Annotated in this window: 58 protein-coding genes and 1 pseudogene (2 of these 59 cut by a window edge); 27 read left to right on the top strand and 32 right to left on the bottom strand. The window is 67.7% G+C overall.

Features of this window, described 5'->3' with window-relative positions; genetic code table 11:
* On the top strand, nt 1-308 hold the final stretch of the coding sequence (locus JC881_RS09655) for a sensor histidine kinase (protein ID WP_198785494.1). 1,084 nt of this gene lie to the left of the window's left edge; the window shows 308 of its 1,392 coding nt (coding positions 1,085-1,392); the start codon falls outside the window, past its left edge; its stop codon occupies nt 306-308.
* Here the strand turns inward: JC881_RS09655 and gloA2 are convergent.
* From gloA2 to gstA, 7 genes are all read right to left on the bottom strand, one after another.
* Complete coding sequence (gene gloA2, locus JC881_RS09660; protein WP_233101671.1) at nt 305-1,075, bottom strand: SMU1112c/YaeR family gloxylase I-like metalloprotein; 771 nt, start codon at nt 1,073-1,075, stop codon at nt 305-307. The two genes, JC881_RS09655 and gloA2, sit on opposite strands and share 4 nt — an antisense overlap.
* A complete protein-coding gene (locus JC881_RS09665; protein WP_198785496.1) occupies nt 1,072-1,539 on the bottom strand; it encodes a GNAT family N-acetyltransferase in 468 nt (155 codons plus the stop codon). Before JC881_RS09665 ends, gloA2 begins: the two co-directional genes overlap by 4 nt.
* Nucleotides 1,536-2,021: a RidA family protein gene (locus JC881_RS09670; protein ID WP_198785497.1), complete on the bottom strand. Its 486-nt coding sequence runs from the start codon at nt 2,019-2,021 to the stop codon at nt 1,536-1,538. The genes JC881_RS09665 and JC881_RS09670 overlap by 4 nt, the downstream gene beginning before the upstream one ends.
* 60 nt (nt 2,022-2,081) lie before the next feature.
* A complete protein-coding gene (locus JC881_RS09675) occupies nt 2,082-3,185 on the bottom strand; it encodes an alkene reductase (protein WP_198785498.1) in 1,104 nt (367 codons plus the stop codon).
* A 96-nt stretch (nt 3,186-3,281) separates the two neighbouring features.
* Nucleotides 3,282-5,123 carry an acyclic terpene utilization AtuA family protein gene (locus JC881_RS09680; RefSeq protein WP_198785499.1) on the bottom strand — a complete coding sequence of 614 codons (1,842 nt, stop codon included), beginning with the start codon at nt 5,121-5,123 and terminating at the stop codon, nt 3,282-3,284.
* Nucleotides 5,120-5,902, bottom strand: a complete 783-nt coding sequence (locus JC881_RS09685; RefSeq protein ID WP_198785500.1) for an enoyl-CoA hydratase/isomerase family protein — start codon at nt 5,900-5,902, stop codon at nt 5,120-5,122. Before JC881_RS09685 ends, JC881_RS09680 begins: the two co-directional genes overlap by 4 nt.
* A 140-nt stretch (nt 5,903-6,042) precedes the next feature.
* A complete protein-coding gene (gene gstA / locus JC881_RS09690) occupies nt 6,043-6,651 on the bottom strand; it encodes a glutathione transferase GstA (RefSeq protein ID WP_198785501.1) in 609 nt (202 codons plus the stop codon).
* A 204-nt stretch (nt 6,652-6,855) separates the two neighbouring features.
* Here gstA and JC881_RS09695 point away from each other — a divergent pair, with 204 nt between their 5' ends.
* From JC881_RS09695 to JC881_RS09740, 9 genes are all read left to right on the top strand, one after another.
* The gene (locus JC881_RS09695; RefSeq protein ID WP_013538518.1) at nt 6,856-7,041 is read left to right on the top strand and encodes a DUF1328 family protein; all 186 of its coding nucleotides are present in this window, start codon (nt 6,856-6,858) and stop codon (nt 7,039-7,041) included.
* A gap of 157 nt (nt 7,042-7,198) precedes the next feature.
* Nucleotides 7,199-8,086, top strand: coding sequence for a transglutaminase-like domain-containing protein (locus JC881_RS09705; RefSeq protein WP_198785503.1), 888 nt, complete (start codon nt 7,199-7,201; stop codon nt 8,084-8,086).
* Between the two features lie 177 nt (nt 8,087-8,263).
* Nucleotides 8,264-10,222, top strand: coding sequence for a tRNA uridine-5-carboxymethylaminomethyl(34) synthesis enzyme MnmG (gene mnmG / locus JC881_RS09710; RefSeq protein WP_198785631.1), 1,959 nt, complete (start codon nt 8,264-8,266; stop codon nt 10,220-10,222).
* The gene (rsmG, locus tag JC881_RS09715; protein WP_198785504.1) at nt 10,219-10,860 is read left to right on the top strand and encodes a 16S rRNA (guanine(527)-N(7))-methyltransferase RsmG; all 642 of its coding nucleotides are present in this window, start codon (nt 10,219-10,221) and stop codon (nt 10,858-10,860) included. The genes mnmG and rsmG overlap by 4 nt, the downstream gene beginning before the upstream one ends.
* 114 nt (nt 10,861-10,974) lie before the next feature.
* Nucleotides 10,975-11,589 (top strand): LysE family transporter, encoded by a 615-nt coding sequence (locus tag JC881_RS09720; protein WP_198785505.1) that lies wholly within the window; start codon nt 10,975-10,977, stop codon nt 11,587-11,589.
* Nucleotides 11,590-11,607: 18 nt separating this feature from the next.
* Entirely contained in the window at nt 11,608-12,522 is a 915-nt protein-coding gene (locus JC881_RS09725; protein ID WP_198785506.1) for a ParA family protein, read from the top strand.
* A 42-nt stretch (nt 12,523-12,564) separates the two neighbouring features.
* Nucleotides 12,565-13,110 carry an RBBP9/YdeN family alpha/beta hydrolase gene (locus tag JC881_RS09730; protein ID WP_198785507.1) on the top strand — a complete coding sequence of 182 codons (546 nt, stop codon included), beginning with the start codon at nt 12,565-12,567 and terminating at the stop codon, nt 13,108-13,110.
* Nucleotides 13,110-14,051 carry a ParB/RepB/Spo0J family partition protein gene (locus JC881_RS09735; protein ID WP_198785508.1) on the top strand — a complete coding sequence of 314 codons (942 nt, stop codon included), beginning with the start codon at nt 13,110-13,112 and terminating at the stop codon, nt 14,049-14,051. Before JC881_RS09730 ends, JC881_RS09735 begins: the two co-directional genes overlap by 1 nt.
* 112 nt (nt 14,052-14,163) lie before the next feature.
* Nucleotides 14,164-15,057: a CsgG/HfaB family protein gene (locus tag JC881_RS09740; RefSeq protein WP_093435603.1), complete on the top strand. Its 894-nt coding sequence runs from the start codon at nt 14,164-14,166 to the stop codon at nt 15,055-15,057.
* A gap of 79 nt (nt 15,058-15,136) precedes the next feature.
* Here the strand turns inward: JC881_RS09740 and JC881_RS09745 are convergent, their stop codons facing one another.
* The gene (locus JC881_RS09745) at nt 15,137-16,561 is read right to left on the bottom strand and encodes an FAD-binding oxidoreductase (protein ID WP_198785509.1); all 1,425 of its coding nucleotides are present in this window, start codon (nt 16,559-16,561) and stop codon (nt 15,137-15,139) included.
* Between the two features lie 90 nt (nt 16,562-16,651).
* On the opposite strand from JC881_RS09745, the gene JC881_RS09750 reads away from it, so the two are divergent.
* From JC881_RS09750 to JC881_RS09765, 4 genes are all read left to right on the top strand, one after another.
* Entirely contained in the window at nt 16,652-17,152 is a 501-nt protein-coding gene (locus JC881_RS09750; protein ID WP_198785510.1) for a DinB family protein, read from the top strand.
* Nucleotides 17,153-17,166: 14 nt separating this feature from the next.
* A complete protein-coding gene (locus tag JC881_RS09755) occupies nt 17,167-17,763 on the top strand; it encodes a cob(I)yrinic acid a,c-diamide adenosyltransferase (RefSeq protein WP_198785511.1) in 597 nt (198 codons plus the stop codon).
* Nucleotides 17,760-18,110 (top strand): hypothetical protein, encoded by a 351-nt coding sequence (locus tag JC881_RS09760; protein ID WP_198785512.1) that lies wholly within the window; start codon nt 17,760-17,762, stop codon nt 18,108-18,110. The genes JC881_RS09755 and JC881_RS09760 overlap by 4 nt, the downstream gene beginning before the upstream one ends.
* A 290-nt stretch (nt 18,111-18,400) precedes the next feature.
* Nucleotides 18,401-18,922 (top strand): class IV adenylate cyclase, encoded by a 522-nt coding sequence (locus JC881_RS09765; protein WP_198785513.1) that lies wholly within the window; start codon nt 18,401-18,403, stop codon nt 18,920-18,922.
* A gap of 3 nt (nt 18,923-18,925) precedes the next feature.
* On the opposite strand, the gene JC881_RS09770 is transcribed toward JC881_RS09765, so the two are convergent.
* Both JC881_RS09770 and JC881_RS32790 read right to left on the bottom strand, forming a co-directional pair.
* Nucleotides 18,926-19,573: a GDSL-type esterase/lipase family protein gene (locus JC881_RS09770; RefSeq protein ID WP_198785514.1), complete on the bottom strand. Its 648-nt coding sequence runs from the start codon at nt 19,571-19,573 to the stop codon at nt 18,926-18,928.
* A gap of 101 nt (nt 19,574-19,674) precedes the next feature.
* Nucleotides 19,675-20,091: a winged helix-turn-helix transcriptional regulator gene (locus JC881_RS32790; RefSeq protein ID WP_198785515.1), complete on the bottom strand. Its 417-nt coding sequence runs from the start codon at nt 20,089-20,091 to the stop codon at nt 19,675-19,677.
* Nucleotides 20,092-20,232: 141 nt separating this feature from the next.
* Between JC881_RS32790 and JC881_RS32795 the strand changes: the two are divergent.
* From JC881_RS32795 to JC881_RS09785, 3 genes and pseudogenes are all read left to right on the top strand, one after another.
* Nucleotides 20,233-20,451: pseudogene (locus JC881_RS32795) on the top strand (dihydrofolate reductase family protein); the annotation flags it as partial.
* A gap of 118 nt (nt 20,452-20,569) precedes the next feature.
* Complete coding sequence (locus tag JC881_RS32580; protein ID WP_269823154.1) at nt 20,570-20,818, top strand: dihydrofolate reductase family protein; 249 nt, start codon at nt 20,570-20,572, stop codon at nt 20,816-20,818.
* Between the two features lie 122 nt (nt 20,819-20,940).
* Nucleotides 20,941-21,369, top strand: coding sequence for an RcnB family protein (locus JC881_RS09785; protein ID WP_198785516.1), 429 nt, complete (start codon nt 20,941-20,943; stop codon nt 21,367-21,369).
* Nucleotides 21,370-21,439: 70 nt separating this feature from the next.
* Here the strand turns inward: JC881_RS09785 and JC881_RS09790 are convergent, their stop codons facing one another.
* Both JC881_RS09790 and JC881_RS09795 read right to left on the bottom strand, forming a co-directional pair.
* Nucleotides 21,440-21,622 (bottom strand): hypothetical protein, encoded by a 183-nt coding sequence (locus JC881_RS09790; protein ID WP_233101672.1) that lies wholly within the window; start codon nt 21,620-21,622, stop codon nt 21,440-21,442.
* Between the two features lie 217 nt (nt 21,623-21,839).
* Complete coding sequence (locus JC881_RS09795; RefSeq protein WP_198785518.1) at nt 21,840-22,784, bottom strand: CysB family HTH-type transcriptional regulator; 945 nt, start codon at nt 22,782-22,784, stop codon at nt 21,840-21,842.
* Between the two features lie 172 nt (nt 22,785-22,956).
* Between JC881_RS09795 and JC881_RS09800 the strand changes: the two genes are divergently transcribed.
* A complete protein-coding gene (locus JC881_RS09800) occupies nt 22,957-23,559 on the top strand; it encodes a TetR/AcrR family transcriptional regulator (RefSeq protein WP_198785519.1) in 603 nt (200 codons plus the stop codon).
* 222 nt (nt 23,560-23,781) lie between these two features.
* Complete coding sequence (locus JC881_RS09805) at nt 23,782-24,699, top strand: alpha/beta fold hydrolase (protein WP_198785520.1); 918 nt, start codon at nt 23,782-23,784, stop codon at nt 24,697-24,699.
* Nucleotides 24,700-24,708: 9 nt separating this feature from the next.
* Here JC881_RS09805 and JC881_RS09810 read toward each other — a convergent pair whose 3' ends face one another.
* Nucleotides 24,709-25,659 (bottom strand): fatty acid desaturase, encoded by a 951-nt coding sequence (locus tag JC881_RS09810; protein ID WP_198785521.1) that lies wholly within the window; start codon nt 25,657-25,659, stop codon nt 24,709-24,711.
* A gap of 155 nt (nt 25,660-25,814) precedes the next feature.
* Here JC881_RS09810 and JC881_RS09815 point away from each other — a divergent pair, with 155 nt between their 5' ends.
* Together JC881_RS09815 and JC881_RS09820 are read left to right on the top strand one after the other, a co-directional pair.
* Nucleotides 25,815-26,807 carry a Bug family tripartite tricarboxylate transporter substrate binding protein gene (locus JC881_RS09815; protein ID WP_198785522.1) on the top strand — a complete coding sequence of 331 codons (993 nt, stop codon included), beginning with the start codon at nt 25,815-25,817 and terminating at the stop codon, nt 26,805-26,807.
* 7 nt (nt 26,808-26,814) lie between these two features.
* On the top strand, nt 26,815-28,458 hold the full coding sequence (locus JC881_RS09820; protein WP_198785523.1) for a rhodanese-like domain-containing protein: 1,644 nt from the start codon (nt 26,815-26,817) through the stop codon (nt 28,456-28,458).
* Nucleotides 28,459-28,462: 4 nt separating this feature from the next.
* Here the strand turns inward: JC881_RS09820 and minE are convergent, their stop codons facing one another.
* The 5 genes from minE to JC881_RS09845 all read right to left on the bottom strand — a co-directional run bounded on the left by minE (nt 28,463) and on the right by JC881_RS09845 (nt 32,336).
* Complete coding sequence (minE, locus tag JC881_RS09825; protein WP_198785524.1) at nt 28,463-28,735, bottom strand: cell division topological specificity factor MinE; 273 nt, start codon at nt 28,733-28,735, stop codon at nt 28,463-28,465.
* Nucleotides 28,736-28,737: 2 nt separating this feature from the next.
* A complete protein-coding gene (minD, locus tag JC881_RS09830; protein WP_198785525.1) occupies nt 28,738-29,553 on the bottom strand; it encodes a septum site-determining protein MinD in 816 nt (271 codons plus the stop codon).
* 52 nt (nt 29,554-29,605) lie between these two features.
* Nucleotides 29,606-30,373 (bottom strand): septum site-determining protein MinC, encoded by a 768-nt coding sequence (gene minC / locus JC881_RS09835; RefSeq protein WP_198785526.1) that lies wholly within the window; start codon nt 30,371-30,373, stop codon nt 29,606-29,608.
* A gap of 122 nt (nt 30,374-30,495) precedes the next feature.
* Entirely contained in the window at nt 30,496-31,782 is a 1,287-nt protein-coding gene (locus JC881_RS09840) for a solute carrier family 23 protein (protein WP_198785527.1), read from the bottom strand.
* Between the two features lie 131 nt (nt 31,783-31,913).
* Complete coding sequence (locus JC881_RS09845; protein ID WP_198785528.1) at nt 31,914-32,336, bottom strand: hotdog fold thioesterase; 423 nt, start codon at nt 32,334-32,336, stop codon at nt 31,914-31,916.
* Nucleotides 32,337-32,421: 85 nt separating this feature from the next.
* Between JC881_RS09845 and JC881_RS09850 the strand changes: the two genes are divergently transcribed.
* Entirely contained in the window at nt 32,422-33,765 is a 1,344-nt protein-coding gene (locus tag JC881_RS09850; RefSeq protein WP_198785529.1) for a hypothetical protein, read from the top strand.
* Between the two features lie 9 nt (nt 33,766-33,774).
* Here the strand turns inward: JC881_RS09850 and JC881_RS09855 are convergent, their stop codons facing one another.
* The 4 genes from JC881_RS09855 to JC881_RS09870 all read right to left on the bottom strand — a co-directional run bounded on the left by JC881_RS09855 (nt 33,775) and on the right by JC881_RS09870 (nt 39,109).
* The gene (locus tag JC881_RS09855) at nt 33,775-35,583 is read right to left on the bottom strand and encodes an ABC transporter ATP-binding protein (protein ID WP_198785530.1); all 1,809 of its coding nucleotides are present in this window, start codon (nt 35,581-35,583) and stop codon (nt 33,775-33,777) included.
* Between the two features lie 299 nt (nt 35,584-35,882).
* Nucleotides 35,883-37,268, bottom strand: coding sequence for a tripartite tricarboxylate transporter permease (locus tag JC881_RS09860; RefSeq protein WP_443083338.1), 1,386 nt, complete (start codon nt 37,266-37,268; stop codon nt 35,883-35,885).
* The gene (locus JC881_RS09865; protein WP_198785532.1) at nt 37,268-37,720 is read right to left on the bottom strand and encodes a hypothetical protein; all 453 of its coding nucleotides are present in this window, start codon (nt 37,718-37,720) and stop codon (nt 37,268-37,270) included. Before JC881_RS09865 ends, JC881_RS09860 begins: the two co-directional genes overlap by 1 nt.
* Nucleotides 37,721-37,822: 102 nt before the next feature.
* Nucleotides 37,823-39,109, bottom strand: coding sequence for a hydroxymethylglutaryl-CoA reductase, degradative (locus JC881_RS09870; RefSeq protein WP_198785533.1), 1,287 nt, complete (start codon nt 39,107-39,109; stop codon nt 37,823-37,825).
* Nucleotides 39,110-39,246: 137 nt separating this feature from the next.
* On the opposite strand from JC881_RS09870, the gene JC881_RS09875 reads away from it, so the two are divergent.
* Nucleotides 39,247-40,629: an aminotransferase-like domain-containing protein gene (locus tag JC881_RS09875; RefSeq protein ID WP_198785534.1), complete on the top strand. Its 1,383-nt coding sequence runs from the start codon at nt 39,247-39,249 to the stop codon at nt 40,627-40,629.
* Between the two features lies 1 nt (nt 40,630).
* Here the strand turns inward: JC881_RS09875 and JC881_RS09880 are convergent, their stop codons facing one another.
* Complete coding sequence (locus tag JC881_RS09880; RefSeq protein ID WP_443083337.1) at nt 40,631-41,413, bottom strand: crotonase/enoyl-CoA hydratase family protein; 783 nt, start codon at nt 41,411-41,413, stop codon at nt 40,631-40,633.
* Between the two features lie 97 nt (nt 41,414-41,510).
* Here JC881_RS09880 and JC881_RS09885 point away from each other — a divergent pair, with 97 nt between their 5' ends.
* The gene (locus JC881_RS09885; protein ID WP_332875214.1) at nt 41,511-42,299 is read left to right on the top strand and encodes a PaaX family transcriptional regulator; all 789 of its coding nucleotides are present in this window, start codon (nt 41,511-41,513) and stop codon (nt 42,297-42,299) included.
* 24 nt (nt 42,300-42,323) lie between these two features.
* Here the strand turns inward: JC881_RS09885 and JC881_RS09890 are convergent, their stop codons facing one another.
* Genes JC881_RS09890 through JC881_RS09900 form a run of 3 tightly spaced genes read right to left on the bottom strand, consistent with a single transcriptional unit; the run spans nt 42,324 to nt 45,469 of the window.
* Entirely contained in the window at nt 42,324-43,577 is a 1,254-nt protein-coding gene (locus tag JC881_RS09890) for a metal-dependent hydrolase family protein (RefSeq protein WP_198785536.1), read from the bottom strand.
* Nucleotides 43,574-44,086, bottom strand: a complete 513-nt coding sequence (locus JC881_RS09895; protein ID WP_198785537.1) for a GAF domain-containing protein — start codon at nt 44,084-44,086, stop codon at nt 43,574-43,576. The genes JC881_RS09890 and JC881_RS09895 overlap by 4 nt, the downstream gene beginning before the upstream one ends.
* A 15-nt stretch (nt 44,087-44,101) precedes the next feature.
* Nucleotides 44,102-45,469, bottom strand: a complete 1,368-nt coding sequence (locus JC881_RS09900; RefSeq protein ID WP_198785538.1) for an MFS transporter — start codon at nt 45,467-45,469, stop codon at nt 44,102-44,104.
* Nucleotides 45,470-45,590: 121 nt separating this feature from the next.
* On the opposite strand from JC881_RS09900, the gene JC881_RS09905 reads away from it, so the two are divergent.
* Nucleotides 45,591-46,508: a LysR family transcriptional regulator gene (locus tag JC881_RS09905; RefSeq protein WP_198785539.1), complete on the top strand. Its 918-nt coding sequence runs from the start codon at nt 45,591-45,593 to the stop codon at nt 46,506-46,508.
* Here the strand turns inward: JC881_RS09905 and JC881_RS09910 are convergent, their stop codons facing one another.
* From JC881_RS09910 to JC881_RS09925, 4 genes are all read right to left on the bottom strand, one after another.
* A complete protein-coding gene (locus JC881_RS09910) occupies nt 46,509-48,317 on the bottom strand; it encodes a feruloyl-CoA synthase (RefSeq protein ID WP_198785540.1) in 1,809 nt (602 codons plus the stop codon).
* Between the two features lie 311 nt (nt 48,318-48,628).
* Nucleotides 48,629-49,615, bottom strand: a complete 987-nt coding sequence (locus tag JC881_RS09915) for a 3-hydroxyacyl-CoA dehydrogenase NAD-binding domain-containing protein (protein ID WP_198785541.1) — start codon at nt 49,613-49,615, stop codon at nt 48,629-48,631.
* Entirely contained in the window at nt 49,570-50,784 is a 1,215-nt protein-coding gene (locus tag JC881_RS09920; RefSeq protein WP_198785542.1) for an ABC transporter substrate-binding protein, read from the bottom strand. Before JC881_RS09920 ends, JC881_RS09915 begins: the two co-directional genes overlap by 46 nt.
* Before the next feature lie 47 nt (nt 50,785-50,831).
* Nucleotides 50,832-51,755: a 3-keto-5-aminohexanoate cleavage protein gene (locus JC881_RS09925; RefSeq protein WP_198785543.1), complete on the bottom strand. Its 924-nt coding sequence runs from the start codon at nt 51,753-51,755 to the stop codon at nt 50,832-50,834.
* Nucleotides 51,756-51,880: 125 nt separating this feature from the next.
* Here JC881_RS09925 and JC881_RS09930 point away from each other — a divergent pair, with 125 nt between their 5' ends.
* On the top strand, nt 51,881-52,594 hold the full coding sequence (locus JC881_RS09930; RefSeq protein ID WP_198785544.1) for a Crp/Fnr family transcriptional regulator: 714 nt from the start codon (nt 51,881-51,883) through the stop codon (nt 52,592-52,594).
* 21 nt (nt 52,595-52,615) lie between these two features.
* Here JC881_RS09930 and JC881_RS09935 read toward each other — a convergent pair whose 3' ends face one another.
* Nucleotides 52,616-52,840: a tautomerase family protein gene (locus JC881_RS09935; RefSeq protein ID WP_198785545.1), complete on the bottom strand. Its 225-nt coding sequence runs from the start codon at nt 52,838-52,840 to the stop codon at nt 52,616-52,618.
* Nucleotides 52,841-52,877: 37 nt separating this feature from the next.
* On the bottom strand, nt 52,878-53,621 hold the full coding sequence (locus JC881_RS09940; RefSeq protein WP_198785546.1) for an SDR family NAD(P)-dependent oxidoreductase: 744 nt from the start codon (nt 53,619-53,621) through the stop codon (nt 52,878-52,880).
* 106 nt (nt 53,622-53,727) lie between these two features.
* On the opposite strand from JC881_RS09940, the gene JC881_RS09945 reads away from it, so the two are divergent.
* Nucleotides 53,728-53,791, top strand: partial view of a LysR family transcriptional regulator gene (locus tag JC881_RS09945; RefSeq protein WP_198785547.1) — the 5' portion only. The gene runs 848 nt beyond the window's last position; 64 of the gene's 912 nt are visible here — the first part of the coding sequence; the start codon lies at nt 53,728-53,730; its stop codon lies off the right edge, out of view.

Consider the following 53,791-nt stretch of genomic DNA (forward strand, 5'->3'; position numbering starts at 1 on the left):
TGGTCGAAGGCATCCTGGACAACCTCATCGACAACGCGCTGCGCTATGGCGGCCGCACGATCACGGTGGAGCTCGCAGGGCGCACGCTGAGCGTGATCGACGACGGGCCCGGCATTCCGATCGAAGCGCAGCGCGACCTGATGCAGCGCTGGGCGCAGGGCCCCGCGGGACAGAAGCTGGGGCAGGGCTCGGGCTTGGGGCTGTCGATCGTGTCGCGCTATGCCGAACTGCTGGGCGCGGAGCTGCGGCTCGAAGCGGCCGAGCCCACGGGCTTGCGCGTGAGCGTGGCGTTCGGAGAAGTCGCCTAGGTCTGTGTCGAAAGCGGCGTGCCCTGGTGGAACGCCATGCGCCATCTGCCGCGACGAAGACGCCACAGCGAACTGCGAAGCGAGTCGGCTGCGGGCCGCTCCGGTATCGCGTCGCGGTGCGCGCGGTAGGTGACCAGCGCGATGTCGGGCGCCATGCGTTGCACACGAAAATCCGAGATCGTTCGCTCCGAAAAGGCTTCGTCGCGCAGCGCTTCGATGATCGCGGGCCGTGTCCATTCGATGCCCGACACGCCGAGCTCGCGGAAGTCGTCGTCGAGCAACTCCTCCAGCTGCGCGGCGCTGGACCGCACCTCGCGCAGATGCAGCGCGCCTTCGAGCTTCAACAGCAGCGCATCGAGGTCTTCGGCCGGTTCGGCTTCGTAGAGTTCGAGCGGAAGCCCATCGGGATCGGCGAAGAAAGTGAAGCGCCGGCCCGTGTATTCGTCGATGCGCAGCGGCTCCACAGTGATGCCTTGCGCCGCGAGTTCATGGGCCGCAGCCTGCACGTCGTGCACTTCGAAGGACAGGTGCCGCAGCCCTTGCGCCTCGGGCCGCGTGGGGCGCGCGGGCGCCTCGGGAAACGAGAACAGCTCGACCTGCGAACCGTCGGGCAACGCAAGATCGAGCTTGTGCGAATCGCGCGCCGCGCGGTAGTTTTCGGCGACGACGCGCAGGCCGAGCACCTCGGTGTAGAAGCGCTTGGAGCGCGCGTAGTCGGCGCAGATGATCGCGATGTGGTGAATGCGGGCCAGCTGCATCGGGGTCATTTCTTCAAGGGCTTGCGCAGGAAGACGCGGGTGCGCTCGGCGAAGGCGAGGCGCTTGTATTCGACATAGCCGATGCGTTCGTAGAGCGCGCGGTTCTCGGTCATCTTCTCGTTGGTGAAGAGGTAGATCGAATCGTGACCTTGCCGCAGTGCTTCGCGCTCGGCGAGTTCGAGCAAGGCGCGTCCCACGCCGGTGCCCTGGTGCTGCGGCCGCACCGCGATCACGTCGATCACGAAGCCTTCATCGGTGACGTCGAGCACCAGCGCGGCGATGGTTTCGTCGTGCTGCGTGGCGACCCAGACCTGCGCGTTCGCGATGGCCGCGCCGTAGTCCTTGGTCATCGGAATCGGCGTGAGGCCCAGGCGCGGAATGTAGTGGCGGAAGGCTTCGGCGGCGCAGGCGGTGATGGATGCCGCATCGGTCGCATCGGCCCGTTTCAGCACCCACGGTGCGACGATGCTCACGCGTCGAACTCCACCTCGCCCTCGATCTCGACCGGGATGTTGAACGGCAGCTCCGCCATGCCCACGGCACTGCGCGCGTGCGCGCCGATGTCGGGCCCGAAGAGTTCGAGGACGAGGTCCGAGAAGCCGTTGATCACCGCCGGTTGCTTGTCGAAGCCGGGTGCCGAGGCGACCATGCCGAACACGCGCGTCCAGGCGGTGATGCGGTCGAGATCGCCGAGCGCGCGCTGCAGGCTGCCGAGCATCGCCAATGCGGTGAGACGTGCCGCCGCATAGCCTTGCTCGACGCTCACCTCGCGCCCCAGCTTGCCCAGCGGCGCAGCGATGGTGCCGTCGGCGTTGAGCGGGCCGTGGCCCGAGACGATGGCGCGGCGGCCGATGAGCCGCACGAACTGGAAGGGCAGCACGACGCCGGGCGGCGGCGTCACTGGCGGGGGAAGAACGAGGCCGAGCGCGGCCAGTCGTTGCTCGATGCGGGCCATGGCGTTTCTCTCCTGTGACGGACTGGAAATGTCCGCCGCATCTTGCCATGGCCCTGCGGATCAGCCGAGCGCCGGATAGTCCGTGTAGCCCTTGGCGCCGCCGCCGTACATCGTGGCCTTGTCGAGCTCGTTGAGCGGTGCGTTCTCGCGCAGGCGGCGCACCAGGTCGGGGTTGGAAATGAAGGGCTTGCCGAAGGCGATCAAGTCGTCGCCTTCCTTCACGGCTTCATCGGCCAGCGGCTTGTCGTAGCCGTTGTTGACCATCCATGCGCCCTTGCCGCCGGCTTCGCGGTAGGCGGCCTTGAGGGCTTCGTAGTCGAAGGGCCGGTCCTCGATTTCGCGCGGGCCGCCGGTGGCGCCTTCGATGATGTGGATGTAGGCCAGGTTCAGCTGCGCGAGCTGCTTGACCACGTAGGTGAAGAGCGGCTGCGGGTTGCTGTCGTGCACGTCGTTGGCGGGCGTGACGGGCGACAGGCGGATGCCGGTCTTGCCGCCGCCGACCGCATCGACCACGGCGCGCGTGGCTTCGAGCAGCAGGCGCGCGCGGTTCTCGATGCGGCCGCCGTAGTCGTCGGTGCGCTTGTTGCTGCCGTCCTTCAGGAACTGGTCGAGCAGGTAGCCGTTGGCGCCGTGCACTTCGACACCGTCGAAGCCCGCGGTCTCGACCGCGCTGCGGGCCGCGACCGCGTAGGCGTGGACGATGCCCGGCAGCTCGGTGACGTCGAGCGCGCGCGGCTCGGAGGTCTCCACGAAGGTGGGCACGCCGTCCTTGATGAGCACGGTCTTGGTCTTGGCGGTGATGGCCGAGGGCGCGACGGGCTTACCGCCATCGGGTTGCAGTTCGGTGTGCGAGACGCGGCCCACGTGCCACAGCTGCACGACGATCTTGCCGTCCCTGGCGTGCACCGCGTCGGTCACGCGCTTCCAGGCATCGAGCTGCTCGGTGCCGTAGAGGCCGGGCACGTCCGAATAGCCCTGGCCCTGGTGGCTGATGGCGGTGGCTTCGGTGATCAGCAGGCCCGCGCTGGCGCGCTGCGCGTAGTAGGTGGCGGCGAGCTCGGGCGGCACGGCGTTGGGCGATCGGTTGCGCGTCAACGGCGCCATCACGATGCGGTTGGCGAGCTTCAGGTCGCCGGCCTGTACGGGGTCGAAGAGGGTGGACATCGTGAAAGAAGGGGCAGAGTTGAAACAGGCGCAAGGCTAAGCGCCCGGCCTCAACCCTGCTGTCGCACGGTTGTCCCGATTGGTGTTAATGGATCGTCAGGGCAGCAAGGCCAGCAGCGCGGCGCTCACGCGCACCGGCAGCGTGAGCAGGATCTGCCCCATGCCCTTGCCGAGCGGGTCGTTGCGCAGAGACGCCATGCCGCCGCCGCCCAGCGCCTCCTCGCAGACGAAGTTGAAGGCGTCGATGCCCGGCACCTCGTAGCGCGTGACGCGGCCCTTCACGAGGTGCGCGAGCCATTCGGCCACGCGCGCTTCGGTGAGCTGCGCGCGCAGGAGCGGCAGCAGGACGGGGTGGCGCGCGATGACGCCGATGTTCGAGGTGTCGCCCTTGTCGCCGCTGCGGGCCCAGGCGAGGCGGAGGAGGGGCACTTCGATGGTGTCGGGGGCCTCGGGTGCCGCTTCGAGTTGCGTGGTGCTGGCGGGTCGTTGCAGGGGCGCGTCGACGACAGCGGGTGCGAGCGTAAGCGGCACATCGATGCGCTGCCCATCGACGGTCACGCTGGCTGTGACCTGCGACTTGTCCAGCAGGAAGGCGTACTGACGGATCGACGGCGACACGGAAGCTCGCCCGCCGCCCGCGCCCGTGGTGCCTGGAGACCACGAAGTGCCGGCCGGCGCCACCTCGCGCGCGAAGAGCTCGAGCGCCTCCTTGCGCGGATGCGTCACCGCGAGCCGCAGCACCACCTCGCGCGTCTGCAGGGCCTGCGCGTTCGCATGCGGGCCGTAGCAGGACTCGGCGCCCAGCGTTTCGATATGCGTGGCGCTGTAGGCGCCGAAGCCGGACTGCGCGAAGAGCTCGCCGGTGCGCGCGAGGATCGCCTCGCCCGTGCGCCGCGCCTTCGCGGCCGCATCGAAGCCCACGATGGTGAGCTGCGCCGCGGTCTTGAAGCCATCGACATACGTGGCGCTGACCTTGTAGCTCGCGGTCGGCGCACGGCCGCGCGCGCCCTGCACGCGCACGCGGTGTTCGCCGGCCTGTTCGATGCGCACCTGCGTGAAGTCGGCCGTCACATCGGGCAGCAGGTAAGCGGCAGGGTCGCCGATCTCGTAGAGCATCTGTTCGCCCACTACCGCGGGCGTGAGCTTGCCGCCGGTGCCCGCGGGTTTGGTGACGACGAAGCTGCCATCGGCACTGCACTCGACGAAGGGGTAGCCGATGTGCGGCCAGTCGGGCACGGTCTCCCAGTCGGTGTGCAGGCCGCCGGTGGCCTGGCAGCCGCACTCGATGATGTGGCCCGCGAGGCTGCCCGCGGCGAGCAGGTCGTGGTCGCCGGGCTGCCACTTGAACTCATGCATCAGCACGCCGAGCGTGACCGCAGAGTCGACGCAGCGGCCGGTGATGACCACCTGCGCGCCCGCATCGAGCGCCGCCTGGATGGGCCGCGCGCCGAGGTAGGCGTTGGCGGTGAGCACGCGTTCGGGCAGCGCCGTACCGCTCTGCAGTTCGCGCACGGGCGGCTGGGCCTGGCGCAGTTGCGGCAGCAGCGCGGACACGTCGTCGCCGCTCACGACGGCGATCTTCAGTTCGACGCCTTGCTCCTTGGCGAGTGCGGCCAATGCGTCGGCGCAGCCTTGCGGATTCACGCCACCCGCGTTGCTCACGACGCGAATGCCTTGTTTCACGACGTCCTTGAGCACCGACTTCATCGCGATCGAAACAAAGTCGGTCGCGTAGCCGAGCTCCGGCTTCTTGAGCCGCGCACCCGCGAGGATCGACATGGTGAGTTCGGCGAGGTAGTCGAACACGAGGTAGTCGATCTGCCCGCTGGCCACCAGTTGCGGCGCACCCACGCTGCTGTCGCCCCAGAAGCCCGAGGCGCCGCCGATGCGGACGATGCGTTCGCTGCTGCCTCTGCTGCTGGCTTTGCTGTTGCTCATCGGCCGCTCCATTGCGGCTTGCGCTTCTCGCGAAAGGCGAACTGGCCTTCGGCCGCGTCTTCGGTGAGCGCGAAGAGGCCGATCTGGCTTTCGGTGAAGGCCATCGATTCCTCGAAGGCCATCGCCTGGATCTTCTTCATCGTGTAGAGGCCGCGGCGGATGGCGGCGGGCGACTTGTCGAGCATCCGGCCGAGCAGCCACTCGACGCCCTCGTCCACGTCGTCGCTCACGCGGTTGATCAATCCATGCGCGAGCGCCTCTGCGGCGGTGATGGGTTCGCCGGTGATGCACATCTCGGCGAGCACGCGGCGCGGCAGCAGGCCGTCGAGCACGCTGAGCACTTGCGCGGGGAAGAGGCCGACCTTCACCTCGGGCAGGCCGAACACGGCACTGCTGCTGGCCACCGCCATGTCGCACATCGCCATGATCCCCATGCCGCCCGCCATGCACGCGCCGTTGACGCGCGCGATGAGCGGCACGGTCGACTGGCGTGCCTGGCGAAAGAGGTTGGCAAAGCCCTGGTAGGGCTGCGCGTAGTCGAACTTGAAGGCGGTGCCGCTCTGCAGGTCGGCGCCCGCGCAGAAGGCGCGCGTGCCGGCGCCGGTGATGACGACGGCGCGCACCGCGGGGTCGGCGTTGGCGCGCGCGAGGGCCTTGGACAGGCGCGCGAGCACGGCGGCGTTGATCGCGTTGCGCCGGTCCTCGCGGTCGATGGTGAGCCACATCACGGGCCCGCGCATCGCTTCGCGCAGTTCGACGGTGGGAGGGGTTTCGGCCATGGCGCTGGGTTCCTTCGGTGTCTGGCGTGCTGCCCGTAGCGTGACGCGAAAAAAAAGCCGCATCGTGCGGCTTGTGGCTGAAGCGGCCCGGGTTTTCCCTGAAAGGGCCCGGCCGCCTCGCTGCTTCTGTGAGCTTCGGTTTACTTCAGCAGGCCTTCGGCCTTCATCGCTTCCTGCACGGCCGGACGGGCCGCCACGCGCGCATGCCAGGCCTGCACGTTGGGGAAGGCCGAGATGTCCACGCCGGTGGGCTTGGTCCAGTTGGTCACGGTGAAGAGGTATCCGTCGGCCACGCTGAATTGCTCGCCCATCAGGTACTGCTTGTCGGCGAGCTGGCTGTCGAGCCATTCGTAGCGCGACTTGAGCTTGTCCTTGAAGATGGTCTTGGCTTCCTCGGGCATGTTCGGGTTGAACAGCGGGCTGTAGCCCTTGTGGATCTCGGTGCCGATGAAAGTGAGCCACTCCTGCAGGCGGTAGCGCTGCAGCGTGCCGGCGGCCGGCGCGAGGTTCTTGGTGGGGGCGAGGTCGGCGATGTATTGCAGGATGGCCGGGCCTTCGCGCAGGCGCGTGCCGTCGTCCAGTTCGAGCATCGGCACGTAGCCCAGCGGGTTGATGCCGTAGTAGTCGGTGCCGTCCTGCAGCTTGTGGCTCTTGGTGCTGGCCATCACGGGTTCGAAGGCAAGGCCGGCCTCGTGCAGCGCGATGTGGGGCGAGAGGGAACAGGCACCGGGCGAGTAATACAGCTTCATGCGAAATGACTCCAATGGAAATCGAGGTTGGATCTTTGTGATCTTTGTACGGAACCGAGGCGCATGCTAGCGGGTTTGGACAGCGGGGCTGGCGGCGTCGCGTTTTTGTCCTACGGCCGCTTGGGGCCGGTGACTATCGGTTCGATGCGGCGCGCTTTCTAAGCTCCCGGCACGGTGGGCGAGGCCTGCTGCAAGGAGTTTCGGATGTTGAAGTACGCGATCATTTTTGCGGTCATTTCCCTCGTGGCCGGCCTGCTCGGCTTCGGCGGCGTGGCGGCGGGCGCGGCCGGTATCGCCAAGCTGTTGTTCGGCCTGTTCCTCGTGTTGGCCGTGCTGTTCGTGGTGCTCGCCGCCCTCGGTGTAGGCGCGGTGAAGAAGGCGCTGGACTGATGCAGCGTCCGAAGACGAAGTGGCCGCAGGCGCGGTCGCTCGACATGCTGTTGCAGAGCCCCGCGCACCGTGTGCTGCGGGTGCTGCTCGTGACGCAGACGCATTGGCAATTGCCTGAACACCGCTCTCGGCGACGACGGGCCTGAAGAAACTCCCCATGCACATTTCCCACATCAACGCGCAACTCGACTACGAGGTGACGGCGCCCGCGCACATGCTGCTCAACATCGAGGCCGCACGCGCCGGCGCGCAGGCTGTGGTGGAGGAGACCTTGACCATCGAGCCGCCCACCGAGATGCAGGTGTTCTGCGACGAGGGCAGCGGCAATCGCTTCATCCGCTTCGACGCGAAGCCGGGGCCGCTGAAGATCGGCTACAGGGCGACGGTGCAGCGTTCGCACGTCCATGTGCCGCCGGATTTGCGCGAGGTGCCGGTCAGCGAAGTGCCCGACGAGGTGCTGCACTACATGATGCCCACGCGCTATTGCGAGTCGGACCTGATGTCGCGTTGCGCGCAGCAGCTCTTCGGCGAGCTGCCGCCGGGCATCGGCCGCGTGCAGGCGATCGTCGACTGGATCCACGAAAGCATCACCTACGAACCGGGCAGCAGCGACTCGACCACCACGGCGCGCGAAGTGTTCGTGGAACGCGCGGGCGTGTGCCGCGACTTCGCGCATCTGGGCATCACCTTCTGCCGCGCGCTCAACATTCCGGCGCGGCTGGTAGTGGGCTATGTGTGGTTCGACGAGCCGCCGCAGGATTTCCACGCCGTGTTCGAAGCCTGGCTCGGCGGGCAGTGGGTGCTGTTCGACGCAACGCGCATGGCGCCCGTCGACCGGCTGGTGCGCGTGGGCACGGGGCGCGACGCGAAGGACGTGGCCTTCTGCACGATCTTCGGCGCGGTGCGCATGACGGACAAGAAGCTCGTGGTGCGGGAACTGCAGGATGAAAGCGTCGCACCGCCTGCCGCGCCGGCTCCGAGCGGCACGCTGGTCGGCATCGAAAAGCCGGTTCCGGTGACGCAACTGGTGGAAACCACCGGCTGACAACGATAGTTTGCTATTAATTATATAGCAAACTATTCAGCAACCACGGGCCGGCGCGGGCGGTTTGGCATTGCCCTCTAGCTTGCCCACACAACAGGCGCAAGACGGTATCGCCGATTAAAATCGGTGCCCCCTTTGCGCAGCGCACGCGTCTTAAGTAGTGCGCCCCTCTTTCAAATGCTGTACCCCGAAGAATTCGATGTGATCGTCGTCGGCGGTGGCCATGCCGGCACCGAAGCCGCGCTCGCCGCCGCGCGCATGGGCGCCAAGACGCTGCTGCTCTCCCACAACATCGAGACGCTGGGGCAGATGAGCTGCAACCCGTCGATCGGCGGCATCGGCAAGGGGCACCTCGTGAAAGAGGTGGATGCGCTCGGCGGCGCGATGGCGATTGCCACCGACGAAGCGGGCATCCAATTTCGCATTCTCAATTCGAGCAAGGGGCCGGCCGTGCGCGCCACCCGCGCCCAGGCCGACCGAGTGCTGTACAAGGCCGCGATCCGCCACCGCCTGGAAAACCAGCCGAACCTGAGCCTGTTCCAGCAAGCGGTCGACGACCTGATGGTGGAGGGCGATCGCGTGGTCGGCGCCGTCACGCAGGTGGGCATCGCTTTCCGCGCGCGCACTGTGGTGCTGACCGCGGGCACATTCCTCGATGGCCGCATCCATGTGGGCCTGGACAACTACCAGGCTGGACGTGCGGGCGATCCGCCGGCGATCAGCCTGTCGGCGCGCCTGAAGGAACTGAAGCTGCCGCAAGGGCGCCTGAAGACCGGCACGCCGCCGCGCCTGGATGGCCGCAGCATCGACTTTTCGAAGTGCACCGAACAGCCCGGCGACGGCATGCCCGGTGGGGCAGGGCCGATGCCGGTGTTCAGCTTCATGGGCCGCGCCGACATGCATCCGCGCCAGATGGCCTGCTGGATCACGCACACCAATGCGCGCACGCACGACATCATCCGTTCCGGCTTCGACCGCAGCCCGATGTTCACCGGGAAGATCGACGGCGTCGGCCCGCGTTATTGCCCGAGCGTCGAAGACAAGATCAATCGCTTCGCCGACAAGGAAAGCCACCAGATCTTTCTCGAGCCCGAAGGCCTGACGACCAACGAGTACTACCCGAACGGAATTTCGACCAGCCTGCCGTTCGACATCCAATACCAGCTGGTGCGCTCGATGCCGGGGCTGGAGAACGCGCACATCCTGCGGCCGGGCTACGCGATCGAGTACGACTACTTCGACCCGCGCGAACTCAAGAGCAGCTTCGAGACCCGTTCAGTCAAGGGCCTGTTCTTTGCCGGGCAGATCAATGGAACGACTGGCTACGAAGAAGCGGCCGCTCAAGGGCTGTTCGCTGGCATCAACGCCGCATTGCAATGCCGTGGCGAAGACGCTTGGCTGCCGCGCCGCGACGAAGCGTACCTGGGTGTGCTGGTCGACGACCTGATCACCAAGGGCGTGACCGAGCCGTACCGCATGTTCACCAGCCGCGCGGAGTTCCGCCTGCAACTGCGCGAGGACAACGCAGACATGCGCCTGACCGAAGCAGGGCGCAAGCTGGGCTTGGTGGACGACGCGCGCTGGGATGCTTTCAGCCGAAAGCGCGATGCTGTTTCACGTGAAACAGAGCGCCTCAAGTCGATCTGGGTGAACCCGCGCAACCTGCCGGCCGCGGAGTCGGAGCGGGTGTTGGGCAAGGCCATTGAGCACGAATACAACCTCGCCGACCTGCTGCGCCGGCCCGATGTGAACTACCAAACGCTGATGTCTCTGGACGGCGGGAAGTACAGCACCAGCTCGGCATTGAGCGAAACCGAGATCGAGCAGATCGAGATTTCAGCCAAGTACTCCGGCTACATCGAGCGCCAGCACGACGAAGTCGAGCGCGCCGCGCATTTCGAGAACCTGCGTTTGCCCGCCGACTTCGACTACGGGCAGGTCAAGGCCCTGAGCTTCGAAGTGCGCCAGAAGCTGGACAAGCACAGGCCCGAAACGCTGGGACTGGCGTCGCGTATCTCCGGTGTGACGCCTGCTGCCATCTCGCTCTTGATGATCCATTTGCGCAAGGGCGGGCACAAAGCCTTCGCCCGCGACGCCGCGACGGAAGCAGCCACCGAGCCGCAGTCTGCAGAATGAGCGCGCCCATCGATACGCTGCGCGAAGGCGCGGTAGCGCTCGGCGTTCACCTGTCTGATCGGCAAGCGGAGCAACTGCTGGCCTACGGCACGCTGATGCTCAAGTGGAACAAGGTCTACAACCTGACGGCGGTGCGCGATCCGGCCGGTGTGATGACGCATCACCTGCTCGACAGCCTGGCGGTCATCGCACCGCTGCAGCGGCAATATCCGGAGCAGGGCAGGCTGCTCGACGTGGGTTCAGGCGCCGGCCTGCCGGGCGTGATCATCGCGATCATGCGCCCGGAGATCGAGGTGAGCTGCCTGGATGCCGTGGCCAAGAAGGCTGCCTTTGTTCAACAGGTGGCTGTTGAATTGGAATTGCCCAATCTCCGCGGCCTGCATGCCCGGGTCGAATTGCTGGAAGGCAGCTACAACGTCATCAGCTCACGAGCCTTCGCTTCGCTGCCGGATTTCTTCAATGGCTCGAAGCATTTGCTGGCGGCGGATGGCGTCTGGCTCGCCATGAAGGGCAAGACGCCCAGCGATGAACTCGCCGTTCTGCCTCCGGAAGTGGCTGTGTTTCACGTGGAACAACTGACGGTTCCGGGCCTCGATGCCGAGCGTTGCATCGTCTGGGCGCGCAAAGAGGCGGTCTGATTCCGTAAAAGATGCGGTGCCGCCGGCAAATGCGGGCGCTCGAACGGCCCTCCGCGCGCCGGCCTCGCTTAGACTCGACGCCTCCCCTTGGCTCTCTTCTTCGAGGCAAATTCCATGTTTGGCATCGCTGACTACGGCGCGTTTGTCGCCGCCATCATCCTGTTCCTCCTGATTCCCGGTCCGGGCAATCTGGCGCTGATCACCTCGACCAGCAAAGGCGGAATTCGCGGTGGATTGGCAGCGACTTCGGGCGTGATCCTCGGCGACCAATGCCTGATGTGGGCCGCAGTGGCGGGCGTTTCGGCTGTTCTGGCGGCGTATCCGACGGCATTCAAGGCGGTTCAGTGGTTGGGCGCCGCCTACTTGGCATGGCTCGGCATAAAGATGCTGCTCGCCAAGCCCGGCTCGGCACCGATCCTCAACATCAAGCCCAGCCACTTTCTGCGCCAAGCCTTCACGATCACCTTGCTGAACCCGAAGGCCATCGTGTTCTACATGGCCTTCTTCCCGCTGTTCGTCGACCCGACCCGTCACCAGGGGCTGGTCACCTTCGGTGCGATGGCGGTGACGATCGCGGCGCTGACCTTCCTCTACGGCCTGACCTCGACGCTGCTCACGCATTTTCTTGCCGAGCGCATCCGTGCCAATCGCCGCATTTCCGGCACGCTCGAGAAGCTGGCCGGCGTTTTCCTGATCGCCTTCGGCGTCAAGCTCGCGATCTCGCGCTGATCGATTCCCAGAACTGACATGGCCAAGATTTTCTGCATTGCCAACCAAAAGGGCGGCGTCGGCAAGACCACCACCACCGTCAATCTCGCCGCCGGCCTGGCCAAGGTGGGGCAGCGGGTGCTGATGATCGACCTTGATCCGCAGGGCAATGCGACCATGGGTTCGGGCATCGACAAGCGCGAGCTGGAGTTGACCGTGTACGACGTGCTGCTCGAATCGGCCTCCGTTGCCGAAGCGCGCGTCCAGTCGGACAAGTTGATCGAAGGCGGTTGCAGCTACGACGTGCTGGGCGCCAATCGCGAACTGGCCGGCGCCGAAGTGGAAATGGTGGCGCTCGACCGCCGCGAAAAGCGCCTCCGCACTGCGCTGGCCGCCGTTGGCGCCGAATACGACTTCGTGCTGATCGACTGCCCGCCGAGCCTGAGCCTGCTCACGCTCAATGGCCTGTGCGCCGCCCATGGCGTGATCGTGCCGATGCAGTGCGAGTATTTCGCGCTCGAAGGGCTGACCGACTTGGTCAACACCATCAAGCAGGTGCACGCCAACCTCAACAAGAACCTGCAGATCATCGGCCTCTTGCGCGTGATGTTCGATCCGCGCATCACGCTTCAACAGCAGGTGAGCGAGCAGCTCAAGTCCCACTTCGGCGACAAGGTGTTCGACACCGTGATCCCGCGCAATGTGCGGTTGGCCGAAGCGCCGAGCTACGGCCTGCCGGGCGTGGTGTTCGATCCAGCCGCCCGGGGCAGCCAGGCGTTCATTGCCTTCGCGCAGGAGTTGGTCGAGAAGCTGCCGCCTGCGAGCGCTTTCGCCTCGGGTGCCGTCGCGCCGCCGATCTCACCGGTCGAGCGCATCGCGCCGGACCTGGCCATTCCCGAGGACGTGCTGGCGCCCGCGCCCGCCTCCGATTCGACCCCCGAAAAAAGCCTCTGACGCCTGCCCCGAATCGGCATGGCGCTATCAAGTTCGTAGCAAATGACAGTTTCCCGCATCCTGCTGTTGCCGGGTTGGCAGAACAGCGGCCCCGGCCATTGGCAGACCCTCTGGGAGTCGCTCTACGGCGATCGCCGCGTCGACCAGCATGAATGGATGCGTCCGTTGCGCGGCGACTGGTCCGCGCGGCTCGAGGAAGAAGTGCTGGCCGCCCCCGGTCCGGTGGCCTTTGCCGCGCACAGCCTTGGCTGCATCCTCATCGCCGCCTGGGCTGCGCATTCGCGCAACACGCACAAGGTGCGCGGTGCATTGCTGGTGGCGCCGGGCGATCTGGAGCGCGACGATCTTCGGCAATTGATTCCCGGCTGGGCACCGATCGTGCGCCAGACGCTTCCGTTTCCCTCGGTGCTGATCGCCGCGAACGACGACCCATATTGCGAGGCTTCGCGCTCCCGACAACTGGCCCGCGACTGGGGCGCGCGCTTCGTCGACGCCGGCAAGGGCGGCCATCTGAACGCCGAATCCGGCCTGGGCGACTGGCCCGAAGGCCGGCAACTCCTGAACGACATTTCGAAAGACAAGAACTGATGGCGACCAAGAAACCCAAGGGCCTCGGCCGCGGACTCGAAGCGCTGCTCGGCCCGACGGCCGCGCCTGCCGCCGATCACAACGGCGCCGGCACCGAAGAGGGCGGTGCGCCGCCCAATCCGACGACGCTGATGCTCGATCAGATGGTGGCCGGCGTCTACCAGCCGCGCACGCGCATGGACGAGGGCGCGCTCTACGAGCTGGCCGAGAGCATCAAGGTGCAGGGCATCATGCAGCCGATCCTGGTGCGCCGGCTCGATGCCGAATCGGCGGCCGTCAAGCACGCCGAATACGAAATCATCGCGGGCGAACGGCGCTTCCGCGCCGCCAAGCTCGCGGGCTTGGACAGCGTGCCGGTGCTGGTGCGCGACGTGCCCAACGAAGCCGCGGCGGCCATGTCGCTGATCGAGAACATCCAGCGCGAAGACCTGAACCCGCTCGAAGAGGCCCAAGGCCTGCAACGCCTGGTCGCCGAGTTTGGGCTCACTCACGAAATGGCGGCGCAGGCGGTGGGCCGCTCGCGCAGCGCGGCCAGCAACCTGCTGCGCCTGCTGAACCTGGCCGAACCCGCGCAGCTGATGCTGATGGCCGGTGACATCGACATGGGCCACGCCCGCGCGCTGCTCTCGCTGGACCGCGGCACGCAGATCACCGCGGCCAACCAGATCGCCGCCAGGAAGATGTCGGTGCGCGAGGCCGAGGCGCTGGTCAAGAAGCTCGCGGCCGAGTTCACCCTGACGCCATCCCGCCGCGGCAACGCCGGCGAGAAATCGCGCGACCTGCAGCGCGTGGAAGAAGAGCTGGCCGACCTGCTCACCGCCGAGGTCGAGGTGCGCATCAAGAAGCGCACGAAACGCGGCGAAAGCGGCGAGCTCGCGATCCATTTCGGCTCCATCGAAGCGCTCAATGGATTGATCGATCGCATCCGCCGAACGGCCTAGTTTTGAAATCGGCATGGGGCATTCGTTTGATTGATTCCTGTAATCCTTTGCGCGTATCCTCGACCGCTGGTTTTTTCCAACCCCAGATCTGATAACAGAGGGAGTCCCTGTCATGACGTTCACCAAGTTCCCGCTCGCGGCCATTGCCGTGGGCGCTCTTCTCCTCACCGGCTGCGCGGCCACCGACATGCAGATGGGCAGCCAGTCGGCCAAGACCATGGCCACGGGCAGCGCCGCCGGTTCGTCCACCGCCGGCGAAAGCAGCCAGCTCGAGCGCTGCGAATCGCCGCTCGGCACGGTGTCGCTGATCGAGAACCAGAGCGCGGGCTGGTACACCATCCTCACCGGCGAATACCGCCTGCCGCCTACTGCAAATCTGTTGCGTTTGCTGGTGCAGCAGTCGAACTGCTTCATCGTGGTCGAGCGCGGCGCGGCCGGCATGAACGCGATGACGCGCGAGCGCGCGCTGCAGCAGTCGGGTGAAATGCGCGGCGGCAGCAACTTCGGCCGCGGCCAGATGGTCGCCTCCGACTACGGCCTGTCGCCCGAAATCGTGTTCAGCAACAGCGATGCCGGCGGCATCGGCGGCGCGCTGGGCGGCCTCGTGGGCGGTGGCCGTGGCCGCGCGCTCGCAGCCATCGGCGGCAGCATGCAGACCAAGGAAGCCAGCGCGCTGCTGACCCTCATCGACAACCGCTCGGGCGTGCAGGTCGCGGCCTCCGAAGGCAGCGCCTCCAAGACCGATTTCGGCGCCTTCGGCGGCCTGGCCGGCCGCAGCGGCGCCGGTGGCCTCGGTGGCTACACCAACACGGCACAGGGCAAGGTGATTGCCGCCGCATTCATGGACGCCTTCAACCAGATGGTTCGGTCGCTGCGCAACTACAAGGCGCAGACCGTGCGCGGCCAGGGCCTCGGCGGTGGTGGCCGGCTCGGCGTGGACGGCGGCGCTGCGCCGTCGCAGACCTACGTGCCGCCGGAACAGGCACCGGCACGCCGCCGCAAGTAAGAACCGCAGGCCTTCGGGCCACGAAAAAGCCCGGCGCTCTCGCGAGCCGCCGGGCTTTTTCATGTGTGACGCAGATGAATCAGAGGCTGAAGATCTTGCCCGGATTCATGATGTTCTTCGGATCGAGCGCGCGCTTGATCGTGCGCATCATGTCGATCGCGCCGACACCCGCCTCGGTCACCAGGAAGTCCATCTTGTGCAGCCCCACGCCGTGCTCGCCGGTGCAGGTGCCTTCGAGTGCCAGCGCGCGGGTCACGAGCTTGTGGTTGAGCGCTTCGGCCTTCACGCGCTCTTCGGGCACGTTCGGGTCCAGCAGATAGCCGAAGTGGAAATTGCCGTCGCCCACGTGGCCGACGAGGAAGTAGGGGATTCCGCTTGCGTCGGCCTCGGCCACCGAGTCGAGCAGGCAATCGGCCAGGCGCGAGATCGGCACGCAGGTGTCGGTCGAAATCACGCGGCAGCCCGGGCGCGACTGCACCGCCGCGAAGTAGCTGTTGTGCCGCGCGGTCCACAGGCGCGTGCGTTCTTCCGGCGTGCTGGCCCATTCGAAGGCATTGCCGCCATGGCCGCTCGCGAGTTCCTGCACCGTCTCGGCCTGTTCCTTCACGCCTGCGGGCGAGCCGTGGAATTCCATCAGCAGCATCGGCTCTTCGCGCAGGCGGAGCTTGGCGTAGGCGTTCACCATGCGCACCGTGTTCACGTCGATCAGTTCCACACGCGCGATCGGCACGCCCAGCTGGATCGTCTCGATGGTGGTGCGCACCGCCGCCTCGATGCTCGGGAACGAGCAGATCGCGGCCGACACGGCTTCGGGCAGCGGATAGATGCGCAGCGTGACCTCGGTGACCACGCCCAGCGTGCCTTCGCTGCCCACCATGAGGCGCGTGAGGTCGTAGCCCGCGGACGACTTCTTCGCGCGCGTGCCGGTGCGGATGACCTCGCCCGCGGCCGTCACCACTTCGAGCGCCAGCACGTTCTCGCGCATCGTGCCGTAGCGCACCGCGTTCGTGCCGCTCGCGCGCGTGGCCGTCATGCCGCCGATGGAGGCGTCCGCGCCCGGGTCGATGGGGAAGAACAGGCCCGTGCTCTTGATCTCCTCGTTGAGCTGCTTGCGCGTGACGCCCGGCTGCACCGTCACCGTGAGGTCGTCGGCGTTGATCGACAGCACCTTGTTCATGCGCGAGACATCGATGCTGATGCCGCCCTGCACCGCCAGCAGGTGGCCTTCGAGCGAGGAGCCGACGCCGAAGGGGATGACCGGCACGCTGTGCTCGCTCGCGAGCTTGACGGCATCGGCCACGTCCTGCGTGCTTTCGGCGAACACCACGGCCGAGGGCGGCGGCGCGTCGAACGACGATTCGTCGCGCCCGTGCTGCGTGCGTACCGCCATCGCCGTGGAACAGTTGGCGCCGAAGCGCGCCTTCAGGCCGTCGATCAGACTGGCGGGCACGTCGCGCAGATGAAGCGCCGGCATCAGGTGCGAGGTTTGGGTGGGGGCGTTCATCGGACTTCTCCAGAGGGGACGATGGGGCAGGGGGCGGGGCGTCGCGGTCATTTTACGGAGCGAGCACCATAATGCGCTTCGGAAAAAATGATGAACCCCACGACCCTCAGCGCCCTCGCGGCCTTCCCCTCGCAACTGGAGGCCCACTACGCGGCCATTCCCGAGGCTTTCAGGCATTGGGCGCCGCCCTCGTGGGAGGGCGTGCCCAGCGAGGCCTTCACCGCCATCGAGCAGCTGTGCCATGTGCGCGACATCGAGGTCGAGGGGTACCACGTGCGCTTTCGCCGCACGCTCACGGAGAACCGCCCGACGCTGGCCTCGATCGACAGCGAGCCGCTCGCCATCGCGCGCAACTACGGCGCCGCTGACGCCAAGCAGGTGCTGGCCGATTTCCGCCTCGCGCGCGTGCAGACGATGGAGATCGTGTCGAGCCTGACCGACGCGCAACTGGCGCGCACGGCCGTCTTCGAGGGCTACGGCCCGCTCACCATGCGCAGCCTCGTCCACTACCTCTGCAGCCACGACCAGCAGCATCTGGCGGGCCTGCAATGGCTGGCCGGCAAGATCGACGCATCGACCGTCCCCGCATAAACAGGAGTGCGCCCATGGGCAACCGACTTTCCCAGATCGCCACCCGCACCGGCGACGACGGCACCACGGGCCTGGGCGACAACACCCGCGTGCCCAAGGACCATCTGCGCGTGCACGCGATGGGCGATGTGGACGAGCTCAACTCGCAGATCGGCGTGCTGCTCTGCGAGCCCATGCCCGAGGCCGTGCGCGATTTGCTGGTCGATGTGCAGCACCAGCTCTTCAACCTCGGCGGCGAGCTCTCGATGCCCGGTTTCACGCTGCTCAAGCCCGAGGCGCTGCTGCAACTGGACAACGCCCTGGCCGACCACAACGCCGCCTTGCCGCGCCTGGCCGAATTCATCCTGCCGGCCGGCACGCGCGCCGCCTCGCTCGCGCACGTGTGCCGCACGGTGGCGCGACGGGCCGAGCGCGCGGTGGTGGCGCTCGGTGCCACCGCGGCACTCAACGACGCATTGCGCCAGTACCTCAACCGGCTCAGCGATTTGCTCTTCGTGCTCGCGCGCGTGCTCAACCGCATGGACGGTGGCGATGACGTTTATTGGAAGAGCGAGCGCATGGCCCGCGCGGCAGCCGCCGATGCCGCCGACGATGAAGGAAGCCCGTCATGAAAATGCCCACGCATACCCTTGCGCTTGCAGCAGCGTTCCTCCTGCTGCCAACTGTGGCCGTCCACGCGCAGAGCGCCGACAACCCACCCAAGGCACAGCGCGCCCACACGCTCAAGGCACCGCCACGCGACAGCACGGTGGTGAGCAGCGTGCAGCGCGGCACCAATGCAGCAGGCCGCGGCATCGACCGCGCCGACAGCGCCACGCGGCGCGGCGTCAACAACGTGTCGGCTCGCGCGAGCCGGCCGGTGCGCAACGTGGGCGAGGCCTTCGGGCGCAAGCTCGCGCCGGGCTCCAGCGGGCGTGCGGCGCCGCCGCCTGTGGGGCCGCAGGGCAACTCGCCCTGATCGACTGAGGCTCTGTTCAGGGCGGCGATCACGCCGACGGTGGGCCCTGTTTCGCGAATGTCCCCCGGCTTCGCCTCCTCCTTGATTTCGCGAAACAGGGCCCACCGCCGGCGCGATCTTTCAAAGCACTTGTTGATTGGCCCGCACAAGCAGAGCGCTCTGTGTGCGCAGGGCATCGGGTGCTCCCCGCAGCGAAATCAAGGAGGGGGGCGAAGCCCGGGGGACATTCGCGGAGGGGAGTACCCGGTGGCCTGCGCACGCGCCCTGAACACGAACGCAACACGACAACCATGGCAAGAAACATAGAGATCAAGGCCCGCATCGACAGCGTGGAACGCGTGGCACTCATCGCCGCAACGCTCGCCGACTCAGGCCCCGTCGACATCGCGCAGGACGACACTTTCTTCCGCTGCGAGAACGGCGCCGATCGCCTCAAGCTGCGCACCTTCGCGCCCGACCGCGCCGAGCTGATCTTCTATCGCCGCGCCAACAGCAGCGGCCCGAAGGAATCGTTCTACCTGATCACGCCGACCACCACGCCCGATGCACTGCGCGAATCGCTCACGCTCGCCTGGGGTCAGGCGGGTCGCGTGCGCAAGCAGCGAAGGTTGTTCCTCGTGGGCCGCACGCGCGTGCACCTGGATCGCGTCGAAGGGCTCGGCGAATTTCTCGAACTCGAAGTGGTGCTGAAAGAGGGCGAGTCCGCCGAGGCCGGCGTGGCCGAGGCGCATGCGCTCATGGCGCAGCTTGGCATCGGCACCGACCAACTGGTGCAGGGCGCCTACGTCGACCTGCTGCAGGCCGCCGCCTGAGCCTCAGCGCCAGCCCGCGGCCTTGAGCTGGTCCGCGAGCAGCTGGGCGACCTTCGCGTAGCCCTGCGCATTGGCGTGGATGCGGTCCGAGCGCAGCGACGCGTCCGACAGCACGCTCGAATACACATTCGCAACGAGCAGCGCCTGCCCCGACTTCGCGACCTCTTCATAGAACGGCGCATCGCTGAGCGAGCCGACGGCCGCGCGCATCGCATCGGGCGCAGGCGTGGCCAGCAGCGCGACATGCGGCGTGTGCTCGCGCGCCTGGTTCACGAGGGCTGCGATGTTGTTGCGCGTGGCCGAAGCCGACACGCCGCGCAGCATGTCGTTGCCGCCGATGCCGATCAACACCGCGTCGTAACTGCCCGCCGCTAGCAGGGCCGGCAAGCGCTCCAATGCGCCGGCCGAGGTGTCGCCGTTGACGCCCGCGTTCTCGATCTGCCAGCCGGTCAGCTCGCCCAGTTTCACGGGCCACGACGCATCGGGCGGCGCGCCGTAGCCGAAGGTGAGGCTGTCGCCGATGGCCAGCACATGCGCATCGGGTTTGAGCGCTGCAGCGGAGGGCTTGCGCTTGCCGCAGGCTGCCAAGGCGGTCAGAGCGGCCGTGGCCGGCACGCCGCACATCAGGTGGAGGAGGTGTCGTCGCTTCATGGAGCGCGCAGCTTAAACGCGGGGCGTGCGCCCGCGGGCGATTGCCCCTTTTTGCCCCTTTGATTGATCCTTTGTCCTCCCGGAGAGCAGGCAGCGCGCGGCTAGTTCAGGTGCGCCTTGCGCAACGCCGCCCGCATCTTCTTCTGCAGGGCGGGCCCGCCTTTCTCGAGCGCCACCGCGGGCGCCGCGCTCTCCTTGGTGACCGGCGCGTGCCTGCGCCCCCAGGCGCCGATCTGCGTCACCACCGGCAGCAGGTCGATGCCCATCGGCGTGAGGCTGTAGATGGCCTTCTGCTTGTGGGTCGGATCGTCGGTCTTGCTGAGCAGGCCGTAGTCGACGAGCTTGCCCAGGCGCTCGGTCAGGATGTTCGAGGAGATGCCTTCCTCGGACTGCAGGAACTCCCTGAAATGCCGCTTGCCGGCAAACATCATGTCGCGAACGATCAGCAGGCTCCAGCGGTCGCCGAAGACTTCGAGCGCGAGGTTGATCGGGCAGAGCGATTTCTGTGGAGTGGCCATCGGGATTTCCGGCGTGCTTGAAAAACCGCTTGCATTTTCGCACCGGTTTTTGAATACTTCAAACCGATTGCATTTCAAGAGCAGTTTCTCGAACCGATCCCAAGGAGTGCCACCATGCGAAAGCTCATACTGCAGATGCAGATGTCCGTCGATGGTTACGTCTCGCCCGCCAACGGCAACCTCGACTGGCAGGTCTGGGGATGGGGCGACCGCTGGGCCTGGGACGACAAGCTGAAGGCTGACTTCAACAGCGTCTTCGAGGGCGTGGACACCCTCCTGCTGAGCCGCAAGATCGTGGAAGAGGGCTACCTCGACCACTGGGGCCGCGCGGCGAAAAAATATCCGGCCAACCCGCAGTTCGCCTTCGCGCAGAAGGTGGTCGATGCGCAGAAGGTGGTGCTCACCGACAAGCTGAAGGCATCGCGCTGGGAGCGCACCGTCATCGCGCTGGGAGCGCACCGTCATCGCGCGCGGCGGCATGGCCGAGGAGGTGAATGCGCTCAAGCAGGAAGAGGGCAAGGACATCCTCGTCATCGGCGGTGTCGGCTTTGCGTCGTCGCTCGTGACCGAGGGGCTGGTCGACGAGTTCCAGTTCTTCGTGAACCCCATGGCCGTGGGCGGCGGCCGCTCGGTGTTTCACGACCAGCGCGAGGGGCACGCGCTGCGCTTGCTCGGGTCGGTCGGCTACGAATGCGGCGTGGTGGTCAACCGCTACGCCCCGCGGTGAAGGACAACGCGCCGCGCCGATACCAGCGCTTACCTGATTTCACCTGACCGCGACCTCACGTGCGCCGGGCAGACACAACCGCGGCCCACAATGGACTCGTCATCAACATGAAGGAGTTCCAGATGATCATCAATTCAAAGCGCATGGCCGTCGCCGCTACGGCGCTCGCGATGTGCATGGCCGCAGGAAGCGCCTTCGCGCAAGACCGCCGCTTCGACGGACGGCCCGGCGACGGGCGTCCCGGCATGGAGCAACGGCACGACGATCGCAACTTCGATCGCCGCGGTCCGAACCGCGACTACCGCGGCAACCAGGACTTCCGCGACGGCCGCCAGTTCGATCGTCGCGGCTTCCCGCAGCCGCATGCCGAATGGCGCCGCGGTGGCCGCGTGCCGGCCGAGTACCGTGGCCGCAACTACGTGGTGAACGACTACCGCGCCTATCGCCTCCAGGCACCGCCGCGCGGTTACCAGTGGGTCGGCGTGGGTGGTGACTACGTGCTCGCCGCGATTGCCACCGGCCTGATCGCGCAGATCATCGCGGGCCAGTAAACAGTCGCCCCCGGCCGCATGCGAAACCGCCACAGGTCACTGTGGCGGTTTTTTATTTGGGGGATGCTTGTCAGGCCAGCGCGGTGGAGGCCGATTGGGCGCACACGTTGCGCCCGGTGATGGTCAGGCGCAGGCCCCCACCGTGCCATTCGAGCCAGTTGAGGCTCACATACGCTTCGATGTCGTTGTCGTCGATGCGGTCGGCCTGGCGGCTCTGCAGGAGCTCCACCGTGGCGGGCAGTGCCCGTTTCAACCGCTCTCGTCGCTCCGCTGCATCGGCCGCCTTTTGGGCGGCCCTGGTTTGCTGTTGCTGCTGCTGCGGGGTCGATGCCATTGCTGATCCGTTCCGGAAGCCAAGGAATTAACCCGAATGTACGCCCCTTGTGTGAAGCCGTACGCTTTCTTTTGACCCCCGTCGTTCTGGCAGTGCCCGCCGCGCAACAGCGCCCGGAACCACCCTCGCGGCGGGGCTAGATTTCGTAGTGCGAGCCCTTCGCTTCATCGCCCAGCGCCTTCTCGACGATGGCCCGCGTGAGGGTCGGCGCGAACGACTCGATGAAGGCGTAGACGTACTTGCGCAGGTAGTTGCCGCGGCGCACCGCGAGCTTGGTGAGGTTAATGCCGAACAGGCGCCCCGCATCGATCGCGCGCAGCTGCGTGTCACGCTCCGCCTCATAGGCCACGCCGGCCACGATGCCCACGCCCAGCCCCAGGTGCACGTAGGTCTTGATCACGTCGGCGTCCATCGCGGCCAGCACGATGTTGGGCGCGAGCCCGCGCTGCTCGAAGGCCTCGTCGATGCGCGAACGGCCGGTGAAGCCCGTGTCGTAGGTGATCAGCGGATAGCGCGTGAGCGCCTCCAGCGACAGCGGCGCATCGAGCAGCGGATGCCCCGGCGGCACGATCACCGAATGCGTCCAGCGGTAGCAGGGCAGGGCGACCAGTTGCGGGTAGTCGCCCAGCGCCTCGGTGGCGATGCCCACGTCGGCCTCGCCGTCGATCAGCATCTGCGCGATCTGCTTGGGCGAGCCCTGGTGCAGGTGCAGTTTCACGTTCGGGAATTGCGTGCGAAATTCCTGCACGGCCACCGGCATCGCATAGCGCGCCTGCGAGTGCGTGGCCGCGATCGACAGCAGCCCGCTTTGCTGCGCGACGAACTCCTGCCCCGCGTGCCGCAGGTTGCTGCTCTCCAGCAGCATGCGCTCGATGATCGGCAGCACGTGTCCGCCCGGCTCGGTGAGGCCCGTGAGCCGCTTGCCGGCGCGCACGAAGAGCTCGATGCCAAGCTCCTCCTCGAGTTCGCGGATCTGCCGGCTCACGCCGGGCTGCGAGGTGTGAAGGGTGTGAGCGACTTCGGTCAGGTTGAAGCCGCAACGAACGGCCTCGCGTACCGAGCGCAGTTGTTGGAAGTTCATCTGGCGCCGAGGTGTCATCAGGACCCCGGAGTGGGGACCGACCGGCGATTCTCTGCACAAGTGCTTATGCAGGGAACGATGCGTTTGTTGGTTCCACATGAGCAAAACATCTTTACGGTGTGACGTTTGCCTCGCGTTTGTAATTTCGCACGACTGTGCTAAAGTCCGCCGCATGGACGCCAAGACCCAGAAAAGCGAACTCACCCGCGCCGCCATCGTCGGCGCGGCGATGGACCTCGCGCTGGCCGAAGGCCTGGAAGCAATCTCGCTGCAGGTCATCGCGAGCCGCCTGGGGCTCTCCAAGAGCGGCGTGTTTTCTCGCGTGGGCTCGCGCGAGGCGCTGCAGAAGGCGGTCATCGAGGAGTACGGCCGCGGCTTCCTGGCCGACGTGTTCGTGCCGGCCATGCAGAAGCCCAAGGGCCTTGCGCGCCTGAACGACATCGTGGCCCGCTGGATCACCCGCACCCGCGACGTCGAGGCCCAGACCGGTTGCCTCTACGTGGCCGGCGCCTTCGAGTTCGACGACCGTGAAGGGGAACTGCGCGACGTGCTCCTGGAAGAGATCACGCGCTGGCGCGCCGCCTTGCGACGCACCGTGACGCTCGCCATCGAGGCCGGCGAACTCAAGGCCGACACCGAACCCGCGCAGCTGGTCAGCGAGATCAACGGAATCATGATGAACCAGCTGCACGACGCGCGTTTCCTGCGCGATCCCCATACCGCCGACCGGGCCGCGCAGACCTGGCAGCGGCTCCTTTCCAGCTACCTCGCCTGAGCCATCGGACAGGTGGATTCGTTCCGTCCTTCTTTGTCAGAATTTCGCACAGTCGTGCGATAAAATAGGAGAAGCAGCCATGCTGATCATCGCCCTTTGCCTTGCCATCTACGCCGTCGCCCTCGGCGTCGAAGCCGCCCGCGACACGCTGCGCAGCCTGCCCCGCAGCAACCAGGACTGGGTCTGGTACTGAGTCGACCGAACCACCGAAGACCCCCGCACATGACGAGCACCCCCGCCCCCACGAACTACTACGGCGCCAGCCGCCTGATGCGCGCGATGCGCTTCGGCCTGGGCGCGTCGCAGCGCCTCTGGCCCGCGCTGGGCGTGCGCGCGGCCTACCGCGTGTTCGGCACGCCGCTGCCGCCCAAGTGGCTGTACCGCGGGCAGCACCCCGGCGCCGACTGGCACCACGAGGCCTGGTCCTTCGAGGACGCGAGCGTCGGCATCTACCACCTGGCGTCGCAGGACTCGGCGGCGGAATCGGCGCCAGTCGTGCTGCTGGTGCACGGCTGGGGTGGGCATGCGGGCCAGTTGCTGCCGCTCGCGCAGGCGGTGGCCGCGGCGGGCCTTCGGCCGGTGCTGCTCGAGCTGCCCGCCCATGGCCGCAGCGATGGCACGGCGACCAATGGCGCGCAGTTCGCGCGCGCCATCGACTACGTCACCGCCCGGCTCGCCGCCGACGGCCGGGCGCTGCGCGCCGTGGTCGCGCATTCGCTGGGCGCCAATGCGCTGGCCTACGCCGCGGGGCGCGGGCTGCCGGCCGAGCGCATCGTGCTGCTCGCGCCGCCCGCGTCACCGCGCGAATACACGCGCTACTTCGCGCACGCGTTCGGCTTGAGCGAGCAGACGCGCGCCGCGATGCAGCGGATGTTCGAGGCCCGTGAAGGCGTGCTGATGCCGCAGTTCGAACCCGCGCTGGCCGGCCCGCGCATCGCGCAGCCGACGCTGATCGTGCATGACCGCGAGGACCGCGTGAACCGCTTTGCCGATGCCGAGGCCTACCGCGATGCCATCCCTCGCGCGCAGCTCGTCGCCACGCAGGGCTGGGGCCACCGCCGCATCCTCAAGGAGGCGGAGGTGCTGGGCGAGGTGACGCGCTTTGTGGCGCAGGAGCAGGAGCGGCAGCAGCAGCCCTGAAGAAGGCCCTCACCAGGTCGGATGCACCGGCGTGAACACGGGCCTGAACAGGTGCCGCCGCACGATCTCGCCGTAGCCGCGGTAGTAGAAATTGCCGTTCGCCGCCAGCACCGCCGCGCGATGGCGCCGGAAGTACACCGGGATCTCGTACCACGGCATCGTCGGCGCGCGGTGGTGCACGTGGTGCAGGTTGTTGAAGAGGTACAGCAGCCCGAACACGACGTTCGACTCGACGATGGCCACGCGCTCGTGCGGCGTGTCGGCCCAGCGGTGCTCGGTGAAGGTGCGCAGCGAGCCCAGCATCATTCCCGGGTAGACGAAGTACAGCAGGTACTCGCCGATGCCCATGCCGCAGACCACGGTGACGAAGTACAGCACCGGTGCCACGCTCAGCGCATGCCAGCCCCAGGTCGGCAGCCGCGAGAAGTTGCCCGCGAGCACCTGCTGCGATTCAAAGCGCACCAGCTTCCACAGCCTCAGGAACGGCCCGAGCACCACGCGGAACGCGATCGTCTGGTTCGCCATGTAGATCCAGCGCCAGACCGGCCCATAGCCCGCCCACGCGGGCGCCGAGTGGTAGGCGCTCTCGTTGTCGCGCTCCGGGTGCGTCAGGTGGAAATTGACGTGGTGCGCGCTGTGCCCGCGGTTGTAGAACGGATACGGCAGCCACAGGTTCAGCGGCGGCCACACCACCGCATGGCGCAGCCACCGGGGCAGGTGTCGCATCGCGTGGATGCTCTCGTGCTGCAGCGAGAAATGCAGCTGCGCGAGAAAACCGCCCAAGAGGAACAGCGCCCAGCCCGGCAGCGCCGCGTGCCACCACAGCAGCGCCGCCCACGCAACGTAGAGCGCGGCGGCGAGCAGCAGCGTCGGCACTTCGTAGTGCCACCACCAATGCGTCCGGCGCATGCCGGACGGGGCGCGCGTCGGTGCGGTGGGCGGTTTGGCGGTCGGTGTCATGGGCGGGCGACTCAAAGGACTGCGATCCTAGGTATGAAGAAGCCGTTTGCATGCGCGCTTTTCGCATAAGCAAGGTCGCGAAATTTCGTTCCCGCGTCGGCCCGCGGCGGCCTACGCTTGGCGGCTTTGCTGCGCCGGTTCTCCCGCCCGTCTCCATGAATGCCCCTTTCCCCCGTCGTGCCGTGCTGTGGTGGGCGCTGTCGGCGTCCGCGCTGGCGGGTGTCTCCCAGGCCCACGCAGCGACTGTGGACGACTACCCGACGAAGACGATCCGCGTGGTCGTTCCCTATCCGGCCGGCGGCATCGCCGACAAGATCGCCCGCGAGGTCGCCGAGCAGCTGCAGCAGCGGCTCAGGCAGGCGGTGGTGGTCGAGAACCGCAGCGGCGCGGCCGGCAACATCGGCTTCGATTTCGTGGCGCGCCAGCCGGCCGACGGCTACACGCTGCTGCTCGCGCCCGCGTCCAACCTCACGGTGCAGCCCGCGCTCTTCAAGCAGCTGAGCTACGACCTCGCGCGCGACTTCACGCCGGTCTCGCTTCTGGTGCAGACGCCGCAGGTGCTGCTGGTGAACCCCAGGCTGCCCGTCGGCACGCCGCGGGAGTTGGCCGACTATTCGAAGAAGCATCCCGGCAAGGTCAACTACGGCATCAGCGTGGGCGCGTACTCGCACCTCGCGGGCGAACTCCTCAGGGCGCGGACCGGCGCCGACTTCACCGCCATTCCCTACCAGGGCAGCGCACCTGCCATCAACGACCTGCTCGCGGGGCAGACGCAGTTCATCTTCAACGAGGTGATCACGGCCATTCCCTTCATCAAGGCCGGCACGCTGAAGCCGCTGGCCGTGGCCTACCGCACGCGCGCGCCGTGGCTGCCCGACGTGCCCACGACCGCGGAGGCGGGCCTGCCCGACTTCGAAGTCACGTCTTGGTACGGCGTGGTCGTGCGCAGCGGCACACCGGCGCCGCTGGTGCAGCGCCTCTCGCGCGAGCTGCGCGCCATCGTGCAGTCGCCCGACTTCAGGAAGCGCTACGACGACCTCGGTGCCTTCACCGTGGGCAACACGCCCGAGGAGTTCGGCCGCTTCATCCAGAGCGAAACCGTCAGGTGGACGGCCGTCGTGAAACAGGCGGGCATCCTGCCGGACTGACATCGACATGAGCTGGACCCCGAAGAAACCCATCGCCCCCGCGGAACTGCAAGCCCTGCTGCTGGCCGAGCCCATGGCGGCCCCCGTTGTCGAACTGGCGCTGCTCGACGTGCGCGAAACCCGCTGGTTCGTGCAGCGCCATCCCAACCTCGCGCGCAACGCGCCGCTCAGCGGGCTCGAACTGCAGATCGGCGCGCTCGTGCCGCGGCGTTCCACGTCCGTGGTGCTCTACGACGACTACAACGCGCCCGACGGCGCCGCGCAGGCCGCATCGGCGCTTCTTGAACGCCTGGGCTACGCCGATGTGCGCACGCTCGACGGCGGCCTGCAGCGCTGGGTGACCGAGGGCCTGCCCGCCATCGACGGCTACGGAACGCTGGTCAAGGCCTTCGGCGACCGCGCGCGGCTGCACTACGGCACGCCGGCGCTGCCCGTCGACGCCCTGCGCGCACGCCAGCGCGAGGGCCTGCCGACCACGCTCGTCGATGCGCGGCCGCGCACGGAGTTCGAATTCCTCTCGCTGCCCGGCGCGCGCAACCATGCCGGCACCGAACTCGCGCTGCGCCGCTTCGAGGCGGGCGATGCGGCGCACGTCTGGGCGATCAACTGCTTCAGCCGCACGCGCGGCATCCTCGGCGCCACCACGCTGCGGGTGCTCGGCCGTGCGCCCGATGCGGTGTTCGTCGAGGACGGCGTGATGGCCTGGGGCCTGCAAGGCGCGCCGACGGTGCAGAACGCGGCGCCCGACGACGAGCTGCCGCGCGAATCGCCCGAGGTCCTGCGCCGCATCGCCGACGAACTGATCGAGCGCTTCGCCCTTCCCGTGGCCGACGCTTCGCAGCTCGCCAACTGGCGCGCCGACGACACGCGCACGCTCTACATCTTCGACGTGCGCCCCGTCGCCGACCCGGCCTTCGCGGGCACGGCGGTGCAGCAGGTGCCCGGCGGCCAGCTGTTCATGCACTTCGAGAACCTCGTCGGCACGCGTGGCGCGCGCATCGTGCTGGTCGACGATCCGGCGCACCGCCTGCGCGCCGCGGTCACGAGCTTCTGGCTCACGCAGCTGAACCAGGCCGAGGTGTACGTCTACGACGGCGCGCTGTCACCCGAACAGGCGCCTCCCGCGACGGCAGTGGCCGCGACGGATGCGCCCCCGCCGCTCGGCCCCGAAGCGCTCGCACAGCTGCGCAGGAACGGCGCGGTGACGGTGATCGACGTGGGCGCGAGCCTCGACTACGAACGCGGGCACCTGCCCGGCGCGCTCTACATGCTGCCGGCCTCGCTGGGCCCGCTGGCCGCGCATGCCGTGGCCGGCCGCACGCTGGTCTTCACCTCGCCCGACGGCGCGGCCGCACGCCGCGTCGCGCGCGATGCGCAGCAGCGCTGGCCGGGATCGGGGGCGGTGTTCACCTGGCTCCAGGGCGGAACGCAGGCCTGGAAGGCGTCGGGGCGGCCGCTGTCGACCGCGTTCGTGCCGGCCCAGTTGCTCACCCCCTTCGACGACGACTGGGGCTCGGTCATGCGGGTGTTCGGCCCGCGCCGCGATGCGGCCTGGGCCGAGTACCTCGCCTGGGAGCGGGCGCTGGCCGAGCGGGTCCTGCAGGACCCGGCGGTGCGCTTTCGCTTCTTTTCTGCCGGGCAGGCTGTCTAGCGAGCTACCGGACAGGCGCCGGATCGGGCAGCTCGATCTTGATGTCGAGCACTTCGAGGTTGTCCTGGGTTTCCAGGTGCACCTTGATGTCGTCGGGATTGATCGACACGTACTTGGAAATCACCGCCACCAGCTCGCGCTGGAGTTCGGGCAGGTAGTCGGGGCGCTTCTTGCCGCTGAGGCTGGAGCGCTCGTGCGCGAGGATGATCTGCAGGCGCTCTTTCGCGACGCTTGCAGTCTTCTTCTTCTCGCCAAGCAGGAACGAGAGAAACGACATGCCTACTTGCTCCCGAAAATCCGCTTGAAGAAACCCGGCTTCTCGGCGTCGACGAAGCGCATGGGCTTCTCCTCGCCGAGAAAGCGGGCCACCACGTCGCTGTAGGCCTGCGCCACGTCGGTGTCCTTGTCGTGGATCGCGGGCACGCCCTGGTTGGAGGCATGCAGCACGCTTTCCGATTCGGGGATCACACCGATGAGCTTGATGCGCAGGATGTCCTGGATGTCTTCCAGCGAGAGCATCTGGCCGCCCGCCACCCGGTTGGGGTTGTAGCGGGTGATCAGCAGGTGCTCCTTGATGGGTTCGCCGCCATCCTTGGCGCGCTTGGTCTTGCTGCTGAGCATGCCCAGGATGCGGTCCGAGTCGCGCACCGAGGAGACTTCGGGGTTGGTCACCACCAGCGCCTCGTCGGCGAAGTGCATGGCCATCATCGCGCCGGTCTCGATGCCCGCGGGCGAGTCGCACACGATGTATTCGAAGTCCATCGCGGCCAGGTCGTTCAGGATCTTCTCGACGCCCTCTTGCGTGAGCGCTTCCTTGTCGCGCGTCTGCGAGGCAGCCAGCACGAAGAGGTTCTCGCACTGCTTGTCCTTGATGAGCGCCTGGCTCAGGTTGGCCTCGCCTTGAATGACGTTGATCAGGTCGTACACCACGCGGCGTTCGCAGCCCATGATCAGGTCGAGATTACGCAGGCCCACGTCGAAGTCGATCACGGCCGTCTTCTTGCCCGCGAGCGCGAGGCCGGATGCGAAGCTGGCGCTCGTGGTCGTCTTGCCGACGCCACCTTTGCCCGAGGTCACCACCACAATTTTGGCCATGGCCATTCCTTCTTGTTTCGATTCTGTTGTTGGTTTCAGAGCGCCGCGTGCGTCAGGCAATCGCGTCGATCACTAGCTTTTTACCGTCCAGCCGCACCTGCGCCGACTTGCCGAGCACCGCATCGGGCAGCGGCACTTCATTGGTGCGATAGATGCCGGCGATGGCCACCAGCTGCGCTTCCATGCAGGTCGAGAAGATGCGCGCCTCGGTGTTGCCGCGCGCCCCCGCGATCGCCTTGCCGCGCAGCGGCGCGTACACATGCACGTTGCCGTCGGCGATGACCTCGGCGCCGAAGCTCACCACCGCCGTCACCACCACGTCGCCGCCCCGGGCATAGACCTGCTGGCCCGAGCGCAGCGGCTTGTCGATCAGCAGGGTGCCGTTGGCCGGCACCGGCACTTCGCGAACGATCTGCGGGGCTTCGGCCGGCGCCTCGGCGGGCGGGGCCGGCGGCCGGGGCGCGGGAGCGGCAGGCATGGCCGCCAGCGAGAGGCCGGCGGCGCGGGCCGCGGCATTGTGGGCGTCGTTGCCGCCGCGCACCGCGATCGGCTGGGTCTGATGGCGCGCGAGAAGGCTGCGCAGGGCCGCAAAGTCGATCTGGGCGGTGGCCTCGCCCTCTTCGTCGTGCTCGGGGAGCTGCGAGAGGTCGATGACCACCGGCTCCTGCTCGAAGAAATCGGGCGAATCGGCCAACTGGGCGTCGAGCGCCTCGGCCAGCACGTCCAGGTCGGACGTCTTGAGGATCACTGCAATCAGCGGCAGCGTGGCGCTCTTGAATTCGAAAACCGCCTTGGTGCGCGCGGCGGAGACATCGGCCATTGGGAAAACGTCGGTGCGAAAAGCGTTGGAGTCTAACGGGCGCGGGCTTCCGGGCGGTGACCGGCCCCGCGTTCAACCGCCCGGGACAACACTTCTTGCACGACGTTTCATTTTTCCGAGGCTCAGGCGTTGCGCGATCTGCCCAGCAATGCGTAGAGGATGATCGCGCCGAAAGTCGCGGTCCCGATGCCGCCCAGCGCGAAGTCGCCGAACTTCAGCGTGAAGTCGCCCGTGCCGATGATCAGCGTGATCGCGGCCACGATCAGGTTCTTGTTCTGCGAGAAGTCGACCTTGTTATCGACCCAGATCTTGGCGCCCGCGATGGCGATCAGGCCGAACACCACGATGCTCACGCCGCCCATCACCGGCAGCGGAATCGCCTGGATCAGCGCGCCGAACTTGGGGCTGAAGCCCAGCACCAGCGCGACGAACGCCGCCACCACGAACACCGCCGTCGAGTAGATGCGCGTGGCCGCCATCACGCCGATGTTCTCGGCATAGGTGGTCACGCCCGTGCCGCCCGCGGCACCGCTCACCACCGTGGCGATGCCGTCGCCGATGAAGGCGCGGCCCATGTAGGGGTCCAGGTTCCGGCCGGTCATGGCCGTCACCGCCTTCAGGTGGCCGAGGTTTTCCGCCACCAGGATGATCGCCACGGGCGCGATCAGGAGCATCGCGTTGGCCGTGAACACCGGCGTGGTGAAGGTCGGCAGGCCGAACCAGGCCGCGTTGGCGATGCCGCTCAGATCCACCGGCTTGCCCATGCCCAGCACGTTCGTCAGCACCGCGTAGACGACAGTGGCCAGGATCAGCCCGACCAGGATCAACAGGCGCTGCAGCATGCCCCGCGCGAACACCGCCACCAGCCCGACGCACAGGAAGGTCACGGCCTGCATCCACGAATCGAAGTTGCTGGCCGCCATGTTCTTGATCGGCACGGCCGCCAGGTTCAGCCCGATCACCGCCACCACCGCGCCGGTGACCACGGGTGGCATGAAGCGCTCGATCCAGCCCGTGCCGATGGCCTGCACCAGCGCCCCGATGAGGATGTAGACCACCCCGCAGGCCACGATGCCGCCCAGCGCCACGGCGATGTTGGCGTTCGGCCCCTTGCCCGCGTAGCCGCTGGCCGCGATCACCACGCCGATGAACGCGAAGCTCGAGCCCAGGTAGCTGGGCACCTTGCCGCCGGTGACGAAATAGAAGATCAGCGTCCCGATGCCGCTCATCAGGATCGCGATGTTGGGGCTGAACCCCATGAGGATCGGCGCCAGCACCGTGGCCCCGAACATCGCGATCACGTGCTGGATGCCCATCGCGCCCGTCTGCAGCCAGGGCAGCCGTTCGTCGGGCGCGATGACCGCGCCGTCGGCCAGGGTGGACACCGGCTTTTCAGTCCAGTTGAACATTGCTTGTCTCCTCTTGTTGGTTGTGGCGGGCGCCCCGCGCGCTCCGGGGCGTGATTGTGGTCGATGAATCCCGCGCTGAACACACCCGCAAGACAAGAAGGAGCCGAAGGGACTGGCCCGCCGCACCCGGCTCAGCGCGGCTGCAGAACCGCCATCGTGATCCGCGACACGCAGGTCAGCTCGCCCGCCTCGTTCGTGAGCTCGATCTGCCAGACCTGCGTGCTGCGCCCCCGGTGCACCGGCCGCGCCGTGCCGATGACCCAGCCGCTGGTGACCGAGCGTATGTGGTTCGCGTTGATGTCCAGGCCCACGGCGCGGTCGCCCTCGGGGGCCGAGTAGTGCGCGCCGCAGGAGCCCAGCGTCTCGGCCAGCACCACCGACACGCCGCCGTGCAGGATGCCGTAGGGCTGGCGGGTGCGTTCGTCGACCGGCACGCGGGCGCGGATGAAGTCGTCGCCCACCTCCAGGAACTCCATGCCCAGCGTGGACACGGCCGTGCCGACGTGGTTGCGGGTCAGCTCTTCGACGGAGATCTCTTTTTTCCAGATACGCATTCGGTTCTTTCGGGGACAGGGTTTGCAGAAACTATAGCGACGGCGGCTGACAACCGCAGTCGCCTTTGCGTGCTAAGTTGGGCCGATGAAGCACCCCCTCCGCCGCTGGCTCATCGGCATCGCCGCAGTCCTCCTGCTCGGCATCGGTGCGCTGGTGTGGTTCGTGAGTTCGCGGCTGCCCAGCGACCAGGAGGTGGCGGCCCGCATTTCGGAGGGCTTCGAGCAGCGCTTCGGCGTGGGCCTGAAGGTCGGCGGTGCCCACTGGGCGCTGCTGCCGACGCCGGTGCTCGTGCTCTCTGACATCGCCACCGACCAGCCGCGCCCGGTCACCCTGCGCCGCGTCACGGCGCAGCTCAAGCTCTCGGAGCTGCTGCACCGCGTCATCGCCGTGGACGAGCTGGAAATCGAAAGCCTCGTGCTGCCGCGCGAATCGGTGCGCGCCTTCCGCGGCAAGGGGCCCAAGCCCCACGAAGGCGGCAACGTCATCGCGCTGCCCGCGCCCTGGACGCTCGCGGCCATTCCGCTGGAACAGGTGCGCTGGCGCGACGTGGTCTGGATCGACCGGCGCGACATCGCGCTCGCCTACGACGGCGAGATCGCCTTCGACGCCCATTGGCGCCCGCGCCAGGCCCGCGTGGAGCGCGCGGGGGCGACGCCGCCCGCGCGCCTGCGCCTGGACCGTGAAGCCGGGCAGGACCGCTGGCGCACCCGCATCGACGTGGGCGGCGGCACGTGGAACGGCGTGACGCTGTTCGAGACGCCGGCCGGCGGCAAGCTGCGCCTGTCGGCCGAGCTCGATCCGCGCCAGGTCGACATCGAGGGCCTGGTGCAGGCCTTCGGGCGGCGCACCTCGGTGGCGGGCAAGGTCAACGGCCATTCCACGCTCGTGGCCGAGGCCGACGAGGCCAACGAGCTGGGCGCGCTGATGCGCAGCATGCACACCCGCACCACCTTCTCGGTGCGGCCGGCCACGCTCACCAAGCTGGACATCGCCAAGGCCGTGAGCACCGCCGGCATCAGCCGCGGCGGCACCACGCCGCTGGACGAGCTCACCGGCACGCTGGACACCCAGGGCACCGAGGACGGCATCGTGATGCGCTACACCAACCTCAAGGCGCGCTCGGGCGTGCTCACCGCGAGCGGGAACCTGCGGCTCTTCAATCGCAAGATGGAGGGCGACATCGCGGTGGACCTGGTCGACGGCGTGGTCGGCGTGCCGCTGAAGATCGGCGGCAGCGTGAGCGATCCCGAGGTGTCGCTGACCGGCGGCGCGCTCGCGGGCGCCGCGGTCGGCAGCGCGGTGCTGCCGGGCGTGGGCACGGCCATCGGCGCGCGCGTGGGGCAGCAGGTCGAGAAGCTGTTCGGCGGCGGCGAGCCCGACAAAAAAACGGTCCCCAAGCCGCGCAAGCCCCCGGCATCGCAGCGCTGACGCTGTGGGTCAGGCGGGCTCGGGCTCGCCGGGCGGCTCCGCGATGGCCACGGGCTCGATGTCCTGCACGCGCGGCACCGGCCGTTCGCCGATCTGCTGGCGCCACATCGCGTAGTACAACCCCTTGCCTTCGAGCAGCGCCGCGTGCGTGCCGCTCTCCACGATGCGCCCTTTTTCCAGCACGTGGATCGTGCCCGCATGCATGATCGTGGAGAGCCGGTGCGCGATGAGGATGGTGATCTGCGTGCTGCGCGCCGAAATCTCGCGCACGGTGGCGGTGATCTGCTCCTCGGTCAGCGAATCGAGCGCCGAGGTGGCCTCGTCGAAGATCAGGAGGCGCGGTTCGCGCACCAGCGCCCGCGCGATCGACAGCCGCTGCTTCTCGCCACCCGAGAGCTTCATGCCGCGCTCGCCGATGGGCGTGTCCAGCCCTTCGGGCGACTTCTCGGCCAGGTACGCGCACGAGGCCTGCCGCATGGCTTCGAGGATTTCTTGGTCGGTCGCGTCGGGCTTCACCAGCTGCAGGTTCTCGCGGATCGTGCCCGCGAAAAGGTGCGTCTCCTGCGTCACGAAACCGATCTGCCGGCGCGCCTGGTTGTAGCGCAGGTCGCGCGTGGAAATGTCGTTGTAGAACACCTCGCCGCTCGCGGGCGTGTACAGGCCCACCAGCAGTTTCACGAGTGTCGACTTGCCCGAGCCCGAGGGGCCGACGAAGGCGATGGTGTCGCCCAGGCCCGCCTCGAACGACACGTCGTCCAGCGCGTTGTCCGTCGCGCCCTTGTGGCGAAAGCTCACGTCCGCAAAACGCAGGTGCGTGACCGGCCCGATGCTGATCGGCGACTCGGGCCGCCGCTCGATGGGCTTTTGCATCAGCGCCTCGAAATTCAGGAGCGATGCCTCGGCCTCGCGGTACGCCAGGATGATGTTGCCCAGCTCCTGCAGCGGCGCGAAGATCGCGACCGAGATGAACTGCATCGCGATCAGCTCGCCCGTGCTCAGCACGTCGCGAAAGATCAGCCACAGCAACGCGAACAGCACCGCCAGCTTCAGGAGGCTCAGCGTCGTGCCCTGCAAAAAAGACAGGAGCCGGATGCGCTTCACCTTCTGCATCTCGAGCGCGAAGATGCGCGTGGTCTGCGCCTGCAGCCGCCGGATCTCCGGAAAGGTCAGCCCCAGGCTCTTGATGAGTTCGATGTTGCGCAGCGACTCGGTGATGAAGCCCGAGTTGCGGTTCGTCTCGCGCGTGATCGAGCGCTGCTGGCTCTTGATCTCGCGGCTCAGAAGGCCCGTGAGCCCGCCCAGCACCAGCACGCCGATCAGGAACACCGGCACCAGCAGCCAGTGCTTGGTCACCGCGTACCAGATGAGAAACCCGATGCCCACGATGGCCGCGAACGCGGTGTTGATGAAGGCGTTGATGAAGCGCTCGCTGTCCGCGCGCACCTTCTGCAGCATCGAGAGCGTCTCGCCGCTGCGCAGGTCCTCGAACTCGGGAAATTTGAGGCGCAGCACCTGGCGCAGGCCGTCGTTGAAGATCTGCGTGCCGAACTTCTGCACCACCAGCCGCGTGATGTATTCCTGCAGCGCCTTCGCCAGCCGCGACGCGATCGCCACGCCCACCGCGAGCGCCAGCAGGCGCAGCACGCCGGAGACCAGTTCCTGCTCTGTCTTGCCGTCGCGGTGAATGGCGTACCGGTCGATGATCTTGCCGAAGATGATCGGGTCGACCAGCGCCAGCACCTGGCTGATGCCCGCCAGCAAGAGGGCGAGCAGTGCGAGGCGCGCGTGCGGCCTCAGGTAGGTCCAGAGGATGTGCATCGTGCCAGTATGCCCACGGCAATCCTCAGGGCGTGTGCACAGGCCACCGGGTGCTCCCCTCCGCGAATGTCCCCCGGCCTGCGGCCTCCTCCTTGATTTCGCTGCGGGGAGCACCCGATGGCCTGTGCACCTGGACGCGCTGCCGGTGCGTGGCCGATCAACGACGGCACTGAAAACGAGCACGCCGATGGGGTGCCTTGCGCAGCGAAATCAAGGAGGAGGGGCGAAGCCCCGGGGGACATTCGCGGAGCAAGGTACCCCGTCGGCGTGATCGCCGCCCTGAACAATCCAGACAAGGGCTACGAAAACGCCTTGATCACCGCCGGCACCGTCAGCACCGCCGTGTAGTAACCCATGAATTGCACACCGGTGTTGAACCCGATGGCGCGCGACAAGAGCCCCCCGAGCAGGCCCATCGTGAGGATCACCAGCAACCCGAGCAACTGGCCTTCCCACACGCTGATCACCACGATCAGGCCGACGAAGGTCGCGATGATCGCTTCGTGGCTCACCTTGCGCGAGACGAAGAGCGCCGCGCGGCGCGCGAAGTTCATCGTGAACGGATAGGCCACCAGCGCCGCGAGCACCACCGCCAGCATGCCGTAGCCCAGGAACTCCCAGTGGTTCAGGAGGTTGTGCAGGTTGTGCGTCTGGCCCGTCGCCGAATCGATGGTGAACACCGGTGGCGCATTGAAGAGCGGCGCGGCCGGGCCGGCCGCGACGGGGCTCAGCGGCAGGCCAATGGCGATCAGCGGGATCAGCGCCTCGGCGATGTAGGTCGCCTCGGTCACGCCGTTGCGCGCGGCCAGCGTGGTGGTCAGGCGGTGGTACGCGTGCTTGATGCGCGAGCCGACCAGTTCGCCCAGCACCACCGTCATCGCGACCGGGCTGAACACGAAGGTGGCGCTGGAAATCGCGGCGGTCGCGAAGGTCCACTTCACCTGGCTGCGGTCGAGCACCTTGAACGGATTGGGGAAGTAGCCCGTCCAGCCTTTCACGTCCGGTGCGAGCGAGAAGGTGCGCACCTTGTCGCGCTTCATGCGCGCCCGCGCCGCGGGCGAGATCACCGAGAACAGGTCCGCCACCAGCGGCCCGATGGCGATGCCGAGGAAGTAGCTGATGCTGAGCTTCACGCCGTACTTTCCGGTGAGCGCCTGCAGTGCCACGATCACCATGACGAACGGCACCAGCGTGGCCACCGACGCCCAGCGCCCGCTCGAGAAGTAGGCGATGGCCACGGCCGCCACCACGAAGATCCACGGCGCCGCCTTGGTGATGGCCGCGCCGTAGGGCGCGAGCAGCACCGCGAACAGCACGGCCAGCGGCACCGCGATGAAGGCCGCGATGATCGCGCCCGACACCATCTTGCGCAGCGCGATGTGCGGCACGCCCAGGTTGCGCAGCACGTTCGCGTCCTGCAGCAGCGGCGTGGCCATGGTGTCGCCCGGAATGCCCAGGAGCGCCGTGGGCACCGCGTGCGTCATGTGCTTGGCGACGGCCGCCGCCAGGAAGAAGGTGAACACGCCTTCGGGCGGCACGCCCAGCAGCACCACCAGCAGGGTGAGCGGCGCGAGCGTGGTGGTTTCGTCGGTGCCCGAGACGAGGCCGATGGCCGCGAACACGATGGCGCCCACAAGGCCCATGCCCGTGGCGACGAGGATCTGGTTGAGGAGTGCGGCTTCGATCACGGTGCGGCTCCTTCGGTGCCGCGAGCGCGGGGCTTGTACGACGCGAACAGGTCGTAGATCTCCAGCTCCTTCATCTCGCGCACCACCGAGGGGGGCAGGTCGTTGACCGAGCCCAGGTCGCCGTGCTCGCCGGCCAGCTCGGCCAGCACTTCCTCGCGCCAGCGCGGGTCGGGGTCCGTGCCTTCGACCACCTCGCGCTTGGGTGCGAAGAGCTTCGCGCAGATCAGCCCGGAGATGACGCAGCCGCCGAGCCCCGCGAGCATCGCGTAGGCGCGCGCCAGTTCGGGCGTGCTCACGGCGCTGGCGAGCACGCGGCTCGCCACGAGGTAGCCCGTGAGGCTCACGGCGACGCCGATGACGATCGACCACGCGAGGTGGCCGAGGTCGGCGGTGTCGCCCCATATCTCCACCAGCCGCCAGCGTGTGGGCGTTGCACTGTCTGCGTTCATTTGCGATGTCTCCGTCTTGGTTATGTGACGGCCGCTCTCGCAGCCGCCGCGGTTTCGGCCGCGGTCCGTGGTGCGGGGCTCTCCCGCCTTTTGCTTGCTTGCCTATTTCTTGCGCAGCGCTTCGAGCAGCGCCACCGCGCGGTCGGTGCGCACGTCGTGCTCGGCGGCCATCTGTTTGGCGATGCTGTCGATCTCGTCGCCCGTGGCGCCCGCGACCAGCGCGATGTTGCGGGCATGCAGCGCCATGTGGCCGCGCTGGATGCCTTCGGTGGCGAGTGCGCGCAGGGCGCCCAGGTTCTGCGCGAGGCCCACCGCCACGGCGATTTCGCCGAGCTCCTGCGCCGACTTCACGCCGAGGATCTTCAGTGCGAGCCGCGCGAGCGGATGCGTCTTGGTGGCGCCGCCCACGAGGCCCACGGGCATCGGCATCTCGATGGTGCCGACGAGCGCGCCCGTCGTGTCCTTCTCCCACGTGGTCAGCGATGTGTAGCGGCCGCTGCGGCACGCATAGGCATGCGCGCCGGCTTCCACCGCGCGCCAGTCGTTGCCGGTCGCGACGATCACCGGATCGACGCCATTCATGATGCCCTTGTTGTGCGTCGCCGCGCGGTAGGGGTCGATGGCCGCGAAGGTGTACGCATCGATCACGCCCTCGACCACTTCCTCGCCGCTGCGCTCGCGCGTGGCCAGCACCGCCGGGGCGAGCCGCACGCGCGCACGCGCCAGCCGAAGGTCCGCCAGGTTCGACAGGATGCGAAGGCGCACCGTGCCGCCCGTGAGCTTCTCGACCAGCGGCGACACCGCCTCGGCCATGGTGTTGACGGTGTTCGCGCCCATCGCGTCGCGCACGTCGACGATGAGGTGCATCACCACCATCGCGCCGCGCGGCGTGTCGCCGAACACATGCACCTCGATGTCGCGGCAGCCGCCGCCCAGGTCGATCAGCACCTTGTCGCGGCTGTTCGCCACGGCCAGGATCTCCTCGCGCGCACGCAGCAGCGCGAGCCGCGCGCCGTAGGGGTCGGTGATGCCGATCACCTGCACCTGCGCGCGCATCAGCGGCCCGGTGCTCGAGGCCTCGAAGCCGCCGCCTTCGCGCGCCAGCTTGGCCATGAACGATGCGGCGGCCACCACCGACGGCTCTTCCACCGCCATCGGCACGAGGTAGTCGCGCCCGTTCACGGTGAAGTTGCCGGCGATGCCCAGCGGCAGCTCGAAGGTGCCGATCACGTTCTCGACCATGCCGTTGGCGCGGTCCACGCTCAGCGCGCCGGGCTGGGCGAGCTGCGCCACTTCGTCGTCGGTGAGCGATGCGGCCTCGGCGATGTGGGCCAGGCGCTGCGCGGGTGTGAGGGCTCGGAAGTTGGGGATGCGGGAGTCGGCGACCATCGTTGCGTGTCTCTTCGGAAGATGAATTCGGGAGCAGGAAATTTAGGTCGGCTGTACCGCCGGCGGAAGGCACAGTTTGGCGGGACAGTGCGGACAGTGGTCCGTGAAAGCGGCCCGCTGTGTCACAGTCTCGGCCCATGACCACGATCGCCGATTCGCTCGCCGACACCCTCGCGCGCCAGATCGCGAGCGGCGCCTACAAGGCCGGCGACAAGCTGCCGTCGCTGCGCGAACTGGCGCAGCTGCATGGCTATGCCAAGAACACCGTGGTGGCCGCGTTCGAGCTGCTGGTGTCGCGCGGCCTCGTCGAGCCGCGGCGCGGTTCGGGCTACTTCGTGCTCGCGCAGTCCAGGCCCAAGCCGCCCGAGGAAGACGCAGGCAGCCTCGGCCGCGCGATGGACATCGTCTGGCTCATGCGGGAGCAACTCAAGACGCAGCCCGATGCGGTCGCGGTGGGCGACGGCTTTCCGCCCGTCGAATGGCTCGCCGATGTGCGCCTGGACAAGTACCACCCCAAGGTCGTCCGCACGGGGCTCGGCGCGCTGTTCCGCTACGGCAGCCGCTTCGGCTACGCGCCGCTGCGCGACCATCTCGTGCGCAAGCTCGCGGACTTCGGCATCGGCGCGGAGCCGCGGCAGATCGTGCTCACGCACGGCGCGAACGAGGCGATGGACATCGTCATCCGCTACTTCGTGCCGCCCGGCGGCAAGGTGCTGGTGGACGACCCGGGCTACTACCCGCTCTTCGGCAAGCTCAAGCTCGCGGGTGCGCAAATGCTGGCCGTGCCGCGCCTGGCGGACGGGCCCGACCTCGATGTGCTGGAGCAGTTGCTCATCGCAGAGCGGCCGCGCCTTTTCTTCACGCAGTCGCTCGCGCACAACCCCACGGGCTCCGACATCTCGCCGGCCAAGGCCTTTCGCGTGCTGCAGCTCGCGCAGAAATACAACCTGCTGATCGTGGAGAACGACCCGCTGGCCGACTTCAAGCCGACCGCGTTGCCGCGGCTCTCGGCGCTCGACCAGCTGGAGCGCACGATCTACATCGGCAGCTTCTCCAAGTCGTTCTCCGCGGCGCTGCGCGTGGGCTTCATCGCCTGCGGTGCGGATCTCGCGAGCGACCTCGCGGACCTGAAGGCGCTGATCCACGTGAGCAGCTCGGAGTACAGCGAGCGCACGGTCGATGTGATCCTGAGCGAGGGCCACTACCAGCGGCACCTCAACCGCCTGCAGACGCGCCTGGGCGAGGCCACGCGCAAGGCGTTGCAGCTGTTCGATTCGGTCGATGCGGAGGTCTTCGCGCGCACCCCGCAGTCGCTCTACATCTGGGCGGCGCTCCCCGGCGTGGCCGACTCGCTGGCGTTCGCGAAAGAGCTGCTGCCGCGCAAGATCGTGATGGCGCCGGGGCGCATCTTCAGCGTCGATTCGACGCAGGTCTCGCGCTGGTCGCGCTTCAACGTCGGCGCGATGGCCGATCCGCGTTTCGCGAAGGCGCTGCGCACCGCGTTGCGCAGGCGCTCCTGAATCAGCCCTTGAAGGTGCCGTGCCGCCCCGCGCCACCGGCGAAGCGCGCGGCGCCGGCTTCGCCTTCGGCAAAGACGATCGGCACGCCCTGTGCCCCTTCATGGCGAAGTGCCTCGGCCAGCGGCATGTCCCACTGTGCGTAGGCGGAGCAGCGGTCGGTGAGCATGCATTGCTGCGGGAACGCGGCGATCTGCAATGCGAGTTCCCGCGCCGCCGCGAGCGCGCCGCCCGGTGGCGTGACGCGGTTGACCAGGCCCATCGCCAGCGCCTCGGTCGCGGAGACGGGCCGGCCGGTGAGGATCATGTCCATCGCGCGCCCCATGCCCACGATGCGCGGCAGCCGCACCGTGCCGCCGTCGATCAGCGGCACGCCCCAGCGGCGGCAGAACACGCCGAAGACCGCATCGTCGTCGGCCACGCGCAGGTCGGCGAGAAGCGCCAGTTCGAGGCCGCCTGCCACCGCGTAGCCGTTCACCGCTGCGATCAACGGCTTGGACAGCGCCATGCGCGTCGGCCCCATCGGCCCGCTGCCGCCGCCATCGGGGTCGAGCGCGTTGCGCTCGTCCGGGTTGCCGACGGCCGCGAGGTCGGCGCCGGCGCAGAAGTGACCGCCCGCGCCGGTGAGGATCGCGACGCGCAGGGCCTCGTCGGCCTCGAAGCGTTCGAAGGCCTCGCGCAGCTCGGCAGCCACCACGCCGTTGACGGCATTGCGCTTGTCCGGGCGGTTCAGCGTGAGGGTGCAGACCGCCTGATCCGTGTAATAGCTCACGTATTCCATAGCCATGGATGCGTTCCCTTCGAGGCAAAATTACTTACTCAATAGCTCTGGTTCATCGTAGGAAATATTTCTCCGATGTGCAAACGTGGAAAAAATATGCAATGTGCCGGTCGCCATTCCGAGCGCGCCGGCGCTGATCCTCGACCTGCTCGTCGCGCACAGCGGCATGCTGGGCGCGCAGTCGCTGTGCCGCGCCGGCGCGCTGATGGGCATCGGCGAATCGACGCTGCGCGTGGCCCTGACGCGGCTCGCGAGCGACGGCAAGATCGAACGCGGCGAGCGCGGCACCTATGCGCTCAACCGCGCGGGGCCCGCGCTGTCGCGCGCGGTCGATGGCTGGCGGCAGCGCGGCGCGCAGGCCGTCGCGTGGCGCGGCGACTGGCTCGCGGTGCATGACGCGGGCGTGCCGCGTTCGGACAAGACGGCCTGGCGGCACCATGGCCTGGCGCTGTCGCTGCGCGGCTTCGCCCCGTTGCAGGCCGGCCTGCACATCCGGCCCGACAACCTCCGGGGCGGGCTGGCGGCCGAGCGCGAACAGCTGCAGGGCCTTGGCCTGTCGTCGAAGGCGCTGGTGTTCCGCCTTGCCGACATGGACAGAGGCACGGAGGAGGCCGCGCGCAAGCTGTGGAACGTGCGTGCGCTGGCGGCTGGCTACCAGCGCTTGCAGACCGGCATCGAGCGCGGCGAGAAGCGGCTGGACAGGCTGCCGCTCGAAGCGGCGGTGCGCGAGTCGCTGCTGCTCGGGCGCGCGGTCATCGCGCACCTCATCCGCGATCCGCTGCTGCCGGCCGAACTCATGTCGCCCGCGCCGCGCATCGCACTGCAGGCCGTCACTCGCCGCTACCAGGACAAGGCGCGCAAGCTGTGGCGCGCGTGGTTTGCAGAGGCCTGACCGCCGCGATCGCGAGCAGAAACTTCAGCCCAGTTCGTCGAACTGGACCACGCCTTCCTTCATGACCAGCGGAATGCGCTCGCCCTGTCCGAGCAGGCATTCGACATCGCGCAGCGGATTGCCGTCGACCACGAGGAGGTCGGCCAGCGCGCCCGGCACCAGGCGGCCCAGGCGCTCCGGCATGCCCAGCACCTCCGCGCCGACCACGGTGGCGCTCGCGATCGCCTCGGCCGGCGAGAGCACCTCGGCGCGGAGGCGAAACTCGTCGCTCTGCAGGCGCTGCGACTCGCCCAGCAGGTCGGAGCCGAAGCCCATCTTCACGCCGGCCTTCTTGTAGATCTCCAGCGAGCGCAGGCCCGCCTCGCGCACGTCGGCCACCTTGGCGACGCTCTCCTTGGGCAGGCCGAAGCTTTCGCCCTCGTTGGCCAGCGCGTCGTAGGTGACCAGCGTCGGCACCGCATAGGCGCCCAGCTCGGCCATCAGCGCGGCCGTGGGCGCGTCCACGAGGTTGCCGTGCTCGATGGTGCGCACGCCGCAGCGCACGGCGCGCGCGATGGCCGCGGCGGTATACGCGTGCGCCATCACGTAGGTGCCGCGCCCCGAGGCTTCTTCCACGATGGCGCGGATCTCGTCCTCGCTGTAGCCGAAGGCGCCCACCGGGTCGGTCGGCGAGGCCACGCCGCCGGAGGCCATGATCTTGATCTGATCCGCGCCCATCTGCAGCTCTTCGCGCACGGCGCGTCGCACCGCATCGACGCCATCGACCACGCGCGCCAGCGCGCCGACCCGCACGCAGGTCGAGCAGGTCGCGGCCGGATCGAGGAAGTCGGAGCGCCCGCGCATGTCGCCATGCCCGCCGGTCTGGCTCAGCGCGCGGCCCGAGACGAACAGGCGCGGCCCCTGCGCAAGGCCCGAGTCCACCGCCTGCTTGAACGCGAAGCCCGCGCCGCCCGCGTCGCGCACCGTGGTGAAGCCGCGCCGCAGCATGCCACGCAGCATCGGCACGCTGCGCAGCGTGATGAGCACGTTGGGCATGTGGACCTGGCGCGAGAGATTGAGCTCCACCGCGATCACATGCACGTGCAGGTCGATGAGGCCGGGCATCACCGTCTTGCCCTTGACGTCGATGACGCGTGCGGCCTTGCTCTGCAGCGGCTTGTCGGAGACCTCGCGGACCACGCCGCCTTCGACCAGGATGTCGTGGCCTTCGAGCAGTTCGCTCTTCAGCGGGTCGAGCAGGTTCGCGTTCCTGAAAAGAAAGGTGTTCGCCGTCGTCATGCCTGGGGCTCCTTCGCCTGTTGTTGCGCCATCACGGCCGGCACCGCCAGCTGCGCGAACACGCGCGCAAGCTCCACGTGGCTGTCGCCGTACCAGTTCTCCTCGTGCAGCATGTTGAGCGTGCCGAGCGTCTCGCCCTGCCAGCGCAGCGGAATGTTCAGCACGCTGCGGCAGCCGAGCGACACGATGAGCTCGTGGTCGTAGAACACGTCGCGCAGGTCCTCGGCGTTGCGGCCGATGTAGGGCAGGCCGCGCTGCATCACCTGCTGCATCCACGGCGAATCGGTGATGGGCTTGCGTCCGCCCACGGGGTAGGCCTCGCGCATGTTGGTGTACACGCGCTCCGATTCGCGCGCCTCGCGGTGGTGGACCAGGATGGTGAAGAGCCGGTGGCCGATGGTCGATGCGACGGCCTTGTCGATCGCGTCGAACGTGGCGTGCGGCTGCGCGGTGTCGGCATGGGCGAGCGCCACGGCCGAAAGAGAGTCTTCGAGAGGGTTGGTCTGCATGGTTATCGGAGGTCGTCAGGAAAGTTCGCCGGCCGCGATGTCTTCGAGCGAGCGGCCGCGCGTGGGAATGCCCATGAACGTGACGGCCGCCGCGCCCAGCAGCAGCACCGCCGTCGTCATGCCGAACACGCCCGCGAAGCCGGCCGTCGGATAGATGAAGCCCACCAGGATCGGCGCGGTGATGCCGCCGATGCGCCCGATGGCCGAGGCCAGGCCCGAGCCCGTCGCGCGCACCTGCGTCGGGAACACTTCGGGCGTGTAGGCATAGACGCCCGCGTAGGTGCCGTTCATGAAGAAGGACAGCAGCACGCCCGCCACCATGATCTGCGCGTCACTGTGCGTGAACGCGAGACCCAGCGCGCAGAGCCCGCCCAGCAGCATGTAGCTCACGATGGTGGCCTGGCGGCCGATGCGCTCGTTGAACCACGCGGCCGAAAAATAGCCGGGGATCTGCGCGATGTACATCACCAGCGAATAGCCGAAGCTCTTGGTGATCGTCATGCCGTTCTGGATCAAAAGGCTCGGAATCCAGGTGAAGAACGAGTAGTAGCTGAAGGTGATCGAGAGCCACATCAGCCAGGTCATGGTGCTGATGCGGATGAGCTTGGTGGAGACGAGCGTCGCGTAGTTCTTCAGCAGGCTGCCGCGGGTGGTGCTGGGCGGCGGGGCGGCGACGTCTTCGGCGTTGAGCGCGGGCAGCGCGTGGCCGTGGCGCACGTGGTTGTCCTCCATCGCATCCATGATCGCGAGCGCCTCGTTCTCGCGCCCCTGGCTCTCGAGCCAGCGCGGAGACTCGGGCAACGCGCGGCGCCACCACAGCAGCAGCACCACGGGCAGCGCGGTGATGAAGATGACGATGCGCCAGCCCTGCGGGTGTGCCGGCACGATGAAGTAGCCCAGGAGCGCCGCGGCGACGAAGCCGAACGAGAAGAAGCCCGCCAGCGCCCCCGTGAAGGTGCCGCGGTAGCGCCGCGCCACGAACTCCGAGAGATAGGGCGCGATGATCGCGCTCTCCGCGCCGGCGCCGAAGCCGGCCACGATGCGCAGCGCGAGAAAGAGCGTCCAGTCGTTGACCATGCCGCTGAAGAGCGAGGCCACGCAGTAGATCGCGAGCGCCGACATCATCACCTTGCGCCGCCCGATCAGGTCGCCGCAGGCGCCGGCCGCCAGCGCGCCGAAGAAGAAGCCGATGAAGTTCGCGCTGGCCAGCACGCCGATCTGCACGCTGCTGAGCCCCCACTCGGTGCGCAGCACCGGCAGCACGAAGGCGATGACCGCGGCGTCCATCGCATCGAAGGTGTAGCCCAGGCCTCCCATGAGGAGCAGGCGTCGATGGAAACCAGAGAAAGGCAGGCGCTCGATGCGCGCCGACAGCATGGTCATGGGAATCCCTCGGCTTCGGGTTGGGTGGGGTGAAGCGGCAGATCGTAGGATCGGGGGGATATCACCGCAAATTTATATGCGTGATTGTGTTTATTGAGCCGGTGAATGAACGGGACGCACGATGAACTACCGCAATGCCGACCTGAACCTGCTGAAGGTGTTCGAGGCGCTGATGACCGAAGGCAACGTCACGCGCGCGGCCAGCAAGCTGTCGCTCACGCAGCCGGCGGTGAGCAACGCGCTGCGCCGGCTGCGCGATACGTTCGACGACCCGCTCTTCGTGCGCAGCGGCGCGGGCGTCAACCCGACCCGGCGCGCCATCGATCTCTGGGAGCCGCTGTCGCAGTCGCTGCATGCGATCCGCGCGACCATGGACGTGGAGCGCTTCGACGCGCTGCGCAGCACCGCGAGCGTGAGCATCGCGATGTCCGACTACGTCTCTTCGATCGTGGTGCCGCGGCTGGCGGCGCGGCTGGGCAAGGTCGCGCCGGCGATGCAGGTCCATGCCATTCCGAACACGCTGGTGGATTTCGGCCCGGTGCTGGCCGACAACAAGGCCGACTTCGCGATCAGCGTCTACAACGAGGAGGTGCGGCGGCCCGCGTTCCTCAAGTCGCGGGCATTGTGGTCACCCGATTTCCTCTGCTTCATGCGCGCGGGGCATCCGCTGGCGCGCACGGGCAGGATTCCGCTCAAGAAATTCCTGGCGGCCCGGCATGTGGATGTGAGCCTTGTCGGCAAGACCACGCCGACCTACGACCTCTTTCTGCGCAGCCGCGGGCTGCAGCGCAACCTGGTGGCGACGGTGAACCACTACGGCGCGGCCTACGAGGTGGTGCGCCGCTCCGACCTCATCGCGGTGCTGCCGTGGTCGGAGAAGTTCGAGCCCTCGCGCCTGGCGGGCCTGCGCAAGATGCCGGTGCCGCTGGAGGCGCCGCCGCGCATCATCGAGCTGTTCTGGCACCAGCGGCACGAGACCTCGGCACTGCACCAGTGGCTGCAGAACACGCTGCTGTCGCTGTTCGAGCAGCCCTCGTGATCAGCCGCGCAGCCGCACCACCTGCGAGTCGTTTTCCCCCGCGTGCAGCCGCGCCACATCGGCCGCACGGCGCGTGAGCACCGCGCGCGGGTTGATGTAGCCCTTGTCGGTGATCTCGCCCGCGTCGAGGCTCGGCGGTTCGGCCAGTACCAGCGCGAAAGCGGGGCATTGCGACGAGCCCGCGCCTTCGTCGCGCAGCGACCGCAGCACGCCGGCGATGCGCTCGGCCAGCGCCTCGGAGGCGAGCGACGCACCCTGCGGGCTGGCGAACACCAGCATGCCGATCTCGTCGCGGTCGTGGCCGGTGAGCACCACGTCCTGCACATGCGGCGCGAGCATCGACACCAGCTTCACGCGCAGCGTGCCCACCGAGACCCAGGTGCCGGTCGAGAGCTTGAAGTCTTCGGCCACGCGGCCGTTGAAGATCACGCCGTGCGTGGGTTCCGCGGCGTTCGCGAGAAAGCCGGCGTCGCCGATGCGGTAGTAGCCCTCTTCGTCGAAGGCCTCCGCGGTTTCACGCGGCGCATCGCGGTAGCCAGGAAACACCGAGACGCCCTTGACCCGCATCTCCAGCTTCTGCCCGTTGGGCACGAACTTGAGCTCGAGCCCCGGCAGCGGCGCGCCGATGCAGCCGGCGCCGTCGAGCTTCCAGTGCGCCGAGGTGATGGCGGGCGAGGTCTCGGTCGCGCCCCACGAGGTGGTGAACCACAGCGGGCGCGTGGGCCGCACGCGTTGCGCGACCGCTTCGAGCCGCTGCCATGTCGAAGGCGCGAGCGCCGCCGCCGCATAGAAGGCGAGCCGCAGCCGCGAGAACACCTCGGTGGCGAGCGCTTCGTCGGCTTCGAGAAAGGGCAACAGCATGTCGAAGCCGCGCGGAACGTTGAACAGCAACGTGGGCTTCACCTCGCGCAGGTTGCGCACCGTCTTCTCGATCAGGCCCGGCGCAGGCCGGCCCTCGTCGATGTAGAGCGCGCCGCCATGGCACAGCACCATGTGCAGGTTGTGGTTCCCGCCGAAGGTGTGGCTCCACGGGAGCCAGTCGACCAGCACCGGCTTCTCGTGTGCGAGGAAGCGCCAGGTCTGCGCCATCATCTGCTGGTTGGCGCACAGCATGCGGTGCGTGTTGATCACCACCTTGGGCTTGCCGGTGGAGCCGGAGGTCAGCAGGTACTTGGCGTGGGTGTCGGGAAGGATGGTTGCGAAGGCTTCCATCACGGCCGGTGTTTCTTCCGTCGCGAGCAATTGGTCGAAAGCCATCGCACCCGGGTGCGCATCGGCGTTGCGGCTGAACACCGTGACGGCCTCCAGGCCGCAGCCCGCCAGCGCGCCGCCGTACACCTTGGCGTCGGACGCATAGATCAGTGCAGGCCCGAGCGCCTTCAGCATGCCGTGCAGCCGCGACGGGTCCTTCACCATGCGCGAGTACGCGCTGGAGAGCGAGCACGCTGTGCGGCCGATGTGCATCGCCGCGAGCATCAGCACCGCGTGGTCGATCGCGTTGTCCGAGAGGATCACGATGGGCTGGCCTGCCGGCAGCTTGAGGTCGAGCAACGATTGCGCCACCGCGCCCACGGCATGGCGCAGCGCGCGGTAGTCGAGCTTGCGCCAGCCCTCGCCGGTCGCGTCGCGCTCGGCGAATGCCAGCGCGTCGGGCGTCTCGCGCGCCCAGCGTTCGATCCATTCGCCGATGCAGCGCGCATAGGGCTTGAGCGCCTGCGGCGAGCGCAGCGCGAAGGAGCCGTCGTCGAAGTCGATGCGCACCGTGCGGGGCGGGGCGATGAGGTTTTCGTCCTGGAGGAAGTCGGTCATTTTTGTGTTCCGAGGTTTGGTTCAGGGCGGGTGCACAGGCCACCGGGTACTCCCCTCCGCGAATGTCCCCCGGGCTTCGCCCTCCTCCTTGATTTCGCTGCGGGGAGTACCCGATGCCCTGCGCACAGGGACACGCTGCTGGTGTGCGGCCGATCAACGACCACTGCTTGTAACGAGCACGCCGATGGGGTGCCTTGCGCAGCGAAATCAAGGAGGAGGCCGCAGGCCGGGGGACATTCGCGGAGCAAGGTACCCCGTCGGCGTGATCGCGCCCCGAACGCGCAGCCCACGCATCGACGAAAGGTTTTCATCTAGCCGAGCTTGCCGGTATCGGCCTTCGCGCGAATCAGGTTTAACAGCAGGGTGTCGCGTGCCGCTTCGAGGTCATTGGTGCGGCGCGTGCCCAGTTCCTCGGCAACGCCTTCGGTCACCTTCTGCTTCAACGCATCCGTCATCGACGGCGCGCCGAGGTCCTCCCACCAGTCCTGGATCGGTGCGCCCAGATGCGCGAGCACATGCGCGATGCCGCCCGCACCGCCCGACAGATGCAGGTTCATGAACGGCCCCATCACCGCCCAGCGCAGGCCGGGGCCGTGCGCGATTGCCGTGTCGATGTCCGCCACGCTCGCCACGCCTTCGTTGACGAGATGGAAGGCCTCGCGCCACAGCGCCGCCTGCAGCCGGTTCGCGATGTGCCCCTTGACCTCGCGCTTCACGTGGATCGGCCGCTTGCCGATGGCCGCGTAGAACGCCATCGTGCGTTCGATGGCCTCGGCCGAAGTCTGCTCGCCGCCGATCACCTCCACCAGCGGAATCAGGTGCGGCGGATTGAACGGATGCCCAAGCACCACGCGCTGCGGATGCGCGCAGCCCGACTGCACGCCGCTGATCGCAAGCCCCGACGAACTCGACGCGAGGATGGTCTCCGGCGGCGCGGCCGCGTCCATGCGGCGGAACAGGTCGATCTTGAAGTCCATGCGCTCGGGGCCGTTCTCCTGCACGAAGTCGGCGACGGACACCGCGTCTTCCAGGCTGTCGTGAAAGCGCAGCCGGTCCACCGAGGCACCGTCGGCAAGGCCGAAGCGCGCGAGCGTCGGCCAGTGCTGCGCCACCGCGGCGCGCAGCCGGTCTTCGGCGCCGGGCGACGGATCGGTCGCGTTCACATCGAGCCCGTGCGCGAGGAAGTACGCGGCCCAGCTCGCGCCGATCACGCCGGTGCCGACGACCGCGACACGTTGCACATTCAGGAGGGTCATGATTTCCACCGCGCGCAGCGGCTCTCTGCCTTCGTCGTCCATGCGGCCTCGCCGCGGATCGGCTCGACCACCTTGTAGTAGTCCCACGGCTCTTTCGATTCGTCGGGCGTCTTCACCTGCATCAGCTGCATGTCGTGCACCATGAGGCCGTCGTCGCGCAGCCACCCGCCCTTGACGAACATGTCGTTGAACTTCGTCCGGCGAAGTTGCGCCATCACCTTGTCGGCATCGTCGCTGCCCGCGGCCTTCACCGCCTGCAGGTACTGCAGCGCGGCCGAGTAGTCGCCGGCGTGGAAGGAGGAGGGCATGCGCTTGTGCTTGTCGAAGAAGCGCCGCGCCCAGGTGCGCGCCTCGGGGCTCTGGTTCCAGTACCAGCTGTCGGTGAGGTACATGCCCTGCGAGGTCTTCAGGCCCAGCGCGTGCACGTCGTTGATGGTGATGATCATGCCGGCCAGCTTCATGTTCTTGCTGATGCCGAATTCCGCGGCCGACTTGATCGCGTTCACCGTGTCGCCGCCCGCGTTGGCGAGCGCCAGCACCTGCGCCTTGGAGCCTTGCGCCTGCAGCATGAACGACGAGAAATCGCTCGCGCCCAGCGGGTGCTTGACCGAGCCCGCGACCGTGCCGCCGCTGGCGTTGATGATCTTGGCCGCATCGGTCTGCAGCGCGGCGCCGAAGGCGTAGTCGGCGGTCACGAAGTACCAGCTCTTGCCGCCCGCCTTGACCACCGCGCTCGCGGTGCCGCGCGCCATGGCCACCGTGTCGTAGGCGTAGTGCACCGTGTAGGGCGAGCAGTATTCGTTGGTGAGGCTCGATGCGCCCGAGCCGACCACGAAGTACGGCTTTTTCTTGTCGGCCGCCACGCCCGCCATGGCGATGGCCGCGCCGGAGTTGACGCCCGCGATCAGCATGTCGACCTTCTGCACGTCGAACCATTCGCGCGCCTTGGCCGCGGCGATGTCGGGCTTGTTCTGATGGTCGGCGGTGACCAGCTCGATCTTCTTGCCGTCGATCGCGCCGCCCATGTCGGCGATCGCCATGCGGATGGCCTCCGCGCCGGCCGGGCCGTCGTAGTCGCGGTAGATGCCCGACATGTCGCTGATGAAGCCGATGCGGATGGTGTCGTCCGACACCTGCGCCGAAGCGCCGGTGGTGGCGAAGGCGGCGCCGAGTGCGATGGCCAGCGCAGTACGCGAGAGATGGGTGTTCATGGTCTTGTCTCCGGTCGTTGTAGTTGTTCGTTCGATCGTTTGTTCGTTCAGCCCAGCGCGAACTCGGGCCGCGGCGTGCCGGTGCGCGGCAGCCCCATCATCTGGCGCGCCTCGGCCGGCGTGGCCACTTCCATGTCGAGCTCGCGGATCACCCGCACGATGCGCTCGGTGAGCTGCACGTTGGTGGCCAGCTCGCCGTGGCGGAAGTAGAGGTTGTCTTCGAGACCCACGCGCGCATGCCCGCCCAGCAGCAGCGCCGCCACGTTGGCTTCGAGCTGCGAGGGGCCGATGCCGCTCACGCAGAAGATGCTGCCCTTGGGGAGCGTGTCCACCATCATCTGCAGGAAGCGCGGCGAGTACGGCATCGCGTTCTGGAAGTTGCGGTGCACGTTCATCACCAGATTGATGAAGTAGGGCTCCTCGTCGTGGCCCTCGCCGATCAGCGTGGTCGTGTCCTGCAGGATGTGCGTGGGGCTGAACACCTCCCACTCGGGCTTGATGCCGCGCGCCCTCATGCCGGCCGCCAGTTCGCGCCCGCGCGTGATGGGCGTGTCCATCAGGATCTGCTTGCCCTCGAAGCTCAGGTTCAGCGTGGTGGCGTCCAGCGTGCACATCTCGGCGCCGGCGTCCATGCCCTTGATGCGCTCTTCCCACGCGATTTCCCAGCGGTCGCCCGCGAGCGGCTTGACCATGTCGCCGTGCACGCCGCCGCCGGTGGAGTTGTTGATGACGATGTCGCAGCCGCCCGCGCGGATGCGGCTGTTGATGTCGCGGTAGACATCGGCGTTGCAGGTCGCGCCGTCATCGGGCCGCCGCGCGTGGATCGCCACCACGCTCGCGCCGGCGTTCCAGCAGCGCAGCACGTCGGCGGCGATCTCGGCGGGCTGGGTGGGAAGGTGCGGGTTCTGCGACTTGTGCGCCATGCCGCCGGTGGGGGCGATGGTCACGATCACTTTGCGCTTGGACGACATGGCGTTTTCCTGGTGTCTTGCATGAGGGGCGCGCTATTATTTTTGGGAGCGCATGCACACTCAGTCATCGCGACGACATTTGGGCTCAGGGTTTACGCACCCAGGCCTGCAGGAGCTTTCATTCCATGCCCACGAAGAAGGCGGAGCCGGCCATCGCGGCGGCATCGCTGACCATTCCTCAACTGCTGCAAGGCTCGGCCTGGTTCCCGCTGCTCGATGCGGACGCGGCCGAGCGCGTGCGCGACGAGATGCGCGAGGTCGAGGTGGCCGCCGGCGCCGCGCTGTGCCGGCGCGGCGACACGCCGCTGCACTGGTACGGCACGCTGGAGGGGCTCCTCAAGTGGTCGATCACCTCCAGCGACGGCCGCTCGGTGACCCTCGGCGCGCTCTCCGTCGGCAGCTGGTTCGGCGAAGGCACGCTGCTGCGCGCGGTGCCGCGCTCGGCCGACATCATCGCGCTGCGCGCGAGCCGCGTGGCGCGACTGCCGCTGGAGACCTTCGAGTGGCTGCACCGCACGCAGCGCGGCTTCGATCACTTCCTGCTGCAGCAGATCAACGAGCGGCTGCACTGGTTCATGGGCAACTACGCGGCGCACCGCCTGCTCGACGCCGACAGCCAGGTGGCGCGCGCGCTCGCGGGGCTGTTCCACCCATGGCTGCATCCGGGAAGCGAGCCGTACCTACAGACTTCGCAGGAAGAGATCGCGAACCTCTCGGGGGTGTCGCGGCAACGGTGCAATGCGGCGTTGAACCGGTTGAAGGAGGCGGGGTTTCTGCGGATCGAGTACGGGGGGATCACGGTGATCGATCTGGAAGGGTTGCGGCGGTTCATCGAGTAGGCCGACCGCGCCCGTCCGCTTTTATTGCGCTTTCTTCGCGCCCTCCGCGAGCCGCTTGCGGTATTCGGTCGTCGTCACCCCTCCAAACCCCCAGTCTTCCGTATCGATCTCCTCGATCACGATGTGCGTCCACTCCGGCGGCTTCTTCAGCACGCGTTCGAGGACTTCCGTGAACTCGGCGATGACCTGGGCCTTCTGTTCGCGCGTGACGCCGTCGCGGGTGATCTTCAGATTGACGAAAGGCATGGTGTGCTCCTTGGCTGTGCGTGTGTGAACGAGGCGATCACCAGGTGCCGGCGCTCGCGCCGCCATCCACCGCCAGCACCACGCCCGAAGTGAAGCCCGCGCCGGTGAGGTACAGCACCGCATCGGCGATTTCGCGCACGGTCGCGATGCGGCCGGCGGGCGCCAGGCCGCTCAGAAAGCCATGGTTCTCGGACGGGTGCATCGGCGTATCGACGATGCCGGGCGCCACCGCGTTCACCTGGATGTTGTGCGGCGAGAGTTCCAGCGCCAGTGCGCGCGTCGCGGCATTGATGCCGCCCTTGACCAACACCGGCACCAGCGCCGGCACCTTCAGGTTCGGCTGCAGTGCGATGCCTGCGGTGATGTTCACGATGTGGCCCTTGCGGCGCGGGATCATTTGCTTCGCCGCGGCCTGCGAGGCGTAGACGAAGCCCTTGAGGTTGGTGACGACCAGCTGGTCCAGCTCTTCCTCGGTGTAGTCGACGAAGGGCTTGGCATTGAAGATGCCCGCGTTGTTGATGAGCACGTCGACCTGGCCGAAGCGTTCCACGGCGCGGGCGATGAGTTGCTCTGCCGTGTCGCGTCGGCCGATGTCGCCCGCCACGCCGAGGAAGCGCGTGGGGTTGCCCAGTTGCTTCGCGGCCGCCGCGAGCCGCTCTTCGGTGCGCGCATTCGCGACCACGTTGAAGCCGCGTTCCAGGTACGCCTGCGCGAGCCCCAGGCCGATGCCGCTCGAGGCGCCGGTGATGACGACGGTGGGGGTAGATGTGCTGTCTTGCATGTCGGGTTCTCCGGAAGTTGATGACGTGAGGTGAACTGTATTGATGACACGCACATAGATAAATCACTAGACTCGTAATTCACTTGATACGCGAGGTAATCAATCCATGCAGCGGCAGTTCGGCGACATCCTCCTGGGGAGCATCGAGCTCTTCTGCCTCGCGGCGGAAA

This window comes from Variovorax sp. IB41, from assembly GCF_016405905.1.
GTDB lineage: Bacteria > Pseudomonadota > Gammaproteobacteria > Burkholderiales > Burkholderiaceae_C > Variovorax.

What these genes read in the sequence shown, in the direction of transcription:
- gloA2 (WP_233101671.1), bottom strand. Translation starts at nt 1,075, where the DNA reads ATGACCCCGATGCAGCTGGCCCGCATTCACCACATCGCGATCATCTGC.
- JC881_RS09670 (WP_198785497.1), bottom strand. Translation starts at nt 2,021, where the DNA reads ATGGCCCGCATCGAGCAACGACTGGCCGCGCTCGGCCTCGTTCTTCCC.
- JC881_RS09675 (WP_198785498.1), bottom strand. Translation starts at nt 3,185, where the DNA reads ATGTCCACCCTCTTCGACCCCGTACAGGCCGGCGACCTGAAGCTCGCC.
- JC881_RS09680 (WP_198785499.1), bottom strand. Translation starts at nt 5,123, where the DNA reads ATGAGCAACAGCAAAGCCAGCAGCAGAGGCAGCAGCGAACGCATCGTC.
- JC881_RS09685 (WP_198785500.1), bottom strand. Translation starts at nt 5,902, where the DNA reads ATGGCCGAAACCCCTCCCACCGTCGAACTGCGCGAAGCGATGCGCGGG.
- gstA (WP_198785501.1), bottom strand. Translation starts at nt 6,651, where the DNA reads ATGAAGCTGTATTACTCGCCCGGTGCCTGTTCCCTCTCGCCCCACATC.
- JC881_RS09695 (WP_013538518.1), top strand. Translation starts at nt 6,856, where the DNA reads ATGTTGAAGTACGCGATCATTTTTGCGGTCATTTCCCTCGTGGCCGGC.
- JC881_RS09705 (WP_198785503.1), top strand. Translation starts at nt 7,199, where the DNA reads ATGCACATTTCCCACATCAACGCGCAACTCGACTACGAGGTGACGGCG.
- mnmG (WP_198785631.1), top strand. Translation starts at nt 8,264, where the DNA reads ATGCTGTACCCCGAAGAATTCGATGTGATCGTCGTCGGCGGTGGCCAT.
- rsmG (WP_198785504.1), top strand. Translation starts at nt 10,219, where the DNA reads ATGAGCGCGCCCATCGATACGCTGCGCGAAGGCGCGGTAGCGCTCGGC.
- JC881_RS09720 (WP_198785505.1), top strand. Translation starts at nt 10,975, where the DNA reads ATGTTTGGCATCGCTGACTACGGCGCGTTTGTCGCCGCCATCATCCTG.
- JC881_RS09725 (WP_198785506.1), top strand. Translation starts at nt 11,608, where the DNA reads ATGGCCAAGATTTTCTGCATTGCCAACCAAAAGGGCGGCGTCGGCAAG.
- JC881_RS09730 (WP_198785507.1), top strand. Translation starts at nt 12,565, where the DNA reads ATGACAGTTTCCCGCATCCTGCTGTTGCCGGGTTGGCAGAACAGCGGC.
- JC881_RS09735 (WP_198785508.1), top strand. Translation starts at nt 13,110, where the DNA reads ATGGCGACCAAGAAACCCAAGGGCCTCGGCCGCGGACTCGAAGCGCTG.
- JC881_RS09740 (WP_093435603.1), top strand. Translation starts at nt 14,164, where the DNA reads ATGACGTTCACCAAGTTCCCGCTCGCGGCCATTGCCGTGGGCGCTCTT.
- JC881_RS09745 (WP_198785509.1), bottom strand. Translation starts at nt 16,561, where the DNA reads ATGAACGCCCCCACCCAAACCTCGCACCTGATGCCGGCGCTTCATCTG.
- JC881_RS09750 (WP_198785510.1), top strand. Translation starts at nt 16,652, where the DNA reads ATGAACCCCACGACCCTCAGCGCCCTCGCGGCCTTCCCCTCGCAACTG.
- JC881_RS09755 (WP_198785511.1), top strand. Translation starts at nt 17,167, where the DNA reads ATGGGCAACCGACTTTCCCAGATCGCCACCCGCACCGGCGACGACGGC.
- JC881_RS09760 (WP_198785512.1), top strand. Translation starts at nt 17,760, where the DNA reads ATGAAAATGCCCACGCATACCCTTGCGCTTGCAGCAGCGTTCCTCCTG.
- JC881_RS09765 (WP_198785513.1), top strand. Translation starts at nt 18,401, where the DNA reads ATGGCAAGAAACATAGAGATCAAGGCCCGCATCGACAGCGTGGAACGC.
- JC881_RS09770 (WP_198785514.1), bottom strand. Translation starts at nt 19,573, where the DNA reads ATGAAGCGACGACACCTCCTCCACCTGATGTGCGGCGTGCCGGCCACG.
- JC881_RS32790 (WP_198785515.1), bottom strand. Translation starts at nt 20,091, where the DNA reads ATGGCCACTCCACAGAAATCGCTCTGCCCGATCAACCTCGCGCTCGAA.
- JC881_RS32580 (WP_269823154.1), top strand. Translation starts at nt 20,570, where the DNA reads ATGGCCGAGGAGGTGAATGCGCTCAAGCAGGAAGAGGGCAAGGACATC.
- JC881_RS09785 (WP_198785516.1), top strand. Translation starts at nt 20,941, where the DNA reads ATGATCATCAATTCAAAGCGCATGGCCGTCGCCGCTACGGCGCTCGCG.
- JC881_RS09795 (WP_198785518.1), bottom strand. Translation starts at nt 22,784, where the DNA reads ATGAACTTCCAACAACTGCGCTCGGTACGCGAGGCCGTTCGTTGCGGC.
- JC881_RS09800 (WP_198785519.1), top strand. Translation starts at nt 22,957, where the DNA reads ATGGACGCCAAGACCCAGAAAAGCGAACTCACCCGCGCCGCCATCGTC.
- JC881_RS09805 (WP_198785520.1), top strand. Translation starts at nt 23,782, where the DNA reads ATGACGAGCACCCCCGCCCCCACGAACTACTACGGCGCCAGCCGCCTG.
- JC881_RS09810 (WP_198785521.1), bottom strand. Translation starts at nt 25,659, where the DNA reads ATGACACCGACCGCCAAACCGCCCACCGCACCGACGCGCGCCCCGTCC.
- JC881_RS09815 (WP_198785522.1), top strand. Translation starts at nt 25,815, where the DNA reads ATGAATGCCCCTTTCCCCCGTCGTGCCGTGCTGTGGTGGGCGCTGTCG.
- JC881_RS09820 (WP_198785523.1), top strand. Translation starts at nt 26,815, where the DNA reads ATGAGCTGGACCCCGAAGAAACCCATCGCCCCCGCGGAACTGCAAGCC.
- minE (WP_198785524.1), bottom strand. Translation starts at nt 28,735, where the DNA reads ATGTCGTTTCTCTCGTTCCTGCTTGGCGAGAAGAAGAAGACTGCAAGC.
- minD (WP_198785525.1), bottom strand. Translation starts at nt 29,553, where the DNA reads ATGGCCAAAATTGTGGTGGTGACCTCGGGCAAAGGTGGCGTCGGCAAG.
- minC (WP_198785526.1), bottom strand. Translation starts at nt 30,373, where the DNA reads ATGGCCGATGTCTCCGCCGCGCGCACCAAGGCGGTTTTCGAATTCAAG.
- JC881_RS09840 (WP_198785527.1), bottom strand. Translation starts at nt 31,782, where the DNA reads ATGTTCAACTGGACTGAAAAGCCGGTGTCCACCCTGGCCGACGGCGCG.
- JC881_RS09845 (WP_198785528.1), bottom strand. Translation starts at nt 32,336, where the DNA reads ATGCGTATCTGGAAAAAAGAGATCTCCGTCGAAGAGCTGACCCGCAAC.
- JC881_RS09850 (WP_198785529.1), top strand. Translation starts at nt 32,422, where the DNA reads ATGAAGCACCCCCTCCGCCGCTGGCTCATCGGCATCGCCGCAGTCCTC.
- JC881_RS09855 (WP_198785530.1), bottom strand. Translation starts at nt 35,583, where the DNA reads ATGCACATCCTCTGGACCTACCTGAGGCCGCACGCGCGCCTCGCACTG.
- JC881_RS09865 (WP_198785532.1), bottom strand. Translation starts at nt 37,720, where the DNA reads ATGAACGCAGACAGTGCAACGCCCACACGCTGGCGGCTGGTGGAGATA.
- JC881_RS09870 (WP_198785533.1), bottom strand. Translation starts at nt 39,109, where the DNA reads ATGGTCGCCGACTCCCGCATCCCCAACTTCCGAGCCCTCACACCCGCG.
- JC881_RS09875 (WP_198785534.1), top strand. Translation starts at nt 39,247, where the DNA reads ATGACCACGATCGCCGATTCGCTCGCCGACACCCTCGCGCGCCAGATC.
- JC881_RS09880 (WP_443083337.1), bottom strand. Translation starts at nt 41,413, where the DNA reads ATGGCTATGGAATACGTGAGCTATTACACGGATCAGGCGGTCTGCACC.
- JC881_RS09890 (WP_198785536.1), bottom strand. Translation starts at nt 43,577, where the DNA reads ATGACGACGGCGAACACCTTTCTTTTCAGGAACGCGAACCTGCTCGAC.
- JC881_RS09895 (WP_198785537.1), bottom strand. Translation starts at nt 44,086, where the DNA reads ATGCAGACCAACCCTCTCGAAGACTCTCTTTCGGCCGTGGCGCTCGCC.
- JC881_RS09900 (WP_198785538.1), bottom strand. Translation starts at nt 45,469, where the DNA reads ATGACCATGCTGTCGGCGCGCATCGAGCGCCTGCCTTTCTCTGGTTTC.
- JC881_RS09905 (WP_198785539.1), top strand. Translation starts at nt 45,591, where the DNA reads ATGAACTACCGCAATGCCGACCTGAACCTGCTGAAGGTGTTCGAGGCG.
- JC881_RS09910 (WP_198785540.1), bottom strand. Translation starts at nt 48,317, where the DNA reads ATGACCGACTTCCTCCAGGACGAAAACCTCATCGCCCCGCCCCGCACG.
- JC881_RS09915 (WP_198785541.1), bottom strand. Translation starts at nt 49,615, where the DNA reads ATGGACGACGAAGGCAGAGAGCCGCTGCGCGCGGTGGAAATCATGACC.
- JC881_RS09920 (WP_198785542.1), bottom strand. Translation starts at nt 50,784, where the DNA reads ATGAACACCCATCTCTCGCGTACTGCGCTGGCCATCGCACTCGGCGCC.
- JC881_RS09925 (WP_198785543.1), bottom strand. Translation starts at nt 51,755, where the DNA reads ATGTCGTCCAAGCGCAAAGTGATCGTGACCATCGCCCCCACCGGCGGC.
- JC881_RS09930 (WP_198785544.1), top strand. Translation starts at nt 51,881, where the DNA reads ATGCCCACGAAGAAGGCGGAGCCGGCCATCGCGGCGGCATCGCTGACC.
- JC881_RS09935 (WP_198785545.1), bottom strand. Translation starts at nt 52,840, where the DNA reads ATGCCTTTCGTCAATCTGAAGATCACCCGCGACGGCGTCACGCGCGAA.
- JC881_RS09940 (WP_198785546.1), bottom strand. Translation starts at nt 53,621, where the DNA reads ATGCAAGACAGCACATCTACCCCCACCGTCGTCATCACCGGCGCCTCG.